The sequence below is a fragment of the Pseudomonas sp. zfem005 genome, from assembly GCF_032621735.1.
Taxonomy (GTDB): domain Bacteria; phylum Pseudomonadota; class Gammaproteobacteria; order Pseudomonadales; family Pseudomonadaceae; genus Metapseudomonas; species Metapseudomonas solani.
In genome coordinates, this window is the sequence record NZ_JAVYJE010000001.1 from 508,610 (window position 1) to 563,699 (window position 55,090).

Genomic DNA, 55,090 nt, shown 5'->3' on the forward strand with positions numbered 1-55,090 from the left:
GCACGGGTGCGCTCGAAGGCCGAGTAACCGCCCCGGTAAAGGGTCAGCTTCTGTTGCTCGAGGTGGGCGACGTTATCCACCACCGCATCGAGGAAGTCGCGGTCGTGGGAAATCAGCAGCAGGGTGCCCGGGTAGCCCTTGAGCCACTCTTCGAGCCAGAGGATGGCGTCGAGGTCGAGGTGGTTGGTGGGCTCGTCGAGCAGCAGCAGTTCGGACGGGCACATCAGCGCCTGGGCCAGGTTGAGGCGCATCCGCCAGCCGCCGGAGAAGTCGCCGACGCGGCGGTCCATCTGCTCGCTGGTGAAGCCGAGGCCGGCCAGCAGCTTGCGCGCGCGGGCATCGGCCGTGTAGCCGTCGGCGCTGTCCAGTTCGATGTGCAGGCGGGCGATGGCGGTGCCGTCGTGGCCCGCCTCGGCCACGGCCAGCTCGGTCTGCACGCGACGCAGGTGCAGGTCGCCATCGAGGACGTAGTCCACCGCCAGGCGGTCGAGGGTGTCCACCTCCTGGCGCATGTGCGCGATGCGCCAGTCGGCCGGCACGAAGCAGTCGCCCGCGTCAGGGCCGAGCTCGCCGCGCAGCAGGGCGAAGAGGCTGGATTTACCGGCACCGTTGGCGCCGATGAGGCCGACCTTCTGGCCGGTGTGCAGGGTCAGTTCGGCGCCTTCGAGCAGGCGCTGAGGACCACGCTGTAGTGTGAGGTTCTGGAGTCGGATCATAATGGCGGCGGAGTTTATCAGCTTCATTCCCCCACCGCCCGGTATGCGCCATGCCCCCCGATCTATGGAGTTTCTCCCTCGACCTCTACGCCCGCCCAGGCGTCGAAAACGCCTGCCTGCGCCTGCAGGAACAGGGTGCCGACGTGTGCCTGTTACTGGCTGCAGCCTGGCTTGGAAGGCGCGGCGTCCACTACGACCCCGTTTGCGCGGAACAGCTGCAAGGCATCGCCGGCCCCTGGCAACGGGATGTGGTGGAACCCTTGCGCAGGCTCAGGCAGGCATGGCGTGAAGCAGCGGGGACGGATGCGGGATTGTGCGAGCTGCGCGACGGCGTAAAGCGCTTGGAGCTGGACGCAGAGCGACGCCTGCTGGCGCGTCTGGAAGAGATCGCTGCACCCTGGCCGGAAGCCAATGGGCAGGATTGGAGCTGGCTGGACGTGCTCGCGGGAACGGCGAGGGATGACCGCGACGCGCTGCAATCGCTGCGCGCCGCGGCTATCGAGGCTTAAGCCGACGGCGTGGTCGGTGCGGCCGCGCCATTGGCGGCCGACGGCGCCGGAGCAGCAGGCGCGGCGGCCGGAGCCGGTGCAGCAGGCTTGGCAGCCGGAGCGCTCACCGGAGCGGCGGGCTTGGCAGCGGCCTTGACCGGCGCTTTCGCAGCAGGCTTGGCAGCGGCCTTGGGTGCCGGCTTGGCAGCGGGTTTGGCAGCTGGCTTCGCAGCAGCCGGTTTGGCCGCGACGGGCTTGGCGGCAGGCTTGGCAGCAGCGGGTTTAGCGGCGGCGGCGGGCTTGGCGGCTGCGGGTTTTGCAGCGGCTTTCACCGGAGCCTTGGCCGCGGGTTTGGCAGCGGGCTTGGCGGCCGGTTTAGCAGCCGGCTTGGCGGCAGCGGCAGGCTTGCTGGCAGCAGCTTTGGCCGGCGCTTTCGCGGCAGGCTTGGCAGCCGGTTTGGCAGCAGCCTTCGGAGCGGCCTTGGCAGCAGCCGGTTTAGCGGCGGGCTTGGCGGCGGCTTTGGCCGGAGCCTTTGCAGCAGGTTTGGCGGCGGGCTTGGCAGCCGGTTTGGCGGCAGCGGCGGGCTTGCTGGCAGCAGCCTTGGCCGGTGCTTTCGCAGCAGGCTTGGCAGCGGGTTTGGCGGCAGCTTTCGGAGCGGCCTTGGCAGCCGGCTTGGCGGCAGGCTTGGCAACCGGTTTGGCAGCAGCGGCCTTGGCCTTGGCTTCACGGGTGACCAGCGCCTTGGCGGCCGCTTCCTTCACCTTGCCAACGCCCTGGGCCAGCTTGAGGCTTTCCTGGGCGTCACGCTTGAGGTCGGCGATGTAGGCACGGGTTTCGGCCTGACGTGCCTTCAGCGCATCGAGCAAGCCTTCCAGCTCGGCGATTGCTTCCTTGGATTTGTTCTGCGCTTTCGCTTTGCCGGCCTTGGCAGCGTCCTGCAGTTTGGTCCGTGCACCGTGGAGTTTTTCCTGGGCCTTGCCGCGCTGCTTCTCCAGTTTGGTGAGCAGTTTTTCGGCATCGACCAACGCTTGGCTGCAAGCGTTTTCGAGGTGTTCGATCAGGCTGTGGGAAAGTTGCTGTAACAGGTGCAGCGGGGTGCTTACGGGCTTCTTCTTGGCCGACATGGTGCGCCTCCGGGCGGACGTGGTTGCGCCCATACTAGTCGCCTGTTTGAGCCGTCGCTAGTTCCCCGTTATTCCAAACTGCATGGCTGGCATACTCGCCGGCATTTCACCCTGGGAGAATGTCCGATGCGCGCTGTCGTTTCACTGTGTCTGTGCCTGCTTGCGCTCACCGCCCAAGCCGCCGATGAAGAGAAGGATCTCGCCTACAGCATGGGCGTAAAACTGGGCGAGCGGCTGCGTGAAGAAGCACCGCAACTGCAGCTGGAATCATTGCTGCGGGGCCTTACCCAGGCCTATCGCGGAGAGAAGCTGGAGCTGGATGCACAGCGCATGGAGCACCTGCTCGATGCCCATGAAGCGAGCATGGAACAGAGCGGCCAATCCGCGCAGAAAGCCATCGCCGCAGAGAAGCGCTTCATCGCCCTGGAGCGTGGCAAATACGGTGTGCGCGAACTGACCGACGGCGTGCTGGTGACCGAGCTGCGCGCCGGCAGCGGTGCGAAACCGGGTGCGCATTCGCAGGTGCGGGTCAACTACCGTGGGCAGCTGGCAGACGGCAGCGTTTTCGATGCGAGCGACAAGCCCCAATGGTTCCGCCTCGACAGCGTGATAGCCGGTTGGCGAAGCGCCTTGCAGGAGATGCCGGTGGGGGCCAAGTGGCACCTGGTGATTCCATCATCCCAGGCCTATGGCGAAGAAGGCGCAGGGGATCTGATTCCGCCCTACGCCCCCTTGGTGTTCGACCTCGAATTGCTCGAGGTCCGCTGACTCACGCGAGCTGCGCGCCCTGGTTCTGGTGGGCGTTGTGCAGCACTTCGATGAGGCAGTCCTCCAGTTCGAAGCGCTCGTGCAGCAATGGGCCGAGTCGTTTGAGTTCGGTGGCCAGGCAGACTTCGCGGCTGTCGCTGCCATCGCAGCAATCGTTGAAGCCCAGCGCGACCTCGGTGATGGCCTCGATGCGGGGGTAGATCTGCTTGGCCAGATCCAGGCCACGCTGATCACCGAAGGCCTTGGCCTCGTTGAGCAGCTGTTCGTAGACCTCGAAGTGGCCCGCCGACACGTAGTCGACCAGTACTTCGCAGAATCCTTGCAGGTCTTCCACCGCAGGCGCTTGTGGCCTGTCGTTGACACTGGTGAAGACCCGGACCAGTTCCTGGCGCTCCAGTAACCAGCGATCGATCAACTGGTGCACCCCACCCCAACGTTCCTGAGCGTTCTGGCAACTCTCGAGCATGATGTCCTCGCTTCCCTTTCGGTAATGCCTTGTTCGTCTGCTCCGAGACGGTTTTTTGTCGATCGGTGCAAAAACGGGGAAGGCGACGCGGAAACGGCAGCTTTCCGGCGTCACGTGCGGGCCAGATTATGCCCGTGACTGTTTGCCAGCAAGGCACCTGGTCGGGAAAATTTCATACGAGCGTTTAATCGTCACGCCGCAGCCGGCGTGGCTTCTGCATCAGAGGCGGGGAGGTGCGGCAAGGACGCGCGCCCGGACAGGAGCCGGGCGCGGCGCGGGAGGCGGTCAGCTGCGGCGCAGCATCTGGTAGAGCGAGAAGAGGATGCAGCCGGCGAAGGCCAGCAAGCTCCACTCGGGAATGCTCATGCCGAAGAGGGTCCAGGTGACTTCTGCGCAATCGGCGGTGCCGTGCAGCATCAGCTTGATGATTTCCTGGAAGGGCAGCGCATCCATCATGTATTCCAGGCTCGGCAGGCAGGCCGGGAGCTGGTCGGCGGGCACGCCCTGCAACCACACCTGGCGGCCGGCGGTCGCGGCACCACCGGCGGCGAACAGCAGCGCCAGCCCGGAGTAGACGCGACGGCCACGGGCCTGAGGGGCGTGCAGCGCAGCGATCAGGCAGACCACGCCGAAGAGGATGATGAAGATCCGCTGCACGATGCACAGCGGGCAGGGCTCCAGGCCCATCGCATGCTCCAGGTAGAGCGCACCGCCCATGACGGCGACACAGGCGAGGAAGGCGGCGAAGAACAGGGAACGCGGGCTGGCCAGGGTCATGGCGGCTCCGAGGAGTGATGAGAGGCCGCTACGGTAGAGGAAGCCCCTTGGCCTTTCAAGACGACCGGCTAGTCTGCTGCGGGTACCCATCCGGAGAAGACTGCCATGCGTCGGTTACTGGCACTGCTATTGTTCCTGCCCCTCATCGCCCTTGCCCAGGCGCCCCTGGAGAAGATCCGCCTGCCCCCGGGCTTCCGCATCGAGGTGCTCAGCGACCAGGTGCCCAGCGCCCGGGAAATGACCTGGGGCACCGAGGGCACGTTGTTCGTGGGCAGCAATGCCGCCGGCAAGGTGTATGCCCTGGACACCCGCAGCGGCAAGGTCCGCACCCTGGCCAGCGGGCTGAAGATGCCGGTCGGCGTGGCCTTCCACGAGGGCGACCTGTACGTGTCGGCGATCAGCCGCATCCTGCGCCTGCGCGACATCGAGTCGCAGCTGGACGCACCGCCCCAGCCCGAGCAGGTGGGCCCGGCCTTCCCCGCCGAAACCCACCACGGCTGGAAATTCATCGCCTTCGGCCCCGACGGCAAGCTCTACGTGCCGGTGGGCGCGCCCTGCAACGTCTGCGAGCGCGACCCCGACACCTACGCCGCGCTGCACCGCATGAACCCCGATGGCAGCGGCCTGGAGCTGGTGGCCCGGGGCATCCGCAACACCGTGGGTTTCGACTGGCACCCGAAGACCGGCGAGCTGTGGTTCAGCGACAACGGCCGCGACCTGCTGGGCGACGACACCCCGGACTGCGAGCTCAACCGCATCACCACGCCCAACCCGCATTTCGGCTTCCCGTACTGCCATGCCGGCAGCGTCGCCGACCCGGAGTTCGGCAAGCGCCCGTGCAAGGAATTTGTCGCCCCGGTGGCCAAGCTCGGCCCCCATGTGGCGCCCCTGGGGCTGCGCTTCTACACCGGCAGCCAGTTCCCGGCCGAGTACCGCGACAACCTGTTCATCGCCGAGCACGGCTCGTGGAACCGCAGCGAGAAGATCGGCTACCGCATCAAGCGTGTGGAGCTGAACGAGGACGGCAGCCTCAAGCGCCAGAGCGTGTTCGCCGAGGGCTGGCTGGAGAATGGCGAGGTATGGGGGCGCCCGGCGGATGTGCTGGTAGCGCCGGATGGCTCGTTGCTGGTCAGTGACGACCAGGCCGGAGCCATCTACCGCATCAGCTACCAGGGCTCTTGAGAAACGCGCCGCCAGGACGGCGGCGCGGCATCAGGCGACGCGTTCGCCAGGCAGGGGCAGCGCCGGCAGGTGCTGCACCAGGCCTTCTTGGAACAGCTGGTTGCTGCGTTCCATCTCGCCCATCTGTGCCAGCAGGCGGGCCTGCTCGGCGCAGAGTTCCGGTGCGCGGGAGAAGCTCAGGCCGGTGTCGAAATACTCCCGTGCCTTGCCCCACAGGCTGTTCTGCAGGCACAAACGGCCCAGGGTGAGGAACAGCGCCGGGTCGGTCGGATGATCCTTGAGGAAGGCTTCGGCGGTCTGCAGCTGGCGGGCCGGATCGGCACCACGCAGGCGCCCGTAGAAGCGCACCAGGGATTCGTCATAGCCCCGCTTGAGGGCGATGCGTACCGCCTCTTCGGCCTCGGGCTCGGCGCCCAGCTGGCGCAGCTGATTGGCGAAGGCCAGCACCAGGCGTGGCTCGGCACGCTGTGCAGCGGAGAGATGCTGCCAGGCCTGGATCAACGGGTTGAGCGCGGTCTCGCCCTCGTTGAGGCCGGCCTGCCCTGCGTGCACCAGGCGGTCGCTCCACACGCTCAGTTCCAGCTGGTTGAGTTCGGACTCCGGCAGCGCCTTGTTCTTGCGCAACTCCGGCAGCAGGCCCACCAGGGCCGCCGAATCGCCACGCTGGCGATGCAGCTGCAACAGCTGGCGCAATACCTGGTGATGGCGCGGGTGACGCTCGTGCATGACCTTGAGCGTTTCCAGCGCGGCGTCGGTTTCACCGCGCTCCTGCTGCAGCTCGGCGTGGGCCAGGGCGATGGCCAGCTCGGCCTGGGGCTGACGCTCCAGGGCGCGTTCGAGCATCTGGTCGCTCTCCTCGTACTGGCCGATGCGGTTGGCCGCCCGGGCGGCGCCGAGGTAGTACATCAAGGGTTGCGGATCGGCCTCGGCGGCGCGGCGCAGGTGGCGCAGCGCGCGGGCCCAGCGGCCCTCGGCCAAGTCCAGCAGGCCCTGTTCGGACGCCAGGCGCACACGGCGCCGGGCGTTACGCCGGGACCAGGGGTTGACCACGCCGCCGGAGACGAACACCAGGGTCAGCAGCGCGCGTACAAGCCACAGCAGCAGCCAGACCACGGCCACCAAGGCGAGGAAGGCCCAGAGGCTGGATTCGTAGCGGAAGCCCTTGTAGGCGAACAGGACATAGCCCTGGTGTTGGACGACGGCCATGCCGATCAGGGTGCCGGCGGCGGCCAGGAGCAACAGGATCAGGAGGGTGCGTCTCATTGGCCCTGGCCCTCCACCGGCGGTGCGGCTTCGGGGTCCTGGGCGGCATCGACTTCGGGCTCGGCGGCGGCCTTGGGCTCGGCGAGACGCTGGCTGCGTTGCAGATAGGCCTGGAGCGCTTCGAGGGAGGCGCCGAGGTCGGGTGTCTTCACTTCCACCGGCTGGGTGGCGAGTTCATCGATGCGCGCCAGCAGCGCGCGGCTTTCCGGGTTCTCGGCGTTGAACTGCGAATCCAGCACCTCGCGGGCCTGCTTCAGCGACTGGCGATAGACCTGGGTCTGGCCATGCAGGGCAGCCCACTGGGCCTGTTCGAGGGCGAGGGACAGGGCCAGGCGTACCTGGGACAGGCCCTGGCCGGCGAGCAGCGGCTTGATGTTCTGGTCGGCGTCGAACTGGATGCGGAAATAGTGGGAGAGCTTCTCCAGCCACTCGGCCCACCAGCTGCCGCCATCGCCTTCGGCGGCCATGTTGCGCAGCACGCCGCCCTTGTCTTCGAAGGCCGGGGCCAGGGGGTTGAGCTGAGCCGCCTGCTCACGCAGCGCGCCGAGTTGCAGGAACAGCCCGGTGCGGTCCGGCTGCGGCGTGGTGCGCAGCGCTTCGAGGCTGCGCGAGAGTTGCTCGCGGGCGGCGAAGGCGGCGGGGTCGTCCTGGTCGCGGAGGATGTCATCGGCCGCTTCCACCAGGGCCTTGGCGCTGGTGATGTCCTGCAGCGCGGAGAGGCGCAGGCTGGCCAGGCGCAAGAGGTGTTCGGCCTCGGCCAGGCGCCAGTCCTTGCGGCTGGCACCGAGCACGGTTTCCAGGCGCTGGCTGAGGCGCTGCTGGTCGCCCTGCAGGTTGCCCAGCAGGCGGCGGCGCTCATCCAGCTCTTCGGCACTGGGCAGCTGGTCGAGGCGCTCGGTGAGCTTCTTCTCGCGCTGCTGCAGCGACTGGGCCTGGCCACGGGCGTCCTCGACCAGGCTCAGCTGCTGCTGGTCACGGGCTTCGAGGCTGCGGATCTGCCACAGGCTCCAGCCGGCGACGGCAACACCGGCGGCGCCGACCAGCAACGCCAGGATGGCCAGGCCACCACCCCGGGAAACCGGTTTGGCGGTGGGAGGAATGACGGGCTCGGAAGCCGGGGGTTGCTGCTCGGTTTTCGCCAGTTCTGCTTCGCTCACGTATCCATCCTTTGCATCAGGGGGCCGGGGCCGGATGATTTTCCAGCGCCGCCAGCAAAGCCGAGGCGCTGGCGCCCCGGCAGTCCACAACGACTTGCGCGCCCGCATCGCGGGCCAGTTCGGCCACGCGCGGGCTCGGTACGAACAAGGGTAGACGGGCCAGGGCAGGCCAATCATCCCCGGCCAATGTGTTCAGGTGCTCGAAACCCTGCCCACTGCTGACCACCAGCCCGTTCAGGCGTTCCGCTTGAATCAGCCGCTGCAGGCTGCGCGGCGGGTAGTCGGGCAGGCGGCGGCGGTAGAGTTCCAGATAGTCCACTGCAACGCCTTGGCCGCGCAAACGCTCGGCGAGGAATTCTCGGCCACCCTCGCCACGCATGATCAGCACGCGCTTGCGCGGCGAGGCCAGCGCCTCGGCGAAGGCCGGCAGCGCCAGCAGGGCCTCGCTGTCATCGCCGCCTTCCGGCCAGTGGGTATCGAGGCCGGCAGCGGCCAGCAGCTCGCCAGTGGCGGCGCCGACGCTGAACCAGCGCACGGCGGCAGGCGGCTGCGGCCAATGCTGGGCGAGACGTTCCAGGCCGAGGCGGGCAGCGGGCTTGCTGACCACGATGACCGCAGCGTAGCGGTCGAGGCCGAGGAGGGTGGTGCGGTGTTCGGGGGTTTCAGCCAGCGGCTGGATGTCCAGCAGCGGCAGGCTGGCGCTGTGCACGCCGCACTGGGCGAGGGTCTCGCCCAATGCCGCGCTGTCGTCGGCGGGGCGCGTCAGCAGCAGGCGCCAGCCGGTCACGGATGACCGGCCTCACCATAGACAGCCTGGAGGATGGCTTCGGCGCCCTGGCCGAGCAGGTCCTCGGCGACGCGCACGCCGAGGCTTTCGGCGTCGGTGGCCAGCGCACGGGACTCGGCACGCAGCAGGGTGCCGCCGTCGGGCTGGCCGACCAGGCCGCGCAGCCAGAGCTGGTCGTCCTCGAGGATCGCGTAGCAGGCGATGGGCACCTGGCAGCCGCCGTTGAGGCGCTTGTTCAGGGCGCGCTCGGCGGTGACGCGCAGGGCGGTCTCGCGGTGGTGCAGGGGTGCCAGCAGGGCGTGGATTTCGGTGTCGGCGGTGCGGCACTCGATGCCCACGGCACCCTGGCCACCGGCCGGCAGGCTGTCGTCGACGCTGATGGAGGAGCGGATGCGGTCCTGGAAGCCGAGGCGGATCAGGCCGGCGGCGGCGAGGATAATGGCGTCGTATTCGCCGGCATCGAGCTTGGCCAGGCGGGTGTTCACGTTGCCCCGCAGGAACTGGATCTTCAGGTCCGGGCGACGCGCCAGCAGCTGGGCCTGGCGACGCAGGCTGGAGGTGCCGACCACGGCACCGGCGGGCAGCGCGTCAAGGCTGTCGAAGGTGTTGGAGACGAAGGCGTCGCGCGGGTCTTCGCGCTCGCAGATGCAGAACAGGCCAAGGCCATCGGGGAAGTCCATGGGCACGTCCTTCATGGAGTGCACGGCGATATCGGCCTCGTCCTCCAGCAGGGCGGTTTCCAGTTCCTTGACGAACAGGCCCTTGCCGCCGATTTTCGCCAGGGGCGCGTCGAGCAGCTTGTCGCCGCGGCTGACCATGGGCACCAGGCTGACCTTGAGCCCGGGATGGGCCTTCTCCAGGCTGGCTTTGACGAACTCGGCCTGCCACAGGGCCAGGGCACTCTTGCGGGTGGCGATGCGAATCTCGCGGGACATGGATGATGACTTCCGGAAGCAGGACTGCCCGGAATGATAACAGGCAAGACAGCCGCCGGCGCGCGGGTGGAAAACCCGGCGCCTGCGGCTATCCGTCCTAGAGGTTGTGCATCAGCTTGCGCACGCCGGCGACATGGCGGCGGCTCACCGTCAGGGCATCGCCGTTGAGGCCCTTGAGGAACAGCTGGAAGTGCCCCAGCGGGGTGCGCTGAAGACGCTCGATGCGCTCGCGAGCGACCAGGGCGTTGCGGTGGATGCGCACGAAGCGGTCGCCGAACTCGTCTTCCAGCGCCTTCAGGGGTTCATCCAGCAACACCTCGCCGTGCTCGTGACGCAGGGTCACGTACTTGTGGTCGGCGATGAAGTAGATCACCTGGTCCAAGGGGATCAGCTCGATGCCCTTGCGGGTCCGCGCGCTGATGTGGGAGCGGGGCCCGGTGCCGCTTTCGGCAGCGGGACGGGTCAGCGCCGCCAGTTGCACCCGGTTCGGGCGCTCGGCCTTCTTCAGGGCTTCGGCCAGGGACTCCGGCCGCACCGGCTTGACCAGGTAACCCACGGCGCTGACCTGGAAGGCATCCAGGGCGAATTCGTCATGGGCGGTGCAGAAGATCACCGCAGGCGGTGCCTCCTTTTCACAGAGCCGCGCGGCCACCTGCAGGCCATCGAGCCCTGGCATGCGGATGTCGAGCAACACGACATCCGGTTTCAGGCTGTCGATCAGGGTCAGAGCCTCTTCGCCGTTGGTGGCGGCGGGCTCCAGAACTCGGTATCCGTCGAGGTCGCAGACCAGGCGGCTGAGACGCTCTCGGGCAAGGGGTTCGTCATCGACGATCAGGACATTCATATTGCTCGGGCTTCCTGCGTGAGTCTCGCACAAGGATAGCGTAGACAGGTGAAGTGGCGACCGTCACGGCGCTCCACGCTGAGACTGGCTCTGGAGCCGAAAAGTGCCGTAAGTCGAGCATCGATATTCGTCAGTGCCTGATGGGTTCCGCGTGAAGGCTGGGGTTCCGCACCCGCATCGAAGGGGTTGCTCACGCAGAGCAGGAACACACCATCCCTGTACTCCGCTTCCACCCTGACCAGCCCACCCTCTATACGCGGTTGAATGCCATAGATCAGGGCATTCTCCAACAGGGGTTGCAGGGTCAGTTGCGGAATCGGCAAATCATCGGGCACATCATCAACCTGCCAATCCAACTGTAGCCGTTCTCCGAGACGATATTGCTCGATCGACAAATATCGTTTCGACAGCTCCAGTTCCTCGGCCCAGCTGACCAGGGTGCCGGGCTTGGCCAGGCTGGCGCGGAACAGGTCGGAAAGGTCGAGCACCGCCTGCTCGGCCTTGTAGGGGTCGATGACCACCAGGCTGGCGATGCTGTTGAGGCTGTTGAACAGGAAGTGCGGGCGGATGCGCGCCTGCAGCGATTCGATGCGCGCCCGCAGCTCGGCCTGCTGCTGCCGGCGCCACTGGCTCTGCAGGAAGAAGTAGCGCAGCAGCAGCGCCGACATGATCAGGCTGATCAGCCCATGACGCAGGTAAAGGTTGACCTCGCCGGCGCGCGGCAACGGCCCGCCCAGGTCGTAGTAGTCGGCCACGGCGGTGCAGGACAGGGTCAGCCCGACCACGATCAGGCAGCAGATGATCCCGGCCAGCGCCGCGCGGATACGGGCCAGCAAGGGGCGCAGCTGGCACAGCAGCGCGGCGGAAAGCAGCACGATCCATTGCACGAAGAGCGACGTCAGCGCCAGGCGTATCCAGTCGAAATTCGGCAGCATGGGCTCGGCCAGCACCAGCACCATCACCAGCAGCTCGGCGAGCAGCACGAGGCCCAGCAGCGCCTCGGGCAGGCACAGCTCCGGCAGGAAGAAATCATCGATGGACGCGGCGGCGCGCGCCTTGTTGCGATTGTCTGGAGGCATCCGGCCAGTTTCCGTAAGCGCCCGTCAGGCGGCAAGCCAGAGCGCTCCGGCCGGGCGAAATAAAGCACTGAAATGCTGTTGGCGATGAAAAACTGTGAAGCAGGCGACAATCGCCGACCGGCAGGTCAGTCGGACGGGACACGCCGGTTTTATGAGCAACGCTGTTATTATCGCCGGTAATTTTTCGGCCATCGGCCTTCTTTCACCGCCAACACCGAGCCCACTCATGAGCACCGACAAGACCAACCAGTCCTGGGGTGGCCGCTTCAGCGAGCCCGTCGACGCCTTCGTCGCCCGCTTCACCGCCTCCGTCGACTTCGACAAGCGCCTGTATCGCCACGACATCATGGGCTCCATCGCCCACGCCACCATGCTGGCCGAAGCCGGGGTGCTGACCGGCGATGAGCGCGACGCCATCGAGAAGGGCCTGAAGGAAATCCAGGCCGAGATCGAGGCCGGCACCTTCGACTGGCGCGTCGACCTGGAAGACGTGCACATGAACATCGAGGCACGCCTGACCGACCGCATCGGCATCACCGGCAAGAAGCTGCACACCGGCCGCTCGCGCAACGACCAGGTGGCCACCGACATCCGCCTCTGGTTGCGCGACGAGATCGACATCATCCTCGGCGAGATCACCCGCCTGCAGCAGGGCCTGCTGGAGCAGGCCGAGCGCGAAGCGGACACCATCATGCCTGGCTTCACCCACCTGCAGACCGCGCAACCGGTGACCTTCGGCCACCACCTGCTGGCCTGGTTCGAAATGCTCAGCCGCGACCACGAGCGCCTGGTGGACTGCCGCAAGCGCGTCAACCGCATGCCCTTGGGCAGCGCCGCCCTGGCCGGCACCACCTACCCGATCCAGCGCGAAGTCACCTGCCGCCTGCTGGGCTTCGACGCCGTCGGCGGCAACTCCCTGGACGGCGTGTCCGACCGCGACTTCGCCATCGAATTCTGCGCCGCCGCCTCCCTGGCGATGATGCACCTGTCGCGCTTCTCCGAAGAGCTGGTGCTCTGGACCAGCGCCCAGTTCCAGTTCATCGACCTGCCCGACCGCTTCTGCACCGGCTCCTCGATCATGCCGCAGAAGAAGAACCCCGACGTGCCCGAGCTGGTACGTGGCAAGTCCGGTCGCGTGTTCGGCGCGCTGATGGGCCTGCTGACCCTGATGAAGGGCCAGCCGCTGGCCTATAACAAGGACAACCAGGAAGACAAGGAACCGCTGTTCGACGCCGCCGACACCCTGCGCGATTCCCTGCGCGCCTTCGCCGACATGATCCCGGCGATCAAGCCGCGCCATGCGGTGATGCGCGAAGCGGCCCGCCGCGGCTTCTCCACCGCCACCGACCTGGCCGACTACCTGGTGCGCAAGGGCCTGCCCTTCCGCGACTGCCACGAGATCGTCGGCCATGCGGTGAAGTACGGCGTCGAGTCCGGCAAGGACCTGGCCGAGATGAGCCTCGACGAGCTGCGCACATTCAGCGACCAGATCGACGACGACGTTTTCGCCGTGCTGACCCTGGAAGGCTCGGTCAACGCCCGCGACCACATCGGCGGTACCGCGCCGAACCAGGTCCGCGCCGCCGTCACCCGTGGCAAGGCACTGCTCGCCGCACGCTGATACAAGGTCGCCCCGGCGACCGGCAGGGATGCCCATGCAGGACCACACCCCCGACACCTGGCCGACGCCGGTAGGCCAGCGCATTTCCATCGTCGGCTGCTCGGGCTCGGGCAAGACGCACCTGGCGCGCCGCCTGGCCGCGCGCCTGGGCTGCCCGCACATCGAGCTCGACGCCATCTTCCACCAGCCCGGCTGGCAGCCTCTGCCCCGCGCCGAATTCCGCGAGCGGGTCGAGACGGCCCTGCAGGCGCCGCGCTGGATAGTCGAAGGCGCCTACTCGGCCGTGCGCCCGCTGACGCTTTCCCGCGCCGACACGGTGATCTGGCTCGACCTGCCGCGCCCGGTCGTGATGCGCCAGATCATCACCCGCACCCTGGGCCGCCTGTTGCTGCGCAAGGCGCTCTGGAACGGCAACCGCGAGAGCCTGCGCAACCTGCTGAGCCTGGACCCGGAGCGTTCGATCATCCTCTGGGCCTGGACGCGCCATGCGCTCTACCGCGAGCGCTTCGGCGCTGAGCGGACGGACCCGGCCAACGCCGGTATCCGCTTCATCAGATTCGGCTCCCGGGCGGAGCTCGACGCCTGGCTGGACCAACTGCCCGGCTGAAACGCAGCCTCAGCCCCGTGCCCGGGCCTTGACCGCCTCGAGGAAGCTCGGCATCTCCCGCGCCTTGTCGGCGGCGATGCGCTGCACGTGGGGTTCTGCGCCCAGCTTGGCCAGCAGCGCACGGGCGCCCGGCAGCTCGGCCAGCAGGTCGGTGTCGAACAGCTTTTGCGCCACCTCGCCGGCCAGGTCGATGCTGTAGAGGAAGTACAGGTCGGCGATGGTCAGTGCATCCCCCGCCACATAGGGCGCGAAGCGGCCGTGGCGGGCCAGGGCGGCGACGCCGGCCAGCAGCTCGGCCTTGCCCTTCTCGCGGATCGCCTCCGGCAGCGGCATGCCGAAGAACGCCTGTGGATAACAGCTGCGCGCCGGCAGCTCGATGTACAGCTCGATCTCGCGCACCAATGCACGGACCACGCCACGCTGGTAGGGGTCGGCCGGCAGCAGCGGGCGCTGGGGGAAGCGTTCTTCCAGGTATTCGAGGATGGCGCCGGTCTCGTTTATGAAACCCTGCTCGGTCTCCAGCACCGGCACCTTGCCGCGCGGGCTGATGGCGAGGAAGGCCGGCTCCTGGCTGCCGTGGACCAGCACTTCTTCGAAGGGGATGTCCTTGGTCAGCAGCGCCAACTTGACCATGTTGTAGTAGTTGCTGACGGAAAAACCGTGGAGCTTGAGCATCGGGGGCCTCCTGGCCGTGCGGGGTGGGCGTCCGTCGTTATAGACCCGGGTACCCGGCCGGCGCCAGTTGGATCAAGGCAGTGAATGCAGCGGCACGCCGTGGCAAACTGCGGGCCTGCACAACGAGGAACCCCCATGAGCGAGCATGACGACAGCGAAGAAGCCTTCGCCGAGGAAACCCTGATCCAGGCCATCGAGAACCAGCTGGAAGCCGGTAATCCAGCGGCGGCCCAGGCGACGCTCAACAAGCTGACCCTGGTGGGCTACGAGCGCGAGGAGAGCGTCCAGCTCATGGCCCTGGTGCTGGCACGGGCCATCAGCCGGCTGGAGCAGGACCAACCCTTCGACCTGGCCTGGTACGAAGCCGCCCTGAGGGCGCTGCCCGAGCTGCCGGACGACGAAGAGGAAACTTGATCCACGCCGGGTTCCGCCGTTACGACAGGCACTAGCATCGCGCCAACCACCCGAGCGCCGTAGAGGTCCAGCCCCATGAGCCCGAGTCCGCTGCGCATCGCTCCACCGCTCCGCCGTTTGCTGTTCGCCCTGGCGCTGTTGCTGCCCGCAGCCAGCTTGGCCGAGACGCTGCAGATCGGCGCCGAGGACGATTGGTACCCCTTCACCGCCTTCCGCGACGGTGCGGTGCGGGGGATGTCGGTGGAGATCGTCCAGGCTGCGTTCGCTGCCGCCGACACGCCAGTGGAGCTGGTCCCCTATCCCTATTCCCGCTGCATGCAGCTGGCCCTCCAGGGCAAGCTGGCCGGCTGCTTCAATACCGCGCCGGACGCCCGCATCGCCGAGGCCTACCGGCTGCCCCGGCACCCGCTGTTCCGCGATGACATCCTGCTCTGGTCCCGCGTCGACAAGGCCACCCCGGTGGACGACCTGCAGCGCCTGGAAGGCGCACGGGTGGCGGTCACCATCGGCTACGAGTACGGCGCGCCCTTCGATGCCCTGCGTGGCCTGGAGCGGGTCCCGGTGCGCAAGGACATCAATGGCTTCCTCATGCTCCAGCACGGGCGTGTCGACTATGTGGTGGCCTATCGCGCCACCACCGCCGAGCTGCTGCGCGAATACCCCGAGCTCGTCGGCGCCTTCCAGGCCGTGGGCACCGTGCACCGGCCCGAGCTGTTCCTCTCGTTCTCGCGCCAGGCCCCGGGGGCCGACCGCTTGCTGCAGCGCTTCGACCAGGGCATGCAGCGCATCCAGGAAGACGGCCGCTACCAGGCAATCCTTGACCGCTGGCAATACGGCGAGCCGATCTACCCGGCAGACTGAGCCGGGCGGACTACACTGATCCGTCACACCCGCCCGCACGAAGGCGGGCCCACCAGAAGCCCAGGAGTCACCATGTCGTATACCCCCGAGCTGATCGCCGAGTTGGAACTGCTGACCCTGTTCAACCTGGACAACACCCAGGAAGGACTCAAGGTGCACAACACCGCCTCATCCGCGGTCATAGGCGCGGTCACCCGTCTGCACCAGAAAAAACTGATCACCCTGCCCGATGGCGGCTACCTCACCAGCCTGGGGCTGGATGCCGCTGAACACGCCCAAAGCCTGCTCACCATCCTCACCACAGAACCCGTTACCTCAAGCTGAACCGCGTCCGCGCCGATAACCCGGGCACAACCCTGCCCGGCCGCTTCGCCGGCTGGTAGGCTGTGCCCATCCATCCGGCAGAAGCTCCATGACGCGCACCCAGGAAATCCGCCCCGACATCGATGACGGCATCGACCGCAAGGTCCTCGCGCAGTTGCGTGCGCGCTTCCTCAAGGTCAACAGCGGTCGCCTGGAACGCGCCATACAGGGGCTTTCCACGCGCCAGCAGCTAGTCCTGCGCCTGTTGCCACTGCTGTTCCACGTCAACCACCCGCTGCTGCCCGGCTACGTCTCGGGGCAGACCCCGGCCGGCCTGGCCAACTACGAGCCGGATGAAAACGAACTGGCCGAAGTCCAGCGCCTGACCCGCTCCTTCGCCTACAAGGCACGCCGGGGCAACCCGCCGATGCCCATCCACGGCCTGTTCCTCATGGGCAGCCTGGGCACGGTGGCGCAGGCCGAACAGAGCGACATGGACCTGTGGGTCTGCCATGCGCCGGACCTCTCCGCCAGCGAAGTGGCCGAACTGCGACGCAAGTGCGAGCTGCTGGAGGCCTGGGCAGCGACCCTGGGCACCGAGGCGCACTTCTTCCTCATCGACCCCAAGCGCTTCGTGGTCGGCGACCGCGAGGCGCAGCTCACCTCCGACGATTGCGGGACCACCCAGCATTACCTGCTGCTGGACGAGTTCTACCGCACCGCCATCTGGCTGGCCGGGCGCACGCCCCTGTGGTGGCTGGTGCCGGTCTATGAGGAAGGGCGCTACGCCGAGTACACCGAGAAACTGCTGTCGCGGCGTTTCATCCGCGCCGACGAGGTGCTCGACCTGGGCCACCTGGCGCATATCCCTGTAGGCGAATTCATCGGCGCGGGCATGTGGCAGCTGTTCAAGGGCATCGAGTCGCCCTACAAGTCGGTGCTCAAGCTGCTGCTCACCGAGGTCTACGCCAGCGAGCACCCCCAGGTGCATTGCCTGTCGCTGCGCTTCAAGCAGGCGGTCTACGCCAATCATCTGGACCTCGATGAACTCGACCCCTACATAGTGGTGTACCGCCGCCTGGAGGAATACCTCACCGCCCGCGGCGACCGCGAGCGCCTGGAGCTGATACGGCGCTGCCTGTACCTGAAGGTCAACAAGAAGCTCAGCCGACCGCCGCGCAATCGCCGCAAGAGCTGGCAGCGCCTGCTCTTCGAGCGGTTGACCCGGGAGTGGCAATGGGATTCGCGCCAACTGGCCATGCTCGACAGCCGCAGCCAGTGGAAGGTGCGCCAGGTGGGCGCCGAGCGCCGCGCGCTGGTCAACGAGCTGACCTACAGCTACCGCTTCCTCTCCGAGTTCGGCCGCAGCCAGCACGCGATCAGCTCGCTCAACAGCCGCGACCTCGGCGTGCTCGGCCGGCGCCTCTACGCCGCCTTCGAGCGCAAGGCCGGCAAGGTGGAGTTCATCAACCCCGGCATCGCCCCGGACCTGGCCGAAGACACCCTGACCCTGGTGCAGCACCCCAGCCCCGAGGCGCCGAACGAGACCCAGTGGGCGCTGTTCCCCGGCAGCCTGAATGCCCAGGAATGGCGGGACTTCGCGCCGATCAAGCGGGCCCGCGAGCTGATCGAGCTGCTCGCCTGGTGCCACCGCAACGGCGTGATCGACCCCAGTACGCGGCTGTCGCTGAACCCCGGCAGCAGCGACCTGACCGAATTCGAGCTGTCCAACCTGATCAGCAGCCTGCAGCAAAGCATCCCGCTGCCACTGCCGCCGGTGGGCGAAGCGGCGCTGCTGCGCGCCAGCGCCCCGAGCGAAGTACTGCTGCTGATCAACGTCGGTGTCGACCCGCTCAAGCAGCACAGCCAGATGAACGTGCACATGACCACCGAGCGCACCGACTCCCTCGGCTACTCCGGCGTGCGTGACAACCTGGTGCTGACCATCGACCAGGTCACCCTGAACAGCTGGAACGAGTTGCTGGTGACCCGCTACGACGGCTCCTTCGCGCCGCTGGATTGCCTGCGCGACTTCCTCAACGCCACCCCCGTGGACCAGTTGCCGAACCTGCGCGTGCGCTGCTTCTGCCGCAACCGCGCCCAGGCCATCGCCCAGCGTATCGAGGAACTGTTCCGCGACGCCCTGGCGCACCTGGGCAGCCCGGACACCACCCGCTACCTGTTGCAGGTGCGCCAGCAATACCACGTGCTCGAACTGCTCCCCGGCCAGGTCAGCCACACCGCCCTGGACGACCTGCCGACGCTGCTGGAACACCTGGGCGAAGACCTGCCGGCCTACAGCCCGCTATTCCTCGACCGCTACGCCCTGGAAGGCGAGGACCTGGCGCTGATTCTGCCGCTGGGCCGGCCGAACTGCATCCAGGTGTTCTTCCGCCAGGAGGGTGACAGCGCCGAGCTGACCCTGCTCGACGAGCACAACGCGCTCTGGCGCCAGCGCCAGCCGTTCCGCGACCAGCAGAGCCTGCTCACGCCGCTGCAACGCTTCCTGCAGTCGGTGCTCTACCGGCGCAACGCGTTGCTGCCGCTGGACAGCCCGACGCCACCCAGCAACCTGGAAATTCTCTATTACGAAGTGTTGCCGTCACCGCCGCAGCGTGCCCAGCAGGTAGAACGTCGCGCCGCACCCCAGGCGCCGGTGAGCCATCCGTTCTACGACGTGCAGGCGATCGTCGAGCCGGCAGACGCCGATCGCGTTCATGTCACGCTCTACTGCAACCATCGGGAATTCTCGGAACTGGAATACGGCGGCGAGCTGTTCGCCTCCGTGGCCCGGCACATCCTCGCCCAGCGCAGCGAGGCCGAGCGCTACCCTTGCTACATCACCGACCTGGACCTGTCGCGGGTCCTCGGCGAGGGCCATGCGCAGACGGTGCACTACCTGCGCTACAAGGCCGAGCTGGAGAAACAGCTCAACCAGGCCCTGAACAAGGCCTGACCGCCGGGGAGGCGGTCAGGGTCGTGGATCAGCGGTCGTATTCGCCAGCCGCTTCGGGCTGGTACTCCACTTCCAGCAGTTGCAGCTTGAGGGTCTTGCCACCCGGCGCCGGCCAGTCGATGTGCTGGCCGACGGACAGGCCCAGCAGGGCGCTGCCAATGGGCGCGAGGATGGAAACGGTGCCTTCGCCACCGGCGTCCTTCGGATAGACCAGGGTCAGGTGGTAGTCCTTGCCGCTTGCCTCTTCACGGCAATGCACGCGGGTATTCATGGTCACCACGCCCGGCGGCACTTCGTCATGACCAACCACCTGGGCGCGCGCCAGCTCGCTCTCCAGTGCCTGGGCACCGGGACCGAAATCCTCCAGTTCATCGAGCAGTCGCTCCAGTCGCTGCAGGTCGAGACGGGTGATGATGATTGACGGTTGAGTGCTCATGGCAAATCCGGAACTCCTGAATCCTTGGCTCGAAAAAGCGAAACCCCGCCCGAAGGCGGGGTTTCAGAATTGTGGGCCGGTGCATTCGACACCAGCCCGACCGACACTACGTCAGTGGATGCGCTGTTGGCAAGACCGACCGGTCAGCGCGGCCTGGAACGCACGCGCTGAGCGGCCTGCTCAAGGATCTGCCGGCGGCGATCCGCGCCTGCTTCGTTCCATTCCAGGATCTCACCCAGGGTGCGACCGCATCCGACGCAGACGTCGGCGTCATCCAGGCAGCACCTGCGGATGCAGGGCGAGCCCGGGGAAGGAGGGGCAGGGGGTTCAGAGTTCTTCGAACTCAAGGTCTTCGCCCGCCTGTTCGCGGGTTACGCGGCCCAGCAGCTCGCCGAGAGGCTCTTCGCTGGTGTCGCAGATCCACAGGCTGCTGGCCTGGTCGTAGTCGAAATGGAAGCCACCGGATCGGGCCGCCACCCACAGCTGGCGCAAGGGCTCCTGGCGGCTGAGGATGACCTGGGTGCCATTCTCGAAACGGATGGTCAGCACGCCCGCGCTGTTTTCCAGGTCAACGTCCAGATCGCTGCTGTCGAAGATGTCTTCGACGGCTTCCTGGGCGGCATCGACCAGATCGTGGAAACGCGCTTCGCTCAAACTCATTGGGGGGTCCTCAGGGAAAGGGTGACAGGTGACGCCGATACTCGCCGGGGCTCTGCCCGGTCCAACGGCGGAACGCACGGGCCAGCGAGCCAGGCTCGCTGAAGCCGACAAAGAAGGCGATATCGGCGAGTTCCAGCGCCGGGTCGCGCAGATAATGCAGCACCAGCTGCTGGCGCGTCTCGTCCACCAACTGGCTGAACGATAGGCCAGCCTCGCGCAATCGACGCTGCAGTGTACGCGGACTCAGCGCCAATGCCTCGGCCAGGCGCTCCAGGTCCGGCCCCTGCTCCGACAGTTGGCCGGCGAGGACGACCCTGGCACGGTCGAGCACGCTGTTGCCCCGGTTGATCTCGCCCAGCAGCCGGTCGGCGTAGGCATCGAGCATCTGCCGCACCTGCGCGTCGGCCTGGCCGAGCGGCGTGGCCAGCAATCGGCGGGGGAACACCAGGGCATTGTCCGCCTGGCCGAACAGAACCGGGCAACGGAAGATCCGCTGGTACTCGCTGGAGTCGGCCGGCGCAGGGTGCTGGAAACGCACCTCGGTGGGCGGGATGTCCAGGCCACTGATCCAGCGACCGAAGGTCACCCAGCCGGCGAGGGACTCCTCCGCCACCTGCTCGCGCTGCTGGGGCAGCAAGGGCTCCCAGCTGTGCACGACGAGCGGTTCATGGCCGGGCCGCTCCGGCTCGTCGGCCAGGTCGACCCGCCCCAGGTTGCCCACCAGCGCCGCATAGCGGGCCTGCCGGTGCAAGGCATCGGCGAGGGTCGCGCAGCTCATCAGCAGGTAACCGAGCACACCGTAATAACCGGGCCGCACCGCTTCGCCCAGGTGCAGGCCGAGGCGCGTGTCACCGGTCAGGCGGATGCCCTGGGCGAGCAGCTCCAGGTAGGCGCTGGCGGCGATGCGCTGGTCGCGCTGGCCGAGGATGGCGGGCGTCAGCTGGACGTGCGCCAGCAGCTCGGCGGGCTCGATTCCCTGGCGCGCCAGGTGGTCGACCAGGCCTTGCAGGTAGGCCACCGAAACCGAGCTGGCCATGGGCGTGGATGGTTCCATCGGACCTCCGTTTTTGGGCGCCAATCCTAGGCTTCGGAAGGCTCGATTGGCTAGCCGAAAGCCACGTCCGGCGGCTTTTCCAGCGCATAGGCAAGGCGCCGGGCGGTCGGTATACTCCCGGGCAATTCACGTTTTCTTCAAGGATTTCGCCATGAAGCGACTGCTCACCCCTCTCGTCGCGCTCGTCGCCGTCGCCTGCCTGCTCGCCGGTTGCGGCCAGAAGGGCCCGCTGTACCTGCCGGACGAATCCAAGCCGTCTTCCGCCGAACATTCGCACTAAGGGGGCGCTGATGGACGCCTTCACTTACCGCGATGGTGAGCTCTTCGCGGAGGGCGTGGCATTGTCCGCCATCGCCGCGCGCTTCGGCACACCCACCTATGTCTACTCGCGCAGCCACATCGAAGCCCAGTACCGCTCCTACGCCGATGCCCTGGCAGGCGTACCGCACCTGGTCTGCTACGCGGTCAAGGCCAACTCCAACCTCGGCGTGCTGAACCTGCTGGCCCGCCTGGGCTCGGGCTTCGACATCGTCTCCAGCGGCGAGCTGGAGCGTGTGCTCGCCGCCGGCGGCGCGGCCGACCGCATCGTCTTCTCCGGCGTCGGCAAGAGCCGTGACGACATGCGTCGCGCCCTGGAAGTTGGCGTGCACTGCTTCAACGTCGAGTCCACCGAGGAGCTCGAGCGCCTGCAGGTCGTCGCCGCCGAAATGGACATGAAGGCACCGGTCTCGCTGCGGGTTAACCCCGACGTCGACGCCGGCACCCACCCGTACATTTCCACCGGCCTCAAGGAAAACAAGTTCGGCATCGCCATCGCCGCTGCCGAAGCCGTGTACCTGCACGCCGCCTCGCTGCCGAACCTGGAAGTGGTCGGCGTCGACTGCCACATCGGCTCCCAGCTGACCACCCTGGCACCCTTCCTCGATGCCCTCGACCGCCTGCTGGCGCTGATCGACCGCCTCGCCGAACAGGGCGTGCACATTCGCCACCTGGACCTCGGTGGCGGCCTCGGCGTGCGCTACAAGGATGAAGAGCCGCCGCTGGCCGGCGACTACATCAAGGCCGTGCGCGAGCGCATCGGCGCGCGCAAGCTGGCACTGGTCTTCGAGCCGGGCCGCTACATCGTCGCCAACGCCGGCGTGCTGCTGACCCAGGTCGAGTACCTCAAGCACACCGAACACAAGGACTTCGCGATCATCGACGCGGCCATGAACGACCTGATCCGCCCGGCCCTGTACCAGGCTTGGATGGACGTGGTGCCGGTGGAGCCCCGCGAAGGCGAGAAGCGCCGTTACGACCTGGTCGGCCCCATTTGCGAAACCGGCGACTTCCTCGCCAAGGACCGCGACCTGGCCCTGGCCGAAGGTGACCTGCTGGCGGTGCGTTCCGCTGGTGCCTACGGCTTCGTCATGAGCTCCAACTACAACACCCGCGGCCGCGCCGCCGAGGTGCTGGTGGATGGCGAGCGGGCATACGAGGTCCGCCGTCGCGAGACCGTCGAGGAACTCTACGCCGGCGAAAGCCTGCTTCCGGAGTAAACCCATGCTGCTGCGTTTCACCAAGATGCACGGCCTGGGCAACGACTTCATGGTCCTCGACCTGGTCAGCCAGCACGCGCACATTCAGCCCAAGCACGCCAAGCAATGGGGCGATCGCAACACCGGCATCGGCTTCGACCAGTTGCTGATCGTCGAAGCGCCGACCAACCCGGACGTCGACTTCCGCTACCGCATCTTCAACTCCGACGGCTCCGAGGTCGAACAGTGCGGCAACGGCGCGCGCTGCTTCGCCCGCTTCGTGCTGGACAAGCGCCTGACGGTGAAGAAGCAGATCCGCGTCGAGACCAAGAGCGGCATCATCGAGCTGGACGTCCGCGCCGATGGCCAGGTCCGCGTTGACATGGGTCCGCCACGCCTGGCGCCCCAGCAGATTCCCTTCGTCGCCGAAGGCGAGGCGCTGAACTACAGCGTCGAGGTCGAAGGCCGCCCGATCGAACTGGCCGCCCTGTCCATGGGCAACCCCCATGCGGTGCTGCGCGTCGAGGACATCGACAAGGCGCCGGTCCACGAGCTGGGCCCGAAGATCGAACACCACTCGCGCTTCCCGCAACGGGTCAACGTCGGCTTCCTCCAGGTGATCGACCGCAACCAGGCGCGCCTGCGCGTGTGGGAGCGTGGCGCCGGGGAAACCCAGGCCTGCGGTACCGGTGCCTGCGCCGCCGCCGTGGCCGCCATCCGCCAGGGCTGGATGGACTCGCCCGTGCAACTGGAGCTGCCGGGTGGCAAGCTGTCCATCGAATGGGCCGGTCCCGACCAGTCCGTGATGATGACCGGACCCGCCGTGCGCGTGTATGAAGGGCAGGTCCGCCTATGAGCGAGCAGCGAGCATGAGTGACAAGCACCAGGAACCGCCTCAGCACCTCGACTCCGAAACGGTCGCCGCCTACCTGCGGCACCACCCGGAGTTCTTCGTCGACCACGAAGAGCTGATTCCCGAACTGCGCATCCCGCACCAGCCGGGCGAAGCCGTGTCCCTGGTGGAACGCCAGGTCAAGCTGCTGCGCGAGCGCAACATCGAGATGCGCCATCGGCTATCGCAGCTGATGGACGTGGCCCGGGACAACGACCGGCTGTTCGACAAGACCCGTCGCCTGGTGCTCGACCTGCTCGACGCCGGCACCCTGGAAGAAGTGGTCAGCGCGGTGGAAGACAGCCTGCGCCACGAGTTCCAGGTGCCCTTCGTCAGCCTCATTCTGTTCAGCGACAGCACCCTCCCGGTCGGCCGCAGCGTCACCAGCGTGGAGGCCCAGCAAGCCATCGGCGGCCTGCTGGTGGCCGGCAAGACCATCTGCGGGGTGCTCCGCGCCCACGAGCTGGAATTCCTCTTCGGCAAGGACGAAGGCCCCAAGGTCGGCTCCGCCGCCGTGGTGTCCCTCAACCACCAGGGCCAGCATGGCGTCCTCGCCATCGGCAGCCACGACCCGCAGCACTACAAGAGCTCGCTGGGCACCCTGTTCCTCGGCTACATCGCCGAAGTCCTGGCCCGCGTGCTGCCCCTCTTCGCCTCCCCGCTGCGCTCCGTGAGGTAAGCGGCGGGCGACGCACAGCGGCAGGAGTAGACGGATGAACGCCGATCTGGACCGCTACATCGAACACCTGCGCAGCGAACGCCAGGTCTCGCCCCACACCCTCGACGGCTACCGCCGTGACCTGGGCAAGGTCGTCGCCCTGTGCGAGACCTTCGCCATCGCCGACTGGCCCGCCCTCGACCCACGCACGCTGCGCAGCATGGTCGCCCGCCTGCACCAGCAGGGGCAGTCGAGCCGCAGCCTGGCGCGCCTGCTCTCGGCGGTACGCGGGCTCTACCGCTACCTGGTGCGTGAAGGCGTCTGCCGCCACGACCCGGCCAGCGGCCTTAGCGCCCCCAAGGGCGAGCGCCGCCTGCCCAAGACCCTGGATGCCGACCGCGCCCAGCAGCTGCTGGACGGCGCCGTGGAAGATGACTTCATCGCCCGCCGCGACCAGGCCATCCTCGAACTCTTCTATTCCTCCGGGCTGCGCCTGTCGGAGCTGGTGGGGCTGAACCTCGACGGCCTGGACCTCAATGACGGCAGCGTGCGCGTGCACGGCAAGGGCAACAAGGTGCGCGAACTGCCGGTGGGCCGCATGGCCCGGCAGGCACTGGAGCAATGGCTGCCACTGCGCGCCCTGGCCAACCCGCAGGACGGCGCCGTGTTCGTCGGCCGCACCGGTCGCCGCCTGGGGCCTCGCGCCATCCAGCTGCGGGTGCGGGCCGCCGGGGTCCGCGAACTGGGCCAGCACCTGCACCCGCACATGCTGCGCCACTCCTTCGCCAGCCACATGCTGGAGTCCTCCCAGGACCTGCGCGCGGTGCAGGAGCTGCTCGGCCACGCCGACATCTCCACCACGCAGATCTACACCCACCTGGATTTCCAGCACCTGGCAGCGGTCTACGACAAGGCCCACCCACGGGCCAAGCGCAACAAGGCGAACGACGAATGAGCATCCAGCTGATCACCTTCGACCTCGACGACACCCTCTGGGACGTCGCCACCGTGATGCACGGCGCCGAAGCGGCCCTGCGTGAATGGCTGGCACAGCAGGCGCCGAAGCTCGGCCCGGTGCCCATCGAGCACCTGTGGGCTATCCGCGCGCGCCTGCTGGCGGCCGAGCCGGCACTCAAGCACCGCCTCAGTGAGCTGCGCCAGCGCATCCTCTTCCATGCCCTGGAAGAGGCCGGCTACCCCCGGGACGAAGCGGGCACCCTGGCCACCCGGGGCTTCGACGTCTTCCTCGACGCACGTCACCGCATCGATCTGTTCCCCGAGGTGCACCCGACCCTGGAGATACTCGCCAATCGCTATCGCCTGGCGGTGATCACCAACGGCAACGCCGACGTGCGCCGCCTGGGCCTGGCCGACTACTTCCAGTTCGCCCTGTGCGCCGAGGAGCTGGGCATCGGCAAACCCGACCCGCACCCGTTCGAGGAAGCACTGAAACGCGCAGGCGTCGCAGCCGCGCAGGCGGTGCACATTGGCGACCACCCCAGCGACGACATCCACGGCGCCCGTAACGCCGGCATGCGCGCCATCTGGTTCAACCCCCAGGGCAAGGCCTGGGATGGCGAAAGCGCGCCGGATGCGGAGATCCGCAACCTGGCCGAGCTGCCGGCACTGCTCGGCCGCTGGAACAACCCGGGCTGAGCGTTCGCCAGCCATGAAAAAGCCCGCTGATAGCGGGCTTTTTCATGTGACGGCAAGCCTTAGATGGGGCGGCTGCCGTACTTGCTGTCCGGCTTCTTGGGCGGGTCGGCAACCACATTGGGCTCGACTTCCTGCACCTTGCCACCGCGCGCCAGGAAATCTTCCATGGCCCGCGCGAGCGCATCGCGCTCCTTCTGCTTGGCTTCGATGCTGGGCAGTTCTTCGACTTCTACCGCCGCCTTCTTGCCCTTGCTCTTGCCGCCGGACGCTGGGGATTCGCTGTCGCTGTCGCTATCGCCGTCATCGCTGTCTTCGGCCGCCGCAAGCTCCTCGCCCTCATCCTCGTCGGATGCCTCGAGCTCGTCTTGTTCCAGATCTTCGTCGCTCATGTTCTACCTCTTGTCTTGCCAAAGCAGGTTAGTTATAGCCCAGCCGCGCCAGCGTGCTAACGCCACTGGAAAAAAAATCAGATCGCCTCGCCGTTCAGCGTGGCGACGACCCGGCGCACGCCGCCATGATCGCGGTGTTCGCCCAGGTAGATCCCCTGCCAGGTTCCCAGCGCGAGCCGCCCTTCCTGTATCGGCAGCATCAGCTGGCAGCCCAGCAGGCTCGACTTGAAATGCGCCGGAAGGTCATCCGGGCCTTCATAGTCATGTTCGTAGCCACCCTCGCCCTGGGGCACGAGGCGATTGAAGAATCGCTCGAAATCGCGCCTCACCGAGGGGTCGGCATTTTCATTGACGGTCAGTGATGCCGATGTGTGCTGCAACCACAGGTGCAACAGACCGACGCGACACTGTCGCAGTTCCGGCAAATTCGCCAGCAGCTCATCGGTCACCAGATGAAAGCCGCGTGGCCGTGCGCGCAGGCTGATCAGGGTCTGCTGCCACATGCACGTCTCCCGCTTCGAACTCGTCGGCGCGCATTCTAGCGCGGCTCCAGAAAAAGCAAAGGGCGCCTTACGGGCGCCCTTTGCGGCTCGTGTTGCATCTTCTGCAGACGCCTTGCGGCGACAGCGACCTCGAGCGAGCCAGAGCCCCAGGTACGACGGCCCATGGCCGCCTCGACAGGGCCCGGCGCGGAGCCGGGCCATGGCGCTTACAGGTTGTAGCCGCGCTCGTTGTGCTGAGCCAGGTCGAGGCCTACGGTCTCTTCCTCTTCGCTGACGCGCAGGCCCATCACCAGGTCCAGTACCTTGAGGATCACGAAGGTGACGATGGCGGTGTAGACCACGGTGAAGGCGACGCCCTTGAACTGGATGAACACCTGGCTGGCGATGTCTTCGACGGCGCCGAAGCCACCCAGGGCCGGTGCCGCGAACACGCCGGTCAGCAGGGCACCGATGATGCCGCCGATGCCGTGCACGCCGAAGGCGTCCAGGGAGTCGTCGTAGCCCAGCTTGCGCTTCAGGCTGGTGGCGCTGAAGAAGCACAGGACGCCAGCGGCCAGGCCGATGATCAGGGCGCCCATCGGGCCGACGGTGCCGGCAGCCGGGGTGATGGCGACCAGGCCGGCGACCACGCCGGAAGCGATGCCCAGGGCGCTCGGCTTACCGTGGGTCAGCCACTCGGCGAACATCCAGCCCAGGGCAGCAGCAGCGGTGGCGATCTGGGTGACCAGCATGGCCATGCCGGCGGTGCCGTTGGCGGCGACGGCGGAACCGGCGTTGAAGCCGAACCAGCCGATCCACAGCATGGCGGCGCCGATCAGGGTGTAGCCCAGGTTGTGCGGGGCCATCGGAGTGGTCGGGTAGCCTTTGCGCTTGCCCAGCACCAGGCAGGCCACCAGGCCGGCGACACCGGCGTTGATGTGCACCACGGTGCCACCTGCGAAGTCCAGTACGCCCCAGTCCCACATCAGGCCACCGTTGCCGCTCCACACCATGTGGGCGATCGGCGCATAGACCAGGGTGAACCAGACGCCCATGAAGATCAGCATCGCGGAGAACTTCATGCGCTCGGCGAAGGCACCGACGATCAGGGCCGGGGTGATGATGGCGAAGGTCATCTGGAAGGTGATGAACACGCTTTCAGGGAAGGCGGAGGTCAGGCTGTCGACGGTCAGGCCGGACAGGAAGGCCTTGCCGAAGCCACCGACGAAGGAGTTGAAGTTGACGACGCCCTGTTCCATCCCGGTGGTGTCGAAGGCCAGGCTATAGCCGAAGACGACCCAGAGGATGCTGATCAGGCCGGTGATGGCGAAGCACTGCATCATCACCGAGAGGATGTTCTTGGAACGCACCATGCCGCCGTAGAACAGCGCCAGGCCGGGGATGGTCATGAACAGCACCAGCGCGGTAGCGGTCAGCATCCACGCGGTATCACCGCTGTTCAGCACGACCTCGTCAGCGGCCATGGCGAGGCCGGGGGTAACGAGGGACAAAAGGGCTCCTAGCCCTGCGGCTTTACGCAGAGTCATGTTGTTTTCTCCTGGGGCGTTGGGGTTCGGAGGCTTAGATCGCGTCTGTGCCGGTTTCGCCGGTACGGATGCGGATGGCCTGTTCCAGATTGACGACGAAGATCTTGCCGTCACCGATCTTGCCGGTGTTGGCTGCCTTGGTGATGGCCTCGATCACGCGATCCAGTTGATCGTCGGCGATGGCGACATCGATCTTCACCTTGGGCAGGAAATCGACCACGTATTCCGCGCCACGGTACAGCTCGGTATGACCCTTCTGCCGACCGAAGCCTTTGACTTCAGTAACGGTGATGCCCTGCACGCCGATCTCGGACAGCGACTCGCGCACGTCATCGAGTTTGAACGGCTTGATGATGGCAGTGACTAGCTTCATGAAACTCTCTCCCGTATTTGGTGGACTTGCCCCAGGAAAAACGAACCCGGCTCAAGTCTAAGCGCAGTGTCTGGCTTTGTAACGCGTCGAACCGCCCTGGCTCGGCCACTTCGAACGCAGACCAACCGCTTCCGGCGAAACACTCCCCCGCCTCGCCCGACACACCGGTACTGCATCGGTGCATGCGTCGTATGGCCTAAAGCAGAAAGCTTGCCAGCTCCACCAAAAGCGCAGTTTTTCAAGCAGATACTGGCCGTATGCCCCCTCAGCGCCGGAAGATGCCCCGGCATCGCGCACCAAGATGGCGCACCTGACGAATGACCATTGCTCAAAAATTGTGCGCCGCCCATCGGGATCGGCCATTCACCCCGCGTGGTAGACTGCCCGCCGCCTGACTATGGAAGCCCATCATGCTGCCACCCAAAGCCCTGCTAGACGCCCTCGGTGCCCACGCCTCCCGCTTGTTCAGCGGTGATACCCCGCTGCCCCGCGCCGAATTCGAAACCCAGTTCAAAGCCCTGCTGCAGACCGCCTTCAGCAAGCTCGACCTGGTAAGCCGCGAGGAATTCGACAGCCAGATGGCCGTCCTCGCCCGTACCCGCGCCCGCCTCGAGGCCCTGGAAGCCAAGGTCGCCGAGCTGGAAGCCACGCCCACCCCTCCGCCGAACGAGTGACCCGGCGGGCGGGTGACGCGATCAAGGAGCGATCATGTCCCTGGCCCTCGTTCACAGCCGCGCCCAGCTAGGCGTCGAAGCGCCTGCCGTAACCGTGGAAGCGCACCTCACCAACGGCCTGCCGTCCCTGGCCCTGGTCGGCCTGCCGGAAGCGGCGGTCAAGGAAAGCAAGGACCGCGTGCGCAGCGCCATCCTCACCAGCGGCTTCGAGTTCCCGCTGCGGCGCATCACCCTGAACCTGGCGCCGGCCGACCTGCCCAAGGACGGCGGGCGTTTCGACCTGGCCGTGGCCCTCGGCATCCTCGCCGCCAGCGGCCAGGTGCCGGTCGCCAGCCTGGCCGAGGTGGAATGCCTCGGTGAGCTGGCCCTCTCCGGCGCGCTGCGCCCGGTGCAGGGCGTCCTCCCCGCTGCCCTTGCCGCCCGCGCGGCAGGACGCACCCTGGTGGTGCCGAAGGACAATGCCGAAGAAGCCAGCCTCGCCAGCGGCCTGCGGGTAATCGCCGTCGGCCACCTGCTGGAACTGGCCGCGCACCTCACCGGGCAAACACCCCTCGAACCCTATGCCTCCGCCGGCCTGCCGAACCGCGCCGACGCCTACCCGGACCTGGCCGAAGTGCAGGGCCAGGTGGCCGCCAAGCGCGCCTTGCTGGTGGCCGCCGCCGGTGCCCACAATCTGCTCCTGTTGTAAACAAATACACCGCCGCTTTTAGCCTCAATCCAAAACTTCATCCGTCTAACGGCAAAACCACGGACTAGAGCCAGTTAGTTTGATTAAAACCAACATGGGGCTGCGTAAATTTACGATTTTGCTCACCTTCCTTGCGCTGCTCAGAATCTCATTCATGGCTGGATGTTTAACACGCACCTTAAAGGTGCCATTATTAATCAGCCCTCACATTTTCGATTTTATATAAATCGCATAAATACCCGCCCCGGTAAGCAATAGAGTTTTCTACCCGACTTGCACAGCGCCTTTAAGCCCCTAAAGCCTTTGTATTCGCGGCATGCACCTAGATTCTCGTCAGGGATATTTATTTCTCTGGTATGAAACATTTACTCTGGTATGAACCATTTAACCGACCAATAGAACGTTAGAAAAAATAGCCGAAGCTGGAGGGTTAAAATACAATCAAAAAAGGAAATTCGCTGTGCCAAAAGAAATAGCAGAACCAAAATTCATGGGCTTGCAGATTAAATGCGACGCAAAGCATCCAACTATAATCCCAATAGTCGAATCCCTGTATTCAATGTCCTTTCATTCAGCAAAGGAGTTTGCCCGCCCTTTAGGCTTACATTGCCGTTTCAGGCTGGTAGAAGGAAAACAACTTAACTTGATCAGCAGCAGATTTGTTGACTTCTTCAAAGAAAAATTCGATTACATGCCGCTACGAGTAACAAGCTGCGAAATAGATAAGAGCGGAGTGCATTATCACATGGCAGTTGTTATCGACGGCAAAAAGAACACAAAATATGCCTTGAGTAGATTTTTTTCGTCCATGAAAGAAAAGAATTTGGTAGCTGACTACAAGGTAATAGCTCCAACTGAAGAAAAATATGGATATGACCTGTCTGATGAAGAACAAGCCAAGAAATATTTTAAATGGATGACCTACATCGCCAAGACCGCAACGAAGCCCAATGGCAGGCAATCTCACAGCACAGACAAGAAAACTCAGATGGATGTTCAAAGATGGAGAATCAAAGGTAGGCCTCAGCTAGTCAGCCAAGATGATTCAACACAGAAAAAAACACTTAATGAGGCTATTGACCTTACTAATTTCTTTGAATTGGACTATTTCATCAATCCAATATCTCAGAACCAGACTGGCACCCCCACGCCAAGCCCTCCAGGCTTTTGATACAGCGCGCTCTGACGTCAACCCACCCCTGCCTATAGGGATGGCATGAAGACGCCCACAAAACGCGTTACAGGCCCATATGGGAACCAAAAAACCCCGCTTGCGCGGGGTTTAATGATTAACACCTAACCAAGGTGAGAGCCAAAGCATCTATTGGCTACAATTCACGATCTTTCGGGTCATGATGAAGCGGAATATTGTAATGCTTCACTGAATAACGGCGACCGCTCCTGACATGCTCATGCACAGTATGAAAATCCAGCTCATCTTCTTCATACTGTATTTCAACATCCGGATAGAAGTCGGTTAAAACCGAGCGCCATTCCTTGGTCACACCAAGTGCCTTTTTGTTGAAGTTATAAATCAGGAATGCGCCATCATCTTCATTTTTCATACCCGTCGAATAACGAGACGTTAATTGTTCCCAGCCCCGCTGAAGATGTAGATATCCAGTATGAATTTTGGCCTCTGCGAGCCATAGATAATCGTCATACTCTATACATATATCCACATGCCCCCCGATTTGAGGATCATGCAACGCCCGGAAACCAAGAGTATTGAACTGTGATATCACATGAAATGTAATTTGATCTTCACTTTGCTTTTGAAAGAAATGACAACTCCTAACCATATCACGAAAAATATTAGTCAATTCCCCGTGTATGAACTGAGTGAAATCAGCATAGCAACTAATTGAATCACGAATAAGAGCTCGCAACATTGGTCGCAGCTCCTTAGCTTGTCTAACTTCGCGCAAGGTAATAGACATCAAATTACCTCGAACTCAACAAATATATGTTCATCCGCGTCATCAACTATTTCAGATGAGTTGGCCGGATGATAGAAAACCCCGCCCCGCAAATATTCATGCACAAGACGCTCATCAATAATCGTTGGGCCGTAGCTTTCATCTGAGAACACATATACTTTCTTGAGGAGCATGCACTCTTTTCGGCACAAATATTCAATGTTCAGAGCCAATTGTTCCCGAGTGTAGTCAGGAAAAGCCTTTGCAAAAGACGCAAACGTGAGTATATGCCCCTTCCTCTCGCGCAAGTATGCCCGAGAAGCTTCATACAAGCTTCTAGAGGCATCATCTTTTATTTCAAGAGACATATAAATCACACTGCATAATTAGCGAGCCTAGAGAAGGCGAAATCAAAAGATTTACGCTCTTTGCACCCGGATATTATAGCATACTCAACTTCAGCCGTAGAAAGTGACTTATAGTTACCGGGAATTGACAATATCGGCTGATCATTACTGCCCACTATTTGCCAACATACGCTAAGCCTATACATATCCACATCTGACTTGTTAACCGCGCCCATTCCAGCAGCATGCCACGGCTCAGAACGCAAATCTGAAGTAGTGCGCTTCATTTTCTCTGTCTTTACCGAGCCACTAACAGTGAGAGAGAAGCCTAACTCACAAACGCTTCCCTCAAGTGAGTCGTAGATTTTCTTAATACAGCCAAACAAATTTAGAGGCGACGGAAGAACAAAGTTTGTCACTTTGCTTGCAATACACGCGTTAACAAAGTCAATGTAGGCCTTTGCTCTATTAGCTATCTCCAACTGCGTGCAGGGCGCATTACCTGGACGACTGATATCTAAGTGAAGCTCAATTGAGTCAGCACCTTTGTTAAATCGAACAACATCCACATGCTCGTGTAGCGCGGTTTTAACACCGATAATTTTGTAATATCCACTTAGACGGTCTACCGCTTTGACTTCTGAAGGAGTCATGTGGATTTCATCACGAACCTGATATTCCTTTACGTACGAAAATACCACATCCACCTTGTCATTCTTGATCGTAACCGTTCTATTGTCACCATCACCATCACCAGAGCCAACCACAACCTTATCATCTACTGAACCAGACTCGATCTTTCTTAAACAGAAGGCATTACTGAAGACAGCCAATTCATCTTTTGCCAACATAGCGGGGAATTGGTGTGGATAATCACTACGCGCCAACTTAGTCAGATTCTTAACAAAGTGTTTCTCTGCATCATCAACTGTGCAATGAAAATTCTTCGAAAGCTTAAAAATATAGATCGCCTTGGGAGAATGGAGAACAAAATCTTCAACCCAACCACACAAATTATTAAAAGATGCTTCCTGAGCAGGCGACAACTTACCATCAAGCAGATCAACCAAGAGCTCTTTAGTTTTTGCCCAAGCATTGGAAGAGGGAAGGTTCAACTCTCGCAGCTTTGCAGCAAAATCTCCTAACGGGATTTTTTTATCTATATTCTCAATAATTGCCTTTACAGCCTTTACATCAAGCCCCATCAAAACACCCCTAATCCATAGGTAGCAGAAGCCCTAGCGCCTCCCTACGTATCGGTTTTTATCACACCTAGGGAAGCTACGTGAAGCAGCCTGGATAGCGCCCCGTCTCCGAATGCTCTCAATAGCATGGCCGAGGGCTGATTCGAGGTTGATGAAGCTCGCCCTCTCCACCGAGCGACCAACGAACAGCTATATCCGCCAGACTGAACGGCTACCTCACCCTCAGGAGATAAAGACCAGACGTCCTGTTTACGTATACCAAAAAAATCGATTACACAATGCCGCGAGCCGTTTAAAGCCAATAAAAAGCCCCGCATCAGCGGGGCTTTCTTTAGCTCGAAAAGAAATTAATCTATTCAACCACCTTTGGAGGAAAAGCCAAACAATCACTTAAATAGTGGCGCCCGAAAGAGGTTACAAATTTCTGGCACTGAAGATAGAACTGCTCACCGCCGTCAAGTTTCGCTGCAAACTCCATTGTGGATTCCAACCCCTCAATTTGCCATGCGCCCTTTTCATCTTGCTTCCAAATCGAAGGCTGTGACGGGAAAAGTACAACCGTCATCTCCTCTCCATTTCCAGCATCAACAATCAGATCAGCATCCGATTGATTAGCTACCACGATCCGTTTAACAGTGCCTATGTAAACTGCCGGCTTCCCATACTTCAAGCCCGCCTTCGCTGGGTTACGCTTGATGGCAGGAAGAATTTCGCGAACGTCTATCGGACTGACAAACATTCCTGCGATGTAGTCGGGCACCATATCCATTCGCTGAGATAAAGTTTCCCAGCTACTAGCAGCAATCGCCGACCAAGAAAACGCAAGAACACCAACAAAAATTACTGCAATATTTTTCATGCAGCTTCCTTCATCGATTCACCGCAGAAACGGCATTTCTTGGCTTCCTTCATGATGGATTCCGCACAGGAAGGGCACTTGATAAGGTTGGCGACGGCGAATTTTTTCTTCATTCGCGAATGAAGCATCAGCATGTCAATCAACATGATGGCATTCATCATCAGCCACACCAGCAGTGCATTTCTAGCTGGATTTGACGCGGCAATCGCAATGACCAGCGCGCCACCTGCAAGACCCACAATCCATTTACCGTAGTAAATATATCCAAGCCCCGGAAGAAGAATGTTTAACCCAATGGCAAGAGGTAAATTTTTAGCTTTTTGCATTTCATTTCCTTTTTAGCGCGAAATTGTCTATTGCAGGAAGCCCGCCTATCAAATCGCTTAGCGACCAGCCCGCATCACGCCGGCACAAGCCTCCACAGACCCAATGAAAGGTTCCAAGGGCGTCCATTTCATGATGCCAAAATTCCCAGCTTTTTCACAATATACTGTGAAGACCGCGAAACGCCAGTAGCCGACAGTCCCCCGAACACAGGGGGGACGTTTCTTGGATATTGGTTTGGCTTTCGGAAGGGTGTTGCGCCAAAAACGCAAAGAAGCTGGGCTGACTCAGGAGCAGCTAGCGCATGAGGCTGACATCCAGAGGAACTACGTTAGCCTGATCGAGCGGGGTATCAACCAGCCAACGATCACAATAGTGTTTAGGCTGGCTAGCGCGCTGAAATGCTCCCCAACAGAGCTGATCACCCGTGTCGAACATGCGCTTTCAAGAGAATGAGAAGACTCTCAATCTAGGAAGTCGGCCAGGTTCGCAAACGGATTAGGTACCACCCTACGCGCAATAAAGAAGCCCACAACACGAGTCCCCGGGTACTGCGCCAAGATGGCATTCTTTGCCGCCACAAAATGCGCACCTGTGGTCAGCACATCATCAACAAGAACCACCATACCCCTCGGTTCTGGTGGAGCGAGCGTGTACATTGCTTCTAGCTGTGCAGGTCGAAGCCGCTCACCGTCAGCTTGTAGATGACATGCATCATAACCCTGCCCCTGAATTATCAGCTCACGGACATCAGCGTTAGTACCCTGGCACGCATCAGCAATGATCCGAGTCATCCGATCATCATACTCAGGATGGTCGCGCATTTTAGATGGTGGAATGGGGCTAAATGTAGCCTGATTAAATACCCAATTTGATTGATTAAATGCCGCACGAAGCATCGCCGCCGATTGAGCAATAGCTTGTAGCTTGTACCTGTAGTGTCCTTCGTTTCGCCTCAGAACAGACTTCTTCAAGTTGAAGATGAGTTGATTGCCCTGGCTATGCGTGGCACCTTGGCGCGGCGTGTAATCGTGAAAATATAGGCACTCATCCCCATCGCGCAGATGGAAATGATCGCTTCTGTTGCTAAGGTCAATCAGTCTTGGTGGTGTCGGCATGAAGGTTAGAGACAATGTCATCAAGGTCACGAACCCGGATTGCGCCTTTCTCCGCAAACCTATGAGGCCATGAAAGCTTGGGGTTGTGGAAATTACTATCCAGAATGAACAACTTTCGCCCCTGCTTCAGAGCCGCCCTAGCCTGGATGAGAGTTCCGGATGTTTCACCCGCCTCGACAATTATAGTGGCCTGGGTTAATGCGGACATCGTGATGTTTCGCTCGGGAAAAAACATCCTATTGATTGTTGGAGGACGCTTTGCGTAGATCAGAACCGGAACTTGGCTAACCAGCAAAAAGTCTTTAGCAATGCGCCGCTGCAACTCAGCGTTTTCTTTAGGGTAAACCTGATCCAATGGCGTTCCGATAACTGCAATCGTTTTGCCCCCCGACCGAATGGCCGTCTCATGAGCAACGGTGTCAACGCCTTTTGCCAGCCCCGAAACAATCGTAAACCCCTCCCGCACGAGCAAACTGGCCAGCTTTGCCGTTCTGCGAACCCCTTCATCGCTCGGGTTACGTGTACCGACGATTGCCACTCGCTTAGGGGTGTATACCAAATCCCAGTCCCCTTGGTAGTAGAGGAACTGCAAAGGATTGTCGGCATCTTGCAGTGCATCCGGGTAGTCAACAAGGCCGCGCATCTGCACGTTAAATGAGCTAACCCCCTGCTTTTGGAAGCGGGCCAAAACCTGCATAGCGCACTCATGGGCAGCATCCGCATCAACGAGCTGAGACGGCCAACGCCCCGGCTGACTCCCGAACAGCTCAGCCAGCCACTTGAAAGACGCTTTGCGATCACCGTCCCCCTGCTGCCATAGCCATTCGTATGCCCCCATCTCCATCATGGGAGATACAGCACCGAATTCCGACGCAGTGAAGAGATCAGTCATGTCAAGAATCACCACCAATGAAACTGTGGATACATACAGTATAAGAAGCTACCGCATTTGGACAGAGAGCGTAAAGTGAATCCTCCCCCCCAGACAAGCGAACCATGGCGATTAGACGCCCAGCCTCACCTGCGAAGCTCTTCGCCAGTGTTCCTTAGAGTACACGCAAATGAATACATTAGGTGTCATTTTCAGAAGACGACTGCACCAATTGACGGGGCGTAACGCCAGGTGTGCAGTCGGCTCCTGACCACGCAATATCAGAAGTCATCTGCACCAATCTCGACTATGCTCAATACTCGTGTGCACCAAAGCGAGGTGTGAGCATGGCGTCAGACACATTACCAATTGCCGAGCAGGGCGTGGCCACCCTGCCCGATGCGGCATGGGCACAGGCCCGGCACCGGACCGAAATCATCGGGCCGCTGGCAGCGCTTGAAGTGGTTGGGCATGAAGCCGCCGATGCCGCTGCTCAAGCGCTGGGCCTATCCAGGCGGCAGGTGTATGTCCTGATCCGGCGTGCCCGGCAAGGTGCTGGGTTTGTGACGGACCTGGTTCCCGGCCAGTCCGGCGGCGGAAAAGGCAAGGGACGCTTGCCGGAATCAGTTGAGCGCATCATCCGCGAGTTGCTGCAAAAGCGCTTCCTGACCAAGCAGAAGCGTAGCCTGGCGGCGTTCCACCGCGAGGTCGCGCAGGCTTGCAAAGCGCAAAAGCTACGGGTGCCGGCGCGCAACACTTTGGCCCTGCGGATCGCCGGCCTCGACCCGCTCAAGGCCACTCGCCGCCGGGAAGGTCAGGATGCGTCCCGCAGCCTGCAAGGTGTCGGTGGTGAGCCTCCCGCCGTGACCGCGCCACTGGAACAAGTGCAGATTGATCACACGGTCATCGACCTGATCGTGGTGGACGAGCGCGACCGGCAACCGATTGGCCGTCCGTATCTGACCATCGCCATCGACGTGTTTACCCGCTGCGTGCTCGGCATGGTCGTCACGCTGGAAGCGCCGTCATCTGTTTCGGTCGGCCTGTGCCTTGTGCATGTCGCCTGCGACAAGCGTCCCTGGCTGGAGGGTCTGAATATAGAAATGGATTGGCCGATGAGCGGCAAGCCCAGGCTGCTCTACTTGGACAACGCGGCCGAGTTCAAGAGCGAGGCGCTGCGCCGTGGCTGCGAGCAGCACGGCATCCGGTTGGACTATCGTCCGCCAGGGCAGCCGCACTACGGCGGCATCGTGGAACGGATCATCGGTACGGCGATGCAGATGATCCACGATGAATTGCCAGGGACGACCTTCTCCAACCCTGACCAGCGCGGGGACTACGATTCCGAAAACAAGGCCGCCCTGACATTGCGTGAGCTGGAGCGCTGGCTCACGTTGGCGGTGGGCACCTATCACGGCTCTGTGCACAACGGCCTGCTTCAGCCGCCGGCGGCGCGCTGGTCAGAAGCCGTGGCGCGTGTCGGTGTACCGGCTGTCGTCACCCGCGCCTTGGCTTTTTTGGTCGATTTCCTGCCCATCATTCGCCGTACTCTGACTCGCACCGGCTTTGTCATCGACCACATTCACTACTACGCCGATGCGCTCAAACCGTGGATCGCACGACGCGACCGCTTGCCCGCTTTCCTGATCCGGCGCGACCCGCGTGACATCAGCCGTATCTGGGTGCTGGAACCGGAGGGGCAGCATTACCTGGAAATCCCCTACCGTACCTTGTCGCACCCGGCTGTCACCCTCTGGGAACAACGGCAGGCGCTGACGAAATTGCGGCAGCAGGGACGCGAACAGGTGGATGAGTCGGCGCTGTTCCGCATGATCGGGCAGATGCGCGAGATCGTGACCACCGCACAGAAGGCCACGCGCAAGGCGCGGCGCGACGCGGATCGACGCCAGCACCTCAAGGCATCGCCTCCGCCGGACAAGCCGATTCCGCCGAAAACGGACGTTGCTGATCCGCAGGCAGACAACCTGCCTCCGGCCAAACCGTTCGACCAGATCGAGGAGTGGTAGCCGTGGACGAATATCCCATCATCGACTTGTCACACCTGCTGCCAGCTGCACAGGGGCTGGCTCGGCTGCCGGCGGACGAGCGCATCCAGCGCCTTCGCGCCGACCGCTGGATCGGCTACCCGCGCGCGGTCGAGGCGCTGAACCGGCTGGAAACCCTGTATGCGTGGCCAAACAAGCAACGCATGCCCAACCTGCTGCTGGTTGGCCCGACCAACAACGGCAAGTCGATGATCATCGAGAAATTCCGGCGCACGCATCCGGCCAGCTCCGACGCGGACCAGGAACACATGCCGGTGCTGGTCGTGCAGATGCCGTCCGAACCGTCGGTGATCCGCTTCTACGTCGCGCTACTTGCCGCGATGGGGGCACCATTGCGCCCGCGCCCACGGCTGCCGGAAATGGAGCAACTGGCGCTGGCACTGCTGCGCAAGGTCGGCGTGCGCATGCTGGTGATCGACGAGCTGCACAACGTCTTGGCCGGCAACAGCGTCAACCGGCGGGAATTTCTCAACCTGCTGCGCTTCCTCGGCAATGAGCTGCGCATCCCATTGGTCGGGGTCGGCACGCGCGACGCCTACCTGGCCATCCGCTCGGATGACCAATTGGAAAACCGCTTCGAGCCCATGATGCTGCCGGTGTGGGAGGCCAACGACGATTGCTGCTCACTGCTGGCCAGCTTCGCCGCTTCGCTTCCATTGCGGCGACCCTCGTCGATTGCCACGCTGGACATGGCCCGCTACCTGCTCACACGCAGCGAGGGCACCATCGGCGAACTGGCGCACTTGCTGATGGCGGCGGCCCTCGTCGCCGTGGAGAGCGGCGAGGAAGCGATCAACCACCGCACGCTCAGCATGGCCGATTACACCGGCCCAAGCGAGCGGCGTCGGCAATTCGAGCGGGAACTGATGTGAAGCCAGCGCCACGCTGGCCGCTGCATCCGGCTCCCAAGGAAGGCGAAGCCTTGTCTTCATGGCTCAACCGCGTGGCCCTTTGCTATCACATGGAGGTGTCCGACCTGCTGGAGCACGATCTTGGTCACGGCCAGGTTGATGACCTGGATACCGCGCCACCACTGTCGCTGCTGATGATGCTCTTCCAGCGGAGCGGCATCGAGCTGGACCGGCTGCGTTGCATGAGTTTCGCCGGCTGGGTGCCTTGGCTACTGGATAGCCTTGATGATCAGATTCCAGACGCATTGGAAACCTATGCGTTCCAGCTCTCGGTGCTGCTGCCGAAACTCCGCCGTAGGACGCGATCCATCACGAACTGGCGTGCCTGGCTGCCCAGCCAGCCGATACATCGCGCCTGTCCGCTCTGTCTGAACGACCCGGCAAACCAAGCCGTACTGCTTGCATGGAAGCTGCCCCTGATGCTGAGCTGCCCGCTGCATGGTTGCTGGCTGGAATCCTATTGGGGCGTGCCTGGGCGGTTTCTCGGCTGGGATAACGCCGACACTGCGCCGCGCACCGCCAGCGACGCGATTGCAGTGATGGACCGGCGTACCTGGCAGGCACTGACGACCGGCCATGTGGAGCTGCCGCGCCGACGCATCCACGCTGGATTGTGGTTTCGGCTAATACGCACGCTGCTCGATGAGCTGAACACCCCGCTTTCGACGTGCGGAACCTGCGCGGGGTATCTCCGCCAAGTATGGGAAGGCTGCGGGCATCCGCTGCGTGCTGGGCAAAGTCTGTGGCGACCGTATGAAACCCTGAACCCGGCAGTACGATTGCAGATGCTGGAGGCGGCGGCAACGGCAATCAGCTTGATTGAGGTGAGGGATATTAGCCCGCCAGGCGAGCATGCAAAGCTGTTCTGGTCCGAGCCCCAAACCGGGTTCACCAGTGGCCTGCCGGCGAAAGCGCTGAAGCCCGAACCCGTCGATCACTGGCAGCGTGCGGTCAAGGCCATTGATGACGCCATCATTGAAGCGCGGCACGACCCCGAGACGGCACGCTCGCTGTTCGCGTTGGCTTCCTATGGTCGGCGCGACCCCGCTTCCCTGGAACAGTTGCGCGCTACCTTCGCGAAGGAAGGCATCCCCACGGAATTTTTGTCACATTACGAGCCTGATGAGCCCTTTGCATGTCTTAGACAGAATGACGGGTTAAGTGACAAATTTTGACGACCAGAACTTTCCGGTTCACACTGTCACATAATCGAACGTATACGTGACGGGTGAAAAGGTGCTGATCGGCTACATGCGGGTATCGAAGGCGGACGGATCCCAGTCCACCAATTTGCAACGCGATGCGCTCATCGCCGCTGGTGTGAGCCTTGCGCACCTTTACGAGGATCTGGCCTCGGGCAGGCGCGATGATCGCCCAGGGTTGGCTGCTTGCCTGAAGGCGCTTCGTGAAGGGGACACGCTGATCGTGTGGAAGCTCGATCGGCTTGGCCGTGATCTGCGCCACCTGATCAACACCGTGCACGACCTAACTGCGCGTAGCGTGGGCCTGAAGGTCCTGACCGGTCACGGTGCGGCGGTCGACACGACGACTGCCGCCGGCAAGCTTGTGTTCGGTATTTTTGCCGCGCTGGCCGAGTTCGAGCGTGAGTTGATTTCCGAGCGAACAGTCGCTGGACTTATCTCGGCGCGCGCTCGCGGCAGGAAAGGGGGGCGCCCCTTCAAGATGACCGCCGCCAAGCTACGCCTGGCGATGGCCAGCATGGGGCAACCGGAAACCAAGGTGGGCGATCTCTGCGAAGAACTCGGGATTACCCGGCAGACGCTCTACCGGCACGTGTCGCCCAAGGGCGAACTGCGGCCAGACGGCGTAAAGCTGCTCTCCCTCGGTTCAGCCGCATAAATGGAGGCGACCTGGAACGGGGCGCTGTTCAGTGCGGCAACGATCCGATTACCGGTGTCGACCCAGAGCAGCCGTAGAGCTTTTGGGAAAGCTGTCGTTCAACGTTTGACGTGAGGGGCCGCCGTAGCGGCGAAGCCGCGAAGGGAACCCGCAAGCGCAGCTTGTGGGCGGTCCCTCTCGACGGAATGGTTAGATGCGACCGTTTTAGTGAACACTTGCCTTAGATAGCAAGTTGAGCACAGCAACGCCGCTGATAATGAAGCCGACACCAACAAATCCCCACATATCTAGTTTTTGACCATGCAAAACCCATGCAATCGCAGTGACCAAGACGATCCCGAGGCCCGACCAAACTGCGTAGGCGATTCCAACAGGAATCGATTTGAGTGTCAGCGACAGGAAATAAAAAGCAGCAGCGTATCCCGCTACGACGATAAAAGACGGTACTAACCTAGTAAAGCCCTCACTAGACTTGAGCGCAGAGGTTGCAATGACCTCAAAAATAATGGCCGTAGCCAGAAATAACCAATTTTTCAAAATATTTCTCCATGGAGTTCCGCGAAGAAATTTTAGGTTCGATTTAAGAAAAAAAAACAGTCTTGTTGCTGGCCGAAATTTGTGCGCACAGCAAAGCATCTAACGCTGGAGTTAAGCCGCGGCGCGTAGCGCCGTCGGCTTGAACGACTTGTTATACAAATTTTGCTGGTAACCAGATTGACCATTTTGGAAATCAATTGTTTTTTACAAGATGAATAAACCTATCAACATCGGCTTGGTAATCTTGAGAATTGAAACCGTTTTCGCAGTTTGCGTGAACATAGCCGCCATAGCCCATGCCAAGATATCTGAAGGTATCTTTAAATGAATTGAGAAATGAGCTATCAGCATCGCTGCTAATGGATGTGCAAACAACAAAACCTGTTTTACTGCGCAGCCGCCTACCAATATCCTTTAGCTCATCAACATCCAGAAAATCCGATGTTCTATCAATAAATACCTTCATTTGAGCACTTGGGCCGTACCAATAAACTGGCGTTGCCAAAATTATATTCTCGTAATCTAGCAATTGATTCATCACAGAAAGAAAATCATCGCCTATGTTTTTGTGATCATAGTCATAGGGTGATATGTCTTTATCCAACAAATTGATTACACCAATATCTAGCTCAGAAGAGATCCAATCTATAAGTCTACCTGTATTGCCATTCCTTCTGGCACTCGCAAATACTGCTATTGTTTTGCTCACTGCTGACTCCTTTCATTTGTATAACTTTGTTTTAGGGCGACTGCCCTGCTGCGTAACATCGTTGCTGCTCCATAACATCAAACATCGACCCACGGCGTAACGCGCTTGCTGCTTGGATGCCCGAGGCATAGACTGTACAAAAAAACAGTCATAACAAGCCATGAAAACCGCCACTGCGCCGTTACCACCGCTGCGTTCGGTCAAGGTTCTGGACCAGTTGCGTGAGCGCATACGCTACTTGCATTACAGCTTACGAACCGAACAGGCTTATGTCCACTGGGTTCGTGCCTTCATCCGTTTCCACGGTGTGCGTCACCCGGCAACCTTGGGCAGCAGCGAAGTCGAGGCATTTCTGTCCTGGCTGGCGAACGAGCGCAAGGTTTCGGTCTCCACGCATCGTCAGGCATTGGCGGCCTTGCTGTTCTTCTACGGCAAGGTGCTGTGCACGGATCTGCCCTGGCTTCAGGAGATCGGAAGACCTCGGCCGTCGCGGCGCTTGCCGGTGGTGCTGACCCCGGATGAAGTGGTTCGCATCCTCGGTTTTCTGGAAGGCGAGCATCGTTTGTTCGCCCAGCTTCTGTATGGAACGGGCATGCGGATCAGTGAGGGTTTGCAACTGCGGGTCAAGGATCTGGATTTCGATCACGGCACGATCATCGTGCGGGAGGGCAAGGGCTCCAAGGATCGGGCCTTGATGTTACCCGAGAGCTTGGCACCCAGCCTGCGCGAGCAGCTGTCGCGTGCACGGGCATGGTGGCTGAAGGACCAGGCCGAGGGCCGCAGCGGCGTTGCGCTTCCCGACGCCCTTGAGCGGAAGTATCCGCGCGCCGGGCATTCCTGGCCGTGGTTCTGGGTTTTTGCGCAGCACACGCATTCGACCGATCCACGGAGCGGTGTCGTGCGTCGCCATCACATGTATGACCAGACCTTTCAGCGCGCCTTCAAACGTGCCGTAGAACAAGCAGGCATCACGAAGCCCGCCACACCGCACACCCTCCGCCACTCGTTCGCGACGGCCTTGCTCCGCAGCGGTTACGACATTCGAACCGTGCAGGATCTGCTCGGCCATTCCGACGTCTCTACGACGATGATTTACACGCATGTGCTGAAAGTTGGCGGTGCCGGAGTGCGCTCACCGCTTGATGCGCTGCCGCCCCTCACTAGTGAGAGGTAGGGCAGCGCAAGTCAATCCTGGCGGATTCACTACCCCTGCGCGAAGGCCATCGGTGCCGCATCGAACGGCCGGTTGCGGAAAGTCCTCCCTGCGTCCGCTGATGGCCGGCAGCAGCCCGTCGTTGCCTGATGGATCCAACCCCTCCGCTGCTATAGTGCAGTCGGCTTCTGACGTTCAGTGCAGCCGTCTTCTGAAAACGACATTAGGGTGAATACACGATTAATGGCTTGACCTGTATTCATTTGGGTTTGCATTATTTTTGAATACAGCCATAATGCTTACATCTAGACCCATATGAATACAGGATGATGAAAATGGCAGACATTGGATACGTACGCGTGAGTTCAGCCGAACAAAACACAGAGCGTCAACTCGACGGGGTGCGCCTAGACAAAGTATTCACTGACAAAGTGTCTGGCGGAACCATAGACCGTCCAAAACTTCAAGAAATGCTTGAATATGTACGAGATGGCGACGTCATCCATGTTCACTCCATAGATCGGCTTGCACGCTCTCTGGTAGATTTACTGGCGCTGGTACAGGGCATGATAAAAAAGGGTGTCCACGTTCAGTTTCATAAAGAGGGCTTACTGTTCACGGGCGAACATAATCCAACTCAAGAACTCATGCTATCTGTCATGGGCTCAGTCGCCCAATTTGAAAGAGCGATGATACGCGAACGTCAACTCGAAGGAATTACAAGAGCCAAAAGGAACGGGGTTTACAAAGGCAGAATCAAAACTATTGACGACGCGTCAATCCGAAACCATGTCGAATCCGGGAATAGTTATAGAGCGACTGCTAAAGCTTATGGGGTAAGCCTGTCCACAGTTCAGCGAGCCATGAAGGCGGGATAGTCCCCGCTGAAGGGTGGCGGGGGATGTAAATGCGGATGGTACCAAAATGCAAACTAGTCGACTGGGTTCCCTAGGGAGCTGTAAATCTTACTCTAGCCCCAGAGATTTAAGTAACCGCTCCTTCATTCCTGGCTCTGAAGAGGGCTTATAGATTTCTAGTTTATCGAGGTCAACACCCTCCCCATTGGCTACTTCCTCAGCATCTGCGATTGACTCAATCATTTTGGTTGGACTGTAAGGAAACAACGTTTCTTTTACATCCGTCTGATTAACTATAGAGACCAGCGCCTTCTTTGTAAGGGGCAACATCTTAAAGCCATCGCCCTGGAAGACAAACGCTAAAAATGGCATGCCTGAGACATCAGAAAGGAATATAGTTTCTTGCAACGTCCGCTTCATAAACACCTGAACCTTCCTACTCTGAAGGTATGCGTTTGCTTCAGCCCTGCCCTCATAGGTTTCAAGATCAAGCTTATCAAAGAAAACATTTTTATCGAATATGTGCTCTTGAGAAATCTGACGCCTGACATCATCTATTTCCTCCCTAATTCCTGACAACTCTAATTCTTTCTTAGCAATTTTTATCGCCAGTGCATTTGACGGCACTTCTTCCAACAGTTCAACAAACCGCTCAAGCTGAGTTGCAGCCTTTAATTCTCTACCCTCTAGCTCTGATACTCTAAGCGAGAGCTCCTTTCTTGTATCCGTAACCAAAGATAGCGAATCTAGTTTCGCAAGAATTTCTTTGAATACGACATCAGCATCAGATATCCGTATACTTCGATTATGGCACTTACCCTTTACCGCCCCATAACAACGTAGATATACGCCACCTTTAGTGCCTTCACCTTTATTCACCAGATGCATCGCCGTCTTACAAAAACTACATTTTGCAATTTTCGACCATACGTTGAAGTTCTTAGACTGACGCGTTGATCTAGATATGAATCTTTGCCTAGTAGCAGCTGAGGCGGCATAAAACGTCTGCTCGGATACAACAGCCGGATAGTAATTAGTGATGGGCTCGCCTTGTTCAATTCTTCGAGCTCCCTCATGCTTCATCGGCTGATACTCACCGAGCACCGCACGATTGTTGAGTATTTTATTAATAGTACTCTTACCCCACAGCTGTGATTTATTTCTATTCACGGAACCAAAGACCGGCACTCCCTCCGCGTTAAGCTTGGTAGAAATTGCATGATGCCCGTAACCCTGTATTGTAAGATCGAAAATCAGCCTAACAATTCTTGCATGCTGCTCAATTAGTTCATAGCCTCCATTAACAAACTTTATCCAATATGGGCACACGCCTCCTATGGGCGTTCGATTATCACGAGCCTTCCCTCTTTTTTGCTCCCAGTTAGCAGATAGACGCTGAGCTTTATGCAAAGACTCACTATGAGCCCTACCCATTTGCATGATTGATATCAATAACTGGGTAAGATCCGGATTTCTTGTATAAACCATACTGTCACTTATCGTGACAATATTAATATCTAACGCAAGAATTGAAAGAAACCCTGATAGGGCTTGAGCAACTTCTTCCCGACTAATTCTATCAAGCGACTCAACAAGTAGGTATGAACCCGCCTGAATACTCCCAGACTCCACAAGCTGTTTAAACCTGTTTAGACTGCTAGTAGGCCCCTGGTTCTTCCCCTTATATGCACTAACTCCAAGATCGAAGAACTTATACTCATCTTCAGTAACAAGCTCTAATCCATTGTCGCTAGCGTATTTTTTAGCTGAAGCCATCTGCCGACGATAACTATCCCCTTTGGCTTGCTCTGGGGTGGAGAACCGAACGTAGCTGTATGCCTTTGCCATGATGATGCTTCTGTATAATTTAGGTGTATTTTATCACAACCGGCTGCTCTCCGGGCCGCCCGGCACCGGCAAGACGCTGCTCGCCAGCCGCCTGCCCGGCCTGCTGCCGCCCTTGCAGGAGCAGGAGGCACTGGAAGTCGCCGCCATCCACTCGGTGGCCAGCAACACCCCGCTGGACAGTTGGCCGCAACGCCCCTTCCGCCAGCCGCACCACAGTGCATCCGGGCCCGCCCTGGTGGGTGGCGGCAGCAAGCCCCGCCCTGGCGAAATCACCCTGGCCCACCAGGGCGTGCTGTTCCTCGACGAGCTGCCGGAGTTCGACAGAAAGGTCCTCGAAGTCCTGCGCGAGCCCCTGGAGAACGGAGAGATCGTCATCGCCCGGGCCAACGACCGGGTGCGCTTCCCGGCGCGCTTCCAACTGGTCGCCGCCATGAACCCCTGCCCCTGTGGCTACCTGGGTGACGTCACCAACCCGTGCCGTTGCACCCCGGAACAGATCCAGCGCTACCGCGCCAAGCTCTCCGGCCCGCTGCTCGACCGCATCGACCTGCACCTCACCGTCGCCCGCGAAGCCACCTCCCTGGACGACCCCAAGCCCGGTGGCCAGGACAGTGCCAGCGCCGCGAAAACCGTGGCCCAGGCCCGCCAGCGCCAGCTCGATCGCCAGGGCTGCGCCAACGCGTTTCTCGACCTCCAGGGCCTGCGTCGCCACTGCCCGCTGGTGGTGGAGGACCGTCGCTGGCTGGAAAACGCCTGCGAACGCCTCGGCCTGTCGTTGCGCGCCGCACACCGCATCATCAAGGTCGCCCGCACCCTCGCCGATCTCGACGGCACCCCGACCATTGCCCGCCAGCACCTGGCCGAGGCACTGCAGTACCGCCCGGCCACCGAGCCCTGAGCCCTGAGCCCCGTAAAGCAGGGAAACACTTGCGCCGCCGGGCCACGCCAGGGCCGATGGCATACTGCGGCCCCACCCGCCAAGCCACCTGGTCCACCTCGATGAACAGCCTGCAAATCGGCCCTGTCGCCCTTTCCGCCTCCCAGGCGCTTTTCTACCTGGGCTTCTTCGTCGCTCTTGGCTGTGGCTGGTGGCTGGGGCGCAAACGAGGCGCCAACCCCGAAGGCGCCCTGTTCGCCATGCTGGTCGCCGGGGTGCTGGCGGCGCGTCTCACCTTCGTCGCTTTCTATTTCGCCGAGTACCGCACCGAACCCTGGCGCATGCTGGATATCCGCGACGGCGGCTTCCTCCTCCTGCCCGGCCTGGCGCTGGCGGCACTGGTGGGCATTCTCCATGTCCGTCGCCACCCAGCCGTACGCCGCCCCTTGGGTATCGCCCTGCTGGTGGGCGCCACGCTCTGGGGCGGCGGCAGCGCGCTGCTGGCAGCCCTGGAGAGCGGCCGCCAACTGCCGGACGTGGCGCTGAGCGACCTCGACGGCAAGCCTGTGGATATCCGTGAACTGGATGGTCGGCCGCTGGTGATCAACCTCTGGGCCACCTGGTGCCCGCCGTGCCGCCGCGAGATGCCGGCCCTGCAAGCGGCCCAGCAGGCCCGCCCCGACCTGCGCTTCGTGCTGATCAACCAGGGCGAGAACGCCGAACACGTGAAGCGCTTCCTGCAGGAGCAGGGCCTGGAGGTGCAGGACGTGTTGATCGACGGCGGCAACCGCTTCGGCGCGCTGACCGGTTCCTACGGCCTGCCGACCACACTGTTCTACGACGGCCAGGGGCGGATGCTGAAGAGCCACATGGGCGAACTATCCCGGGCCAGCCTCAGCCGTGAGCTGGAGAGCCTGACCACCGAGTGAGCGCCCGGGCAGAACGCGACCCAAAGAAAAGGCGCCCATCGGGGCGCCTTTTTCATTGCGGCGGAACGGCCGGACTCAGCGGAAGCGCCCCACTTCCTGGCGCAGTTCCTCGGCCAGGCGGTCCAGTTCCTGGGCGGTCTGCGCCAGGTTGGCGACCACTTCGCGCTGCTCGCTGTTGGCCAGGGCGATGCTCTGCAGGTTGCTGCTGAGCAGGGTCGCGGTGCTGCTCTGCTCCTGGGTTGCGGTGGTGATGGCGGCGAACTGCTCACCAGCAGCGGTGCTCTGCTGGGCGATCTGCGCCAGGGCGGCGGCGACCTTGGCGTTGCGCTCCAGGCCGTCCTGCATCAGCGCCTTGCCGTGCTCCATGGTGCTGATGGCGCTGGCGGTCTCATCCTGGATGCTGCCGATCATGCTGGAGATCTCGGTGGTCGCCTCGCGGGTGCGGGCCGCCAGGCTGCGCACCTCATCGGCCACCACGGCGAAGCCCCGGCCCTGCTCGCCGGCACGCGCCGCCTCGATGGCGGCGTTGAGCGCCAAGAGGTTGGTCTGGTCGGCGATGGCGGTGATGACCCCGACGATGCCGCCGATTTCCTGGGAGCGCTGGCCCAGGGTGTTGATCACTTCGGCGGTGCCGTTGAGGGCTGTGGATATCTGCTCCAGCGCCGCGGAAGCCTCGCCCATGGAGCTCTGGCCGATGCGGGTCTGCTGGGCGTTGTCGCTGGCCATGCGCTCGGTGGCGCGCATGTTGTCGGCGATGTTCAGCGAGGTGGCGCTGAACTCCTCCACCGCGCCGGCCATGCTGCTGATCTCGCCGGACTGCTGCTCCATGCCTTCATAGGCACCGCTGGAGAGACCCGACAGCACCTGGGAGCGGCTGCCGACCTGCTGCGCCGAGCTGCGGATGTGCGCCACCATGGTCGACAGCGCCTCGCCCATCTGGTTGAAGCTGCGCGCCAACTCGCCGATCTCGTCGTTGCTGGATACATCCAGGCGCACGCTGAGGTCGCCCGCGCCCAGTGCCCGGGCCTGCTCCACCAGCTCGCCCAGCGGCCGCAGGCGCTTGCGCAGCAGCCAGATCACCGAGGTTACCGCCAGCACCATGGCCAGCAGGCTGCCGAAGGCCAGCTGGCCGCCGACGCTCCAGGTCACCTCGCGGATTTCCGCCTTGGGCATGCTCGCCACCACCTGCCAGGGGCCATCGGCGAAGGACACGGCAACGCTGAAGAAGTCCTCTTCGCCGTCGCTCCAGAAACGGCCATGGCCGGGCTCGCGGGCCAGCGCGGCGAGGGTGTCGCCGATGGCTTCCGGGCGGCGCACGCCGGCCGGGGTCACCAGCCACTTGCCGGCCTCGTCCATCAGCGCCAGGGAACCGGTCTTGCCGATGCGGAAGCGCTGCAGGTTGGCGAACTGGGCATTCTGCGCGTCGGTGTAGTCGAAGCCGACGAAGAGCACCGCGATGACCTGGCCGCCGTTGTCGCGCACCGGCGTGTACTGGGTCATGTAGTAGCGGTCGAAGAGCAGCGCGCGGCCCACGTAGTTCTGCCCGGACAGCAGGCGCTGGTAGGCGGGGTGGGCGTGGTCGAGCACGGTGCCGATGGCGCGGGTGCCGTCCTGCTTGTTCAGCGAGGTGGTGACGCGGACGAAGTCGGCACCATCGCGGACGAACACCGTGGCCACGCCGGCGGTGAGGTGGCGGAACTCGTCCACCAGGGTGAAATCGTTGTTCAGCACCTGGCCATTGAGGTAGAGGGCCGGCGGGCTCAGCGCGGCGACCGGCACGCGCTCGTCGGCATGCACCGCGAGGCCGCTGGCGAAGCGCTGCTCGAACAGGCTGGCGAGGCGCTGGGTGCTTTCACGCAGGCTGCCGTGGAAGGTACTGAGCTGGTCGGCGAGCAGGCGCGCCTCGCTGGCCAGGTGCTCTTCGCGGGTGGCCAGGTTGGCCTGGTCCAGGGAGCGCAGGGCGAAAAGCGTGCTGCCGCTGATCAGCAGCACGAGGATCAGGGCGAGGGCGGCGGCGAGCTGCCAGGCGATACGTGACCTGGGCGGGTTCATGGGGTTTCTCCAGTTTTTTGCAGGCAGGGCTGACGAGGAACTTCTGGGGCTCCTTCGGCGGGCGGCGAGAATACTTGACCGCTTTACTGAGGTATAGGACGCATCTGCCAAAAGCACCGGAAAAATCTGTAAGCGGAAACCACGCCGCTCTAGCGCTTGAAGCTCACCGGCGGCAAACGCATCGCCGCCACCTCGGCCAACAGGTAATCCCGCAGGCGACGCAGGCGATCCTGGCCGCTGCGTGCCTTCGGCCAGACCAGGTAGTAGCTCTGGCCGCTGGGTACGGCGCTGGGCCAGGGCAGGCCGATGCGCCCTTCCTCCACATCCTCGGCGACCATCACCAGGTCGCCGATGGAGATGCCGTAGCCCCGCGTCGCCGCGACTATGCCCAGTTCCAGGGTGTCGAACACCTGGCCGCCCTTGAGCGGCACGTCCTGCTCCAGCCCCATGGCGTGCAACCAGCGCCGCCAGTCGCGGCGGTCCGGCGTGGGGTGCAGCAGCTCGGCGCCGCGCAGGCGCGCCAGGTCCCAAGGCCCCTCGGCGGCTGCCGAGGGCGCGCTGACCGGGATCAGCCATTCGGCGAACAGCTCGACACTCTCCCATTCATCGCCGAAGCCGCCGCTGCTCAGCAGCACCGCGCAATCGAAGGGCTCGTGGTTGAAGTCGACCTTGTCCACATCCATCCAGGCGCTGGTCAGCTGCACCTCCACGTCCGGGTTCTGCAGGCGGAAGCGCGACAGCCGCGCCAGCAACCAGCGCATGGTCAGTGTGGAGGGCGCCTTGAGGCAGAGGATGCTGTCGTCCACCCGCAGCGTGGCGCAGGCGCGCTCCAGGGAATCGAACCCCTCGCGCAGGCCGGGCAGGATCATCCGCGCCGGCTCGGTGAGCTGGAGGCTGCGGCCCTTGCGCTCGAACAGGCGGCAGGCGAAGTGCTCCTCCAGGGTGCGGATATGCCGGCTCACCGCGCTCTGGGTGATGGCCAGCTCCTCGGCGGCGCGGGTGAAGGAGGCATGGCGCGCCGCGGCTTCGAAGGCACGCAGGGCGTAGAGCGGTGGCAGGCGACGCGTCATGGTTGAGCCGATTCATGAGTCAGAGTCATGGAAGGCATCATTTTTTTCCCTTTGTGGCGCGGATTCAAGCGCTGGAGAATCCACCGTCTCTGGCCCGATGCGTTTTCGGGCCCGCCATGACAAGTGATCCAGACTCATGCCACAGCAGATCCGCTCCGAACTCCTGGCCATCCTCCGCCTCGCCGGCCCGCTGATCGCGGCGCAGCTGGCCAACGTGCTGATGGTGTTCACCGACACGGTGATGATGGGCCTGCTCGGCCCGGCGGAGCTCGCGGCCGGCGGCCTGGGCGCGGCGAGCTACTCCTTCGTGTCGATCTTCTGCGTCGGCGTGATCGCCGCCGTGGGCAACCTGGTCGCCATCCGCCACGGCGCCGGGGACATCGCCGGCGCCGCGCGCCTGACCCAGGCCGGCCTGTGGCTGGGCTGGGGCCTGGCCCTGGGCGCCGGGCTGCTGTTGTGGAACCTCGGCCCACTGCTGACGCTGTTCGGCCAGGAGGCCCACAACATCGAGGGCGGCATGCGCTTCCTCTCCACCCTGGTATTCGCCTTGCCCGGCTACATGAGCTTCATGGCCCTGCGCGGCTTCACCAGCGCCATCGGCCGCCCCGGCCCGGTGATGGCCATCAGCATCGGCGGCGCGCTGGCCAACTTCGCCCTCAACTACATGCTGATCCATGGCTGGTTCGGCCTGCCGTCGCTGGGCCTGGCCGGCATCGGCCTGGTCACCGCCCTGGTGATGAACGTCATGGCGCTGCTGCTGGCCTGGCACGTCACCCGCCACCCGGCCTACGCCGCCTATTCCCTGCGCCAGGGCCTGTTCCAGCCGCGCCTGGACGACCTGCGCGAGCTGCTGCGCCTGGGCCTGCCCATCGGCGGCACCTATGCGGTGGAATCCGGCCTCTTCGCCTTCGCCGCGCTGTGCATGGGCGCCCTGGGCAGCCTGTCGCTGGCGGCGCACCAGATCGCGATCATGTCGGTGTACGTGGCCTTCATGGTGCCGGTGGGCATCTCCTACGCGGTGACCTTCCGCATCGGCCAGCACTTTGGCGCCGGTCGCCTGGAAGACGCACGCCGCGCCGGGCGCCTGGGCATCGCCGTGGGCGCCGGCTGCATGCTCAGCTTCGCCGCGCTGTTCTGGCTGGCGCCGGAATGGGTGGTGGGGCTGTTCCTCGACCGCAACGCCGGCGAGTACCAGAAGGTGGTCGCCTTGGCGGTGAGCTTGCTGGCCATCGCCGCGCTGTTCGAGCTGTTCGACGGCATCCAGACCATCGCCATGGGCGCCATCCGCGGCCTCAAGGACGCTAAGACCACCTTCCTCGTTGGCCTCGGCTGCTACTGGCTGGTGGGCGCGCCCGCCGCCTGGCTGCTGGCCTTCCCCCTGGGAATGGGTGCCCAGGGCGTGTGGTGGGGCCTGGCGTCGGGCCTGGCCTGCGCCGCGGTCGGGCTGACCCTGGGGTTCGAGTGGAAGACCTTGCGCATGCTGCGCCCGCAGGAACCGCTCGGCAGCGCCTGCAAGGCGGGCTGAGCGGGGGGGCTAGAGGTTGGGCTGGCTGCTGAACAGCGGCTGGCGCACGCCGAATACCAGGAAGCGCGCCAGGTCGGCCAGGGGCAGCGGCTTGCTGATCCAGTAGCCCTGCACCTGGTCGCAACCGAACTGGCGCAACAGGGCCAGTTGCTCGGCGGTTTCCACCCCTTCGGCCACCACCTCCAGGTTGAGGTTGTGCGCGAGGTTGATCATCGCGCGTACCAGCTGGCGGTTCTCGGGGCGATCCTGCATGCCGCCGACGAAGCTCTTGTCGATCTTCAGCAGGGTGATGGGCAGGCTGTTGAGGTGGACGAAGGACGAGAAGCCGGTGCCGAAATCGTCCAGGGAGAAGCGCACGCCGACCTTGCCCAGGGCCTGCATGGTCTGCTGCACCTGTTCGCTGCGGCGCATCACCGCCGTCTCGGTCAGCTCGAATTCCAGCCATTGGGCGTCGACCCCGCGCTCGCTGATGAGGCGGTTCAGGGTCGGCAGCAGCTGGCTGTCCTGGAACTGGCGGAACGACAGGTTCACCGCCATGTGCAGGGCCGGCAGGCCGCGCCCGCGCAGCCACTGCATGTCGCGCAGGGCACGGGAGATGACCCAGTAGCCAAGGGGGACGATAAGCCCGCTTTCCTCGGCCAGGGGCACGAATTCATTGGGCGACAGCAGGCCGCGCTCGGCATGGCGCCAGCGCACCAGCGCTTCGAGGCCGACGATACGGCCGGTGTCCAGGCACAGCCGGGGCTGGTAGTGCAGCTCCAGCTCGTCGCGACGCAGGGCGCGGCGCAACTCGCTTTCCAGGTCGGCCAGGCTGCGCGCGCTGCGGTTGATGCGTTCGTCGAACACATGGAAGGTGCAGCCCTGCACGGCCTTGGCCTGTTGCATGGCGATGTGCGCGTGCCACATCAGCGGGTCGGCGCCTTCATCGGAGCGCGCATGGGCGATGCCCAGGCTGCAGCCGATGAGCAGGCTCTCGCCGTCGACCCAGTAGGGCTCGCCGAGGGCTTCGGCGATGCGTTCGGCGACCTTCTCGGCGCGGGATGGGTCGCGGCGGGTGTCCAGCAGCAGGGCGAACTCGTCGCTGCCCAGGCGGGCCAGTTGGTCGCCGGCAGCCAGTTCGCCCTTGAGCCGCGCCACCACCTGGAGGATCAGGCGGTCGCCGGCCTGGTAGCCGAGGGCGTCGTTGGCGTGGCGGAAATTGTCCAGGTCCAGGTGGCCGAGGGCCAGGCCGCGCCCGGCGAATTCGGCCAGGCGCCCCGCCAGCAGGGTCTGGAAGCCCTGGCGGTTGGCGATGCCGGTGAGCGGGTCCTGCTCGGCGAGGCTTTGCAGGGTGTTCTGCAAGGCGCTGCGCTCGCGCATGTAGCGCAGGCTGCGGCGCAGCACGTCGAGGCCCAGTTGGTCACGCACCAGCCAGTCGCAGACGCCGGCCGGCGCTTCATCGGGCTCCTGTTCCAGCAGCAGGATGGTGGGCAGGTGGCAACGGCCGGGGGCCGGCAGCAATTGCGGGGTGCAGAGCAGCAAGCCGCCTTCGCTGTCGTCGAACAGGCTGCTGGCGGCCTCCCAGGAGGGGGCTGTGATCAGGGGTGAAAGGCTGCCCAGCGCGCTGAGCAGCTCGCGTAAGGATTCCGCCCAGCCAGGCGATTCCGCCAGCAGGAGCATGCGCATGGGCTCGGCAAGCGCGGACAAATGACCTCCCCGGGGTCACAAAAACAGTGGGCAATTGGCCCAATTCGCGTCGTGATCGACGTCGTTCTTTTAGGTGTGCTCTTGAGGCGACCTGGCGAACTTTGCGCCAAATGTGAACAGCCATCAACAGTGTGTGCCGGAACAATCGTACTTGAAGGTTCGAAATAGCCAAGCGCCACGCTTCACCAAAGGGCGCTACGTCACACTGTTCGGCGCGCATCGGCAGATCGGGGCCGGCCTGTTAGAATGCGCGGCCATTCCCCCGCGAAAAATCGACCCGCATGTCCCGACTCAATCCCCGGCAGCAGGAAGCCGTGA

Annotated in this window: 59 protein-coding genes and 3 pseudogenes (2 of these 62 cut by a window edge); 29 read left to right on the forward strand and 33 right to left on the reverse strand. The window is 62.7% G+C overall.

Annotation, left to right across the window (positions count from 1 at the left end):
• A protein-coding gene (locus RTW82_RS02320) for an ATP-binding cassette domain-containing protein (RefSeq protein WP_316924341.1) crosses the window boundary here: on the reverse strand, positions 1-716 show its 5' portion. 1,198 nt of this gene lie to the left of the window's left edge; only the first 716 of its 1,914 coding nucleotides appear in the window; its start codon is at positions 714-716; its stop codon lies beyond the left edge, outside the window.
• A 50-nt stretch (positions 717-766) separates the two neighbouring features.
• Between RTW82_RS02320 and RTW82_RS02325 the strand changes: the two genes are divergently transcribed.
• Entirely contained in the window at positions 767-1,225 is a 459-nt protein-coding gene (locus RTW82_RS02325; RefSeq protein WP_316924133.1) for a TIGR02444 family protein, read from the forward strand.
• Here RTW82_RS02325 and RTW82_RS02330 read toward each other — a convergent pair.
• The gene (locus tag RTW82_RS02330) at positions 1,222-2,328 is read right to left on the reverse strand and encodes an AlgP family protein (RefSeq protein WP_316924134.1); all 1,107 of its coding nucleotides are present in this window, start codon (positions 2,326-2,328) and stop codon (positions 1,222-1,224) included. The genes RTW82_RS02325 and RTW82_RS02330 overlap by 4 nt on opposite strands.
• A 126-nt stretch (positions 2,329-2,454) precedes the next feature.
• On the opposite strand from RTW82_RS02330, the gene RTW82_RS02335 reads away from it, so the two are divergent.
• On the forward strand, positions 2,455-3,096 hold the full coding sequence (locus RTW82_RS02335; protein WP_316924135.1) for an FKBP-type peptidyl-prolyl cis-trans isomerase: 642 nt from the start codon (positions 2,455-2,457) through the stop codon (positions 3,094-3,096).
• Between the two features lies 1 nt (position 3,097).
• Here RTW82_RS02335 and RTW82_RS02340 read toward each other — a convergent pair whose 3' ends face one another.
• Both RTW82_RS02340 and RTW82_RS02345 read right to left on the reverse strand, forming a co-directional pair.
• Positions 3,098-3,562 carry an Rsd/AlgQ family anti-sigma factor gene (locus RTW82_RS02340; RefSeq protein WP_031287543.1) on the reverse strand — a complete coding sequence of 155 codons (465 nt, stop codon included), beginning with the start codon at positions 3,560-3,562 and terminating at the stop codon, positions 3,098-3,100.
• Between the two features lie 285 nt (positions 3,563-3,847).
• The gene (locus tag RTW82_RS02345; protein WP_021218982.1) at positions 3,848-4,339 is read right to left on the reverse strand and encodes a disulfide bond formation protein B; all 492 of its coding nucleotides are present in this window, start codon (positions 4,337-4,339) and stop codon (positions 3,848-3,850) included.
• A gap of 105 nt (positions 4,340-4,444) precedes the next feature.
• Between RTW82_RS02345 and RTW82_RS02350 the strand changes: the two genes are divergently transcribed.
• Positions 4,445-5,521 carry a PQQ-dependent sugar dehydrogenase gene (locus RTW82_RS02350; RefSeq protein WP_316924136.1) on the forward strand — a complete coding sequence of 359 codons (1,077 nt, stop codon included), beginning with the start codon at positions 4,445-4,447 and terminating at the stop codon, positions 5,519-5,521.
• 30 nt (positions 5,522-5,551) lie between these two features.
• Here RTW82_RS02350 and RTW82_RS02355 read toward each other — a convergent pair whose 3' ends face one another.
• The 6 genes from RTW82_RS02355 to RTW82_RS02380 all read right to left on the reverse strand — a co-directional run bounded on the left by RTW82_RS02355 (position 5,552) and on the right by RTW82_RS02380 (position 11,586).
• Positions 5,552-6,784 (reverse strand): heme biosynthesis HemY N-terminal domain-containing protein, encoded by a 1,233-nt coding sequence (locus tag RTW82_RS02355; protein WP_316924137.1) that lies wholly within the window; start codon positions 6,782-6,784, stop codon positions 5,552-5,554.
• On the reverse strand, positions 6,781-7,941 hold the full coding sequence (locus RTW82_RS02360) for a uroporphyrinogen-III C-methyltransferase (RefSeq protein ID WP_316924138.1): 1,161 nt from the start codon (positions 7,939-7,941) through the stop codon (positions 6,781-6,783). The genes RTW82_RS02355 and RTW82_RS02360 overlap by 4 nt, the downstream gene beginning before the upstream one ends.
• Before the next feature lie 16 nt (positions 7,942-7,957).
• Positions 7,958-8,728 (reverse strand): uroporphyrinogen-III synthase, encoded by a 771-nt coding sequence (locus tag RTW82_RS02365; protein WP_316924139.1) that lies wholly within the window; start codon positions 8,726-8,728, stop codon positions 7,958-7,960.
• Entirely contained in the window at positions 8,725-9,663 is a 939-nt protein-coding gene (gene hemC, locus RTW82_RS02370; protein ID WP_316924140.1) for a hydroxymethylbilane synthase, read from the reverse strand. Before hemC ends, RTW82_RS02365 begins: the two co-directional genes overlap by 4 nt.
• Before the next feature lie 97 nt (positions 9,664-9,760).
• The gene (locus tag RTW82_RS02375) at positions 9,761-10,507 is read right to left on the reverse strand and encodes a LytR/AlgR family response regulator transcription factor (RefSeq protein ID WP_021218976.1); all 747 of its coding nucleotides are present in this window, start codon (positions 10,505-10,507) and stop codon (positions 9,761-9,763) included.
• On the reverse strand, positions 10,504-11,586 hold the full coding sequence (locus tag RTW82_RS02380) for a sensor histidine kinase (protein WP_184488280.1): 1,083 nt from the start codon (positions 11,584-11,586) through the stop codon (positions 10,504-10,506). The genes RTW82_RS02375 and RTW82_RS02380 overlap by 4 nt, the downstream gene beginning before the upstream one ends.
• Positions 11,587-11,812: 226 nt before the next feature.
• Here RTW82_RS02380 and argH point away from each other — a divergent pair, with 226 nt between their 5' ends.
• Together argH and RTW82_RS02390 are read left to right on the forward strand one after the other, a co-directional pair.
• A complete protein-coding gene (gene argH / locus RTW82_RS02385) occupies positions 11,813-13,207 on the forward strand; it encodes an argininosuccinate lyase (protein ID WP_021218974.1) in 1,395 nt (464 codons plus the stop codon).
• Between the two features lie 34 nt (positions 13,208-13,241).
• Complete coding sequence (locus RTW82_RS02390; RefSeq protein ID WP_316924141.1) at positions 13,242-13,814, forward strand: AAA family ATPase; 573 nt, start codon at positions 13,242-13,244, stop codon at positions 13,812-13,814.
• Positions 13,815-13,823: 9 nt separating this feature from the next.
• Here the strand turns inward: RTW82_RS02390 and RTW82_RS02395 are convergent, their stop codons facing one another.
• Entirely contained in the window at positions 13,824-14,489 is a 666-nt protein-coding gene (locus tag RTW82_RS02395) for a glutathione S-transferase (RefSeq protein ID WP_316924142.1), read from the reverse strand.
• A gap of 135 nt (positions 14,490-14,624) precedes the next feature.
• Between RTW82_RS02395 and RTW82_RS02400 the strand changes: the two genes are divergently transcribed.
• From RTW82_RS02400 to RTW82_RS02415, 4 genes are all read left to right on the forward strand, one after another.
• Complete coding sequence (locus RTW82_RS02400; RefSeq protein ID WP_271659601.1) at positions 14,625-14,903, forward strand: hypothetical protein; 279 nt, start codon at positions 14,625-14,627, stop codon at positions 14,901-14,903.
• Positions 14,904-14,978: 75 nt separating this feature from the next.
• Positions 14,979-15,764 carry a substrate-binding periplasmic protein gene (locus RTW82_RS02405; RefSeq protein ID WP_316924143.1) on the forward strand — a complete coding sequence of 262 codons (786 nt, stop codon included), beginning with the start codon at positions 14,979-14,981 and terminating at the stop codon, positions 15,762-15,764.
• A 72-nt stretch (positions 15,765-15,836) separates the two neighbouring features.
• Positions 15,837-16,088, forward strand: a complete 252-nt coding sequence (locus RTW82_RS02410; RefSeq protein ID WP_021218969.1) for a TIGR02647 family protein — start codon at positions 15,837-15,839, stop codon at positions 16,086-16,088.
• A gap of 88 nt (positions 16,089-16,176) precedes the next feature.
• Positions 16,177-19,023 carry a class I adenylate cyclase gene (locus RTW82_RS02415; RefSeq protein WP_316924144.1) on the forward strand — a complete coding sequence of 949 codons (2,847 nt, stop codon included), beginning with the start codon at positions 16,177-16,179 and terminating at the stop codon, positions 19,021-19,023.
• Between the two features lie 28 nt (positions 19,024-19,051).
• Here the strand turns inward: RTW82_RS02415 and rnk are convergent, their stop codons facing one another.
• The 4 genes from rnk to RTW82_RS02435 form a co-directional block, all read right to left on the reverse strand.
• Complete coding sequence (rnk, locus tag RTW82_RS02420; RefSeq protein WP_021218967.1) at positions 19,052-19,459, reverse strand: nucleoside diphosphate kinase regulator; 408 nt, start codon at positions 19,457-19,459, stop codon at positions 19,052-19,054.
• A 143-nt stretch (positions 19,460-19,602) separates the two neighbouring features.
• Positions 19,603-19,806: a DUF1289 domain-containing protein gene (locus RTW82_RS02425; RefSeq protein WP_271659599.1), complete on the reverse strand. Its 204-nt coding sequence runs from the start codon at positions 19,804-19,806 to the stop codon at positions 19,603-19,605.
• Positions 19,787-20,119, reverse strand: a complete 333-nt coding sequence (gene cyaY, locus RTW82_RS02430; RefSeq protein ID WP_184488275.1) for an iron donor protein CyaY — start codon at positions 20,117-20,119, stop codon at positions 19,787-19,789. Before cyaY ends, RTW82_RS02425 begins: the two co-directional genes overlap by 20 nt.
• 10 nt (positions 20,120-20,129) lie before the next feature.
• On the reverse strand, positions 20,130-21,173 hold the full coding sequence (locus tag RTW82_RS02435) for an AraC family transcriptional regulator (RefSeq protein WP_316924145.1): 1,044 nt from the start codon (positions 21,171-21,173) through the stop codon (positions 20,130-20,132).
• A 151-nt stretch (positions 21,174-21,324) separates the two neighbouring features.
• Between RTW82_RS02435 and lptM the strand changes: the two genes are divergently transcribed.
• From lptM to RTW82_RS02465, 6 genes are read left to right on the forward strand one after another with little or no spacing between them, the layout of a single operon-like run.
• Positions 21,325-21,453, forward strand: coding sequence for an LPS translocon maturation chaperone LptM (gene lptM / locus RTW82_RS02440; RefSeq protein ID WP_021218964.1), 129 nt, complete (start codon positions 21,325-21,327; stop codon positions 21,451-21,453).
• Between the two features lie 10 nt (positions 21,454-21,463).
• Positions 21,464-22,711: a diaminopimelate decarboxylase gene (lysA, locus tag RTW82_RS02445; RefSeq protein ID WP_043241109.1), complete on the forward strand. Its 1,248-nt coding sequence runs from the start codon at positions 21,464-21,466 to the stop codon at positions 22,709-22,711.
• A 4-nt stretch (positions 22,712-22,715) separates the two neighbouring features.
• Positions 22,716-23,546, forward strand: coding sequence for a diaminopimelate epimerase (dapF, locus tag RTW82_RS02450; RefSeq protein ID WP_021218962.1), 831 nt, complete (start codon positions 22,716-22,718; stop codon positions 23,544-23,546).
• A 13-nt stretch (positions 23,547-23,559) separates the two neighbouring features.
• Positions 23,560-24,261 (forward strand): DUF484 family protein, encoded by a 702-nt coding sequence (locus tag RTW82_RS02455; RefSeq protein WP_021218961.1) that lies wholly within the window; start codon positions 23,560-23,562, stop codon positions 24,259-24,261.
• A 34-nt stretch (positions 24,262-24,295) separates the two neighbouring features.
• Positions 24,296-25,195, forward strand: coding sequence for a tyrosine recombinase XerC (gene xerC, locus RTW82_RS02460; protein ID WP_021218960.1), 900 nt, complete (start codon positions 24,296-24,298; stop codon positions 25,193-25,195).
• The gene (locus RTW82_RS02465) at positions 25,192-25,896 is read left to right on the forward strand and encodes an HAD family hydrolase (protein WP_021218959.1); all 705 of its coding nucleotides are present in this window, start codon (positions 25,192-25,194) and stop codon (positions 25,894-25,896) included. Before xerC ends, RTW82_RS02465 begins: the two co-directional genes overlap by 4 nt.
• Before the next feature lie 59 nt (positions 25,897-25,955).
• Here RTW82_RS02465 and sutA read toward each other — a convergent pair whose 3' ends face one another.
• From sutA to glnK, 4 genes are all read right to left on the reverse strand, one after another.
• On the reverse strand, positions 25,956-26,285 hold the full coding sequence (sutA, locus tag RTW82_RS02470) for a transcriptional regulator SutA (RefSeq protein WP_021218958.1): 330 nt from the start codon (positions 26,283-26,285) through the stop codon (positions 25,956-25,958).
• Between the two features lie 77 nt (positions 26,286-26,362).
• On the reverse strand, positions 26,363-26,788 hold the full coding sequence (locus RTW82_RS02475) for a secondary thiamine-phosphate synthase enzyme YjbQ (protein WP_316924146.1): 426 nt from the start codon (positions 26,786-26,788) through the stop codon (positions 26,363-26,365).
• A 206-nt stretch (positions 26,789-26,994) separates the two neighbouring features.
• The gene (locus RTW82_RS02480; protein WP_316924147.1) at positions 26,995-28,314 is read right to left on the reverse strand and encodes an ammonium transporter; all 1,320 of its coding nucleotides are present in this window, start codon (positions 28,312-28,314) and stop codon (positions 26,995-26,997) included.
• Between the two features lie 34 nt (positions 28,315-28,348).
• Complete coding sequence (glnK, locus tag RTW82_RS02485) at positions 28,349-28,687, reverse strand: P-II family nitrogen regulator (RefSeq protein ID WP_003457590.1); 339 nt, start codon at positions 28,685-28,687, stop codon at positions 28,349-28,351.
• Positions 28,688-29,097: 410 nt separating this feature from the next.
• On the opposite strand from glnK, the gene RTW82_RS02490 reads away from it, so the two are divergent.
• The 3 genes and pseudogenes from RTW82_RS02490 (at position 29,098) to RTW82_RS02500 (ending at position 31,220) form a co-directional block, all read left to right on the forward strand.
• Positions 29,098-29,361 (forward strand): accessory factor UbiK family protein, encoded by a 264-nt coding sequence (locus RTW82_RS02490; RefSeq protein ID WP_316924148.1) that lies wholly within the window; start codon positions 29,098-29,100, stop codon positions 29,359-29,361.
• A gap of 34 nt (positions 29,362-29,395) precedes the next feature.
• A pseudogene (locus RTW82_RS02495) lies at positions 29,396-30,043 on the forward strand (magnesium chelatase domain-containing protein); the annotation flags it as partial.
• A 466-nt stretch (positions 30,044-30,509) separates the two neighbouring features.
• Positions 30,510-31,220, forward strand: a complete 711-nt coding sequence (locus RTW82_RS02500; protein WP_316924149.1) for a hypothetical protein — start codon at positions 30,510-30,512, stop codon at positions 31,218-31,220.
• A 157-nt stretch (positions 31,221-31,377) separates the two neighbouring features.
• Here the strand turns inward: RTW82_RS02500 and RTW82_RS02505 are convergent, their stop codons facing one another.
• From RTW82_RS02505 to RTW82_RS02525, 5 genes are all read right to left on the reverse strand, one after another.
• Entirely contained in the window at positions 31,378-31,989 is a 612-nt protein-coding gene (locus RTW82_RS02505; protein WP_316924150.1) for a hypothetical protein, read from the reverse strand.
• A complete protein-coding gene (locus tag RTW82_RS02510) occupies positions 31,989-32,162 on the reverse strand; it encodes a hypothetical protein (RefSeq protein WP_316924151.1) in 174 nt (57 codons plus the stop codon). The genes RTW82_RS02505 and RTW82_RS02510 overlap by 1 nt, the downstream gene beginning before the upstream one ends.
• A 179-nt stretch (positions 32,163-32,341) precedes the next feature.
• A complete protein-coding gene (locus tag RTW82_RS02515; RefSeq protein ID WP_316924152.1) occupies positions 32,342-33,520 on the reverse strand; it encodes a hypothetical protein in 1,179 nt (392 codons plus the stop codon).
• 352 nt (positions 33,521-33,872) lie between these two features.
• Positions 33,873-34,379 carry a hypothetical protein gene (locus RTW82_RS02520; protein ID WP_316924153.1) on the reverse strand — a complete coding sequence of 169 codons (507 nt, stop codon included), beginning with the start codon at positions 34,377-34,379 and terminating at the stop codon, positions 33,873-33,875.
• On the reverse strand, positions 34,376-34,705 hold the full coding sequence (locus tag RTW82_RS02525) for a hypothetical protein (RefSeq protein WP_316924154.1): 330 nt from the start codon (positions 34,703-34,705) through the stop codon (positions 34,376-34,378). Before RTW82_RS02525 ends, RTW82_RS02520 begins: the two co-directional genes overlap by 4 nt.
• Before the next feature lie 250 nt (positions 34,706-34,955).
• Between RTW82_RS02525 and RTW82_RS02530 the strand changes: the two genes are divergently transcribed.
• Positions 34,956-35,159 carry a helix-turn-helix transcriptional regulator gene (locus tag RTW82_RS02530; RefSeq protein ID WP_316924342.1) on the forward strand — a complete coding sequence of 68 codons (204 nt, stop codon included), beginning with the start codon at positions 34,956-34,958 and terminating at the stop codon, positions 35,157-35,159.
• 8 nt (positions 35,160-35,167) lie between these two features.
• Here RTW82_RS02530 and RTW82_RS02535 read toward each other — a convergent pair whose 3' ends face one another.
• Together RTW82_RS02535 and RTW82_RS02540 are read right to left on the reverse strand one after the other, a co-directional pair.
• Entirely contained in the window at positions 35,168-35,851 is a 684-nt protein-coding gene (locus tag RTW82_RS02535; protein ID WP_316924155.1) for a phosphoribosyltransferase, read from the reverse strand.
• Entirely contained in the window at positions 35,796-36,713 is a 918-nt protein-coding gene (locus RTW82_RS02540) for a DNA-processing protein DprA (RefSeq protein WP_316924156.1), read from the reverse strand. Before RTW82_RS02540 ends, RTW82_RS02535 begins: the two co-directional genes overlap by 56 nt.
• A gap of 326 nt (positions 36,714-37,039) precedes the next feature.
• On the opposite strand from RTW82_RS02540, the gene RTW82_RS02545 reads away from it, so the two are divergent.
• From RTW82_RS02545 to RTW82_RS02560, 4 genes are all read left to right on the forward strand, one after another.
• A complete protein-coding gene (locus RTW82_RS02545) occupies positions 37,040-38,719 on the forward strand; it encodes a Mu transposase C-terminal domain-containing protein (RefSeq protein WP_003830788.1) in 1,680 nt (559 codons plus the stop codon).
• Positions 38,720-38,721: 2 nt separating this feature from the next.
• Positions 38,722-39,630 (forward strand): TniB family NTP-binding protein, encoded by a 909-nt coding sequence (locus RTW82_RS02550; RefSeq protein WP_003830789.1) that lies wholly within the window; start codon positions 38,722-38,724, stop codon positions 39,628-39,630.
• On the forward strand, positions 39,627-40,844 hold the full coding sequence (locus tag RTW82_RS02555) for a TniQ family protein (RefSeq protein ID WP_003830790.1): 1,218 nt from the start codon (positions 39,627-39,629) through the stop codon (positions 40,842-40,844). The genes RTW82_RS02550 and RTW82_RS02555 overlap by 4 nt, the downstream gene beginning before the upstream one ends.
• 61 nt (positions 40,845-40,905) lie before the next feature.
• Entirely contained in the window at positions 40,906-41,529 is a 624-nt protein-coding gene (locus tag RTW82_RS02560; RefSeq protein WP_003155741.1) for a recombinase family protein, read from the forward strand.
• A 204-nt stretch (positions 41,530-41,733) separates the two neighbouring features.
• On the opposite strand, the gene qacG2 is transcribed toward RTW82_RS02560, so the two are convergent.
• Positions 41,734-42,066, reverse strand: coding sequence for a quaternary ammonium compound efflux SMR transporter QacG2 (gene qacG2, locus RTW82_RS02565; protein ID WP_003830719.1), 333 nt, complete (start codon positions 42,064-42,066; stop codon positions 41,734-41,736).
• Positions 42,067-42,259: 193 nt separating this feature from the next.
• Positions 42,260-42,775: a flavodoxin family protein gene (locus tag RTW82_RS02570; protein WP_003830721.1), complete on the reverse strand. Its 516-nt coding sequence runs from the start codon at positions 42,773-42,775 to the stop codon at positions 42,260-42,262.
• Between the two features lie 160 nt (positions 42,776-42,935).
• Between RTW82_RS02570 and intI1 the strand changes: the two genes are divergently transcribed.
• Entirely contained in the window at positions 42,936-43,949 is a 1,014-nt protein-coding gene (gene intI1 / locus RTW82_RS02575; protein WP_000845048.1) for a class 1 integron integrase IntI1, read from the forward strand.
• 314 nt (positions 43,950-44,263) lie between these two features.
• A complete protein-coding gene (locus RTW82_RS02580) occupies positions 44,264-44,806 on the forward strand; it encodes a recombinase family protein (RefSeq protein WP_316924157.1) in 543 nt (180 codons plus the stop codon).
• An 87-nt stretch (positions 44,807-44,893) separates the two neighbouring features.
• Here RTW82_RS02580 and RTW82_RS02585 read toward each other — a convergent pair whose 3' ends face one another.
• Positions 44,894-46,633, reverse strand: coding sequence for a recombinase family protein (locus RTW82_RS02585; protein ID WP_316924158.1), 1,740 nt, complete (start codon positions 46,631-46,633; stop codon positions 44,894-44,896).
• 34 nt (positions 46,634-46,667) lie between these two features.
• Between RTW82_RS02585 and RTW82_RS02590 the strand changes: the two are divergent.
• Positions 46,668-47,531, forward strand: a pseudogene (locus tag RTW82_RS02590) (YifB family Mg chelatase-like AAA ATPase); the annotation flags it as partial.
• A gap of 101 nt (positions 47,532-47,632) precedes the next feature.
• Positions 47,633-48,439: a TlpA disulfide reductase family protein gene (locus RTW82_RS02595; protein WP_271659594.1), complete on the forward strand. Its 807-nt coding sequence runs from the start codon at positions 47,633-47,635 to the stop codon at positions 48,437-48,439.
• A 75-nt stretch (positions 48,440-48,514) separates the two neighbouring features.
• On the opposite strand, the gene RTW82_RS31590 is transcribed toward RTW82_RS02595, so the two are convergent.
• The 3 genes and pseudogenes from RTW82_RS31590 to RTW82_RS02605 form a co-directional block, all read right to left on the reverse strand.
• Entirely contained in the window at positions 48,515-49,375 is an 861-nt protein-coding gene (locus RTW82_RS31590; protein WP_410478752.1) for a methyl-accepting chemotaxis protein, read from the reverse strand.
• A pseudogene (locus RTW82_RS31595) lies at positions 49,370-50,491 on the reverse strand (Cache 3/Cache 2 fusion domain-containing protein); the annotation flags it as partial. The pseudogene RTW82_RS31595 and the gene RTW82_RS31590, both read right to left, overlap by 6 nt.
• 149 nt (positions 50,492-50,640) lie before the next feature.
• A complete protein-coding gene (locus tag RTW82_RS02605; protein WP_316924160.1) occupies positions 50,641-51,561 on the reverse strand; it encodes a LysR substrate-binding domain-containing protein in 921 nt (306 codons plus the stop codon).
• Between the two features lie 136 nt (positions 51,562-51,697).
• Here RTW82_RS02605 and RTW82_RS02610 point away from each other — a divergent pair, with 136 nt between their 5' ends.
• Positions 51,698-53,086, forward strand: coding sequence for a NorM family multidrug efflux MATE transporter (locus tag RTW82_RS02610; protein WP_316924161.1), 1,389 nt, complete (start codon positions 51,698-51,700; stop codon positions 53,084-53,086).
• A 9-nt stretch (positions 53,087-53,095) separates the two neighbouring features.
• Here RTW82_RS02610 and RTW82_RS02615 read toward each other — a convergent pair whose 3' ends face one another.
• Positions 53,096-54,772 (reverse strand): bifunctional diguanylate cyclase/phosphodiesterase, encoded by a 1,677-nt coding sequence (locus RTW82_RS02615; RefSeq protein ID WP_316924162.1) that lies wholly within the window; start codon positions 54,770-54,772, stop codon positions 53,096-53,098.
• Positions 54,773-55,053: 281 nt separating this feature from the next.
• On the opposite strand from RTW82_RS02615, the gene rep reads away from it, so the two are divergent.
• Positions 55,054-55,090, forward strand: the 5' portion of a protein-coding gene (gene rep, locus RTW82_RS02620; RefSeq protein ID WP_316924163.1) for a DNA helicase Rep. The gene runs 1,976 nt beyond the window's last position; only the first 37 of its 2,013 coding nucleotides appear in the window; its start codon is at positions 55,054-55,056; the stop codon falls past the right edge of the window.

Bases quoted from the DNA above. Each gene is read 5' to 3' on its own strand.
- RTW82_RS02325 (WP_316924133.1), top strand. From the start codon at position 767: ATGCCCCCCGATCTATGGAGTTTCTCCCTCGACCTCTACGCCCGCCCA.
- RTW82_RS02330 (WP_316924134.1), bottom strand. From the start codon at position 2,328: ATGTCGGCCAAGAAGAAGCCCGTAAGCACCCCGCTGCACCTGTTACAG.
- RTW82_RS02335 (WP_316924135.1), top strand. From the start codon at position 2,455: ATGCGCGCTGTCGTTTCACTGTGTCTGTGCCTGCTTGCGCTCACCGCC.
- RTW82_RS02340 (WP_031287543.1), bottom strand. From the start codon at position 3,562: ATGCTCGAGAGTTGCCAGAACGCTCAGGAACGTTGGGGTGGGGTGCAC.
- RTW82_RS02345 (WP_021218982.1), bottom strand. From the start codon at position 4,339: ATGACCCTGGCCAGCCCGCGTTCCCTGTTCTTCGCCGCCTTCCTCGCC.
- RTW82_RS02350 (WP_316924136.1), top strand. From the start codon at position 4,445: ATGCGTCGGTTACTGGCACTGCTATTGTTCCTGCCCCTCATCGCCCTT.
- RTW82_RS02355 (WP_316924137.1), bottom strand. From the start codon at position 6,784: ATGAGACGCACCCTCCTGATCCTGTTGCTCCTGGCCGCCGCCGGCACC.
- hemC (WP_316924140.1), bottom strand. From the start codon at position 9,663: ATGTCCCGCGAGATTCGCATCGCCACCCGCAAGAGTGCCCTGGCCCTG.
- RTW82_RS02375 (WP_021218976.1), bottom strand. From the start codon at position 10,507: ATGAATGTCCTGATCGTCGATGACGAACCCCTTGCCCGAGAGCGTCTC.
- RTW82_RS02380 (WP_184488280.1), bottom strand. From the start codon at position 11,586: ATGCCTCCAGACAATCGCAACAAGGCGCGCGCCGCCGCGTCCATCGAT.
- argH (WP_021218974.1), top strand. From the start codon at position 11,813: ATGAGCACCGACAAGACCAACCAGTCCTGGGGTGGCCGCTTCAGCGAG.
- RTW82_RS02390 (WP_316924141.1), top strand. From the start codon at position 13,242: ATGCAGGACCACACCCCCGACACCTGGCCGACGCCGGTAGGCCAGCGC.
- RTW82_RS02395 (WP_316924142.1), bottom strand. From the start codon at position 14,489: ATGCTCAAGCTCCACGGTTTTTCCGTCAGCAACTACTACAACATGGTC.
- RTW82_RS02400 (WP_271659601.1), top strand. From the start codon at position 14,625: ATGAGCGAGCATGACGACAGCGAAGAAGCCTTCGCCGAGGAAACCCTG.
- RTW82_RS02405 (WP_316924143.1), top strand. From the start codon at position 14,979: ATGAGCCCGAGTCCGCTGCGCATCGCTCCACCGCTCCGCCGTTTGCTG.
- RTW82_RS02410 (WP_021218969.1), top strand. From the start codon at position 15,837: ATGTCGTATACCCCCGAGCTGATCGCCGAGTTGGAACTGCTGACCCTG.
- RTW82_RS02415 (WP_316924144.1), top strand. From the start codon at position 16,177: ATGACGCGCACCCAGGAAATCCGCCCCGACATCGATGACGGCATCGAC.
- rnk (WP_021218967.1), bottom strand. From the start codon at position 19,459: ATGAGCACTCAACCGTCAATCATCATCACCCGTCTCGACCTGCAGCGA.
- cyaY (WP_184488275.1), bottom strand. From the start codon at position 20,119: ATGAGTTTGAGCGAAGCGCGTTTCCACGATCTGGTCGATGCCGCCCAG.
- RTW82_RS02435 (WP_316924145.1), bottom strand. From the start codon at position 21,173: ATGGAACCATCCACGCCCATGGCCAGCTCGGTTTCGGTGGCCTACCTG.
- lptM (WP_021218964.1), top strand. From the start codon at position 21,325: ATGAAGCGACTGCTCACCCCTCTCGTCGCGCTCGTCGCCGTCGCCTGC.
- lysA (WP_043241109.1), top strand. From the start codon at position 21,464: ATGGACGCCTTCACTTACCGCGATGGTGAGCTCTTCGCGGAGGGCGTG.
- dapF (WP_021218962.1), top strand. From the start codon at position 22,716: ATGCTGCTGCGTTTCACCAAGATGCACGGCCTGGGCAACGACTTCATG.
- RTW82_RS02455 (WP_021218961.1), top strand. From the start codon at position 23,560: ATGAGTGACAAGCACCAGGAACCGCCTCAGCACCTCGACTCCGAAACG.
- xerC (WP_021218960.1), top strand. From the start codon at position 24,296: ATGAACGCCGATCTGGACCGCTACATCGAACACCTGCGCAGCGAACGC.
- RTW82_RS02465 (WP_021218959.1), top strand. From the start codon at position 25,192: ATGAGCATCCAGCTGATCACCTTCGACCTCGACGACACCCTCTGGGAC.
- sutA (WP_021218958.1), bottom strand. From the start codon at position 26,285: ATGAGCGACGAAGATCTGGAACAAGACGAGCTCGAGGCATCCGACGAG.
- RTW82_RS02475 (WP_316924146.1), bottom strand. From the start codon at position 26,788: ATGTGGCAGCAGACCCTGATCAGCCTGCGCGCACGGCCACGCGGCTTT.
- RTW82_RS02480 (WP_316924147.1), bottom strand. From the start codon at position 28,314: ATGACTCTGCGTAAAGCCGCAGGGCTAGGAGCCCTTTTGTCCCTCGTT.
- glnK (WP_003457590.1), bottom strand. From the start codon at position 28,687: ATGAAGCTAGTCACTGCCATCATCAAGCCGTTCAAACTCGATGACGTG.
- RTW82_RS02490 (WP_316924148.1), top strand. From the start codon at position 29,098: ATGCTGCCACCCAAAGCCCTGCTAGACGCCCTCGGTGCCCACGCCTCC.
- RTW82_RS02505 (WP_316924150.1), bottom strand. From the start codon at position 31,989: ATGTCTATTACCTTGCGCGAAGTTAGACAAGCTAAGGAGCTGCGACCA.
- RTW82_RS02510 (WP_316924151.1), bottom strand. From the start codon at position 32,162: ATGCTCCTCAAGAAAGTATATGTGTTCTCAGATGAAAGCTACGGCCCA.
- RTW82_RS02515 (WP_316924152.1), bottom strand. From the start codon at position 33,520: ATGGGGCTTGATGTAAAGGCTGTAAAGGCAATTATTGAGAATATAGAT.
- RTW82_RS02520 (WP_316924153.1), bottom strand. From the start codon at position 34,379: ATGAAAAATATTGCAGTAATTTTTGTTGGTGTTCTTGCGTTTTCTTGG.
- RTW82_RS02525 (WP_316924154.1), bottom strand. From the start codon at position 34,705: ATGCAAAAAGCTAAAAATTTACCTCTTGCCATTGGGTTAAACATTCTT.
- RTW82_RS02540 (WP_316924156.1), bottom strand. From the start codon at position 36,713: ATGACTGATCTCTTCACTGCGTCGGAATTCGGTGCTGTATCTCCCATG.
- RTW82_RS02545 (WP_003830788.1), top strand. From the start codon at position 37,040: ATGGCGTCAGACACATTACCAATTGCCGAGCAGGGCGTGGCCACCCTG.
- intI1 (WP_000845048.1), top strand. From the start codon at position 42,936: ATGAAAACCGCCACTGCGCCGTTACCACCGCTGCGTTCGGTCAAGGTT.
- RTW82_RS02580 (WP_316924157.1), top strand. From the start codon at position 44,264: ATGGCAGACATTGGATACGTACGCGTGAGTTCAGCCGAACAAAACACA.
- RTW82_RS02585 (WP_316924158.1), bottom strand. From the start codon at position 46,633: ATGGCAAAGGCATACAGCTACGTTCGGTTCTCCACCCCAGAGCAAGCC.
- RTW82_RS02595 (WP_271659594.1), top strand. From the start codon at position 47,633: ATGAACAGCCTGCAAATCGGCCCTGTCGCCCTTTCCGCCTCCCAGGCG.
- RTW82_RS31590 (WP_410478752.1), bottom strand. From the start codon at position 49,375: ATGGGCGAGGCGCTGTCGACCATGGTGGCGCACATCCGCAGCTCGGCG.
- RTW82_RS02605 (WP_316924160.1), bottom strand. From the start codon at position 51,561: ATGACGCGTCGCCTGCCACCGCTCTACGCCCTGCGTGCCTTCGAAGCC.
- RTW82_RS02610 (WP_316924161.1), top strand. From the start codon at position 51,698: ATGCCACAGCAGATCCGCTCCGAACTCCTGGCCATCCTCCGCCTCGCC.